Genomic DNA, 57,671 nt, shown 5'->3' on the forward strand with positions numbered 1-57,671 from the left:
CGCAAGGGCAACGTGGTCCTGGTGGGCGACGCCGCCCACACGGCACACTTCTCCATCGGCTCCGGCACCAAGCTGGCCATGGAAGATTCACTGGCGTTGGCTGCCTGCCTCCACGAGCACCCCACGGTGGAAGCAGCTTTGGAAGCCTACGAAACCGAACGGCGTCCGGTAGTGGCCTCTACCCAGCGTGCCGCCCAGGCCTCGCTGGAATGGTTCGAACGCATCGGCCAATACAAGGACCAGGACCCGACGCAGTTCGCGTTCAACCTGCTGACCCGTAGCCGCCGCATCACCCAGGAAAACCTGCGCCTGCGCGACCCCGAGTTCGCCGACGCCGTGGACCGGAACTTCGCCGCTTCCCACGGGCTCACGGAAACGGCACCGGCCATGTTCCAGCCCTTCAGTATCGGCGAACTGGAGCTCAAGAACCGCATCATCGTCTCGCCCATGGATATGTACTCCGCCACGGACGGCGTCCCCGGCGATTTCCACAAGGTCCACCTCGGCTCCAAGGCACTGGGCGGTGCCGGCCTGGTGATGACCGAAATGGTCTGCGTCTCCGAAACTGGCCGCATCACCCCCGGTTGCAGCGGCCTCTACACCGACGAGCAGCGCGACAGCTGGAAGGAAATCGTCCACTTCGTACACTCCCGCTCCACCGCGAAGATCGGTGCGCAGCTGGGACACTCCGGCCGCAAGGGCTCCACCAAGCTCATGTGGGAAGGAATCGACCAGCCGCTCGACTCCGGCAACTGGACCGCCGTCGGACCTTCCGCACTGCCGTACGGCCCTGAAAACCAAACCCCGCTGGAACTGGACCGGGCAGGCATGGATGCCATCAAGGCCGAGTTCGTCGCCGCAACCCAGCGCGCGGAGCAGGCAGGCTTCGACCTCCTGGAAATCCACGCGGCCCACGGCTACCTGCTCTCCTCCTTCCTCTCGCCCGTTTCCAACCAGCGCACCGATGAATACGGTGGCAGCTTGGAGAATCGGCTGCGGTTCCCGTTGGAAGTGTTCGACGCCGTCCGCGCGGCTTGGCCTTCCAGCAAGCCGGTGACGGTGCGCATCTCCGCAACGGACTGGATCGACGGCGGCAACACCTCCGATGACTCCGTCCAGATCGCCAAGGCCTTCGTGGAACACGGCGCAGCCGGACTGGATATCTCCACCGGCCAGGTGGCCAAGGAAGAGAAGCCCGCGTTCGGGCGCAGCTACCAGACGCCATTCGCGGACCGCATCCGCCAGGAAGTCGCCGCTCCGGCAGGCGTGGCCGTCATCGCCGTCGGCGCCATCTCCAGCTACGACGACGTGAACTCCATCCTCCTCGCCGGCCGCGCAGACCTCATCGCCCTGGGCCGCACGCACCTCTACGATCCCCAGTGGACCCTCCACGCCGCCGCGGAACAGGAATACCAAGGCCCGGGCGCGCAGTGGATCCCGCAGTTCCGTGCCGGCCGCCGCAAGCCACCAAGCTCACGCACCGACGCCGTACGCCCGCGCCTGTCCCTGCTCAAAGAACCGGAGACCGATGAAGCCAACACGCACCTCCGCTGGACGCCTTCTCCCAAAACTGCGGCGGCCTTGAGTAACTGATGACTGCAGGTCCACAGTTTTCGAAGCCACGACTGGAGGCAACTGTCCGGCGAACCGTGGAGTGGGTTGACACCGATGCCTCCGGGCATCAGCATAACGCGGCGGTTCTGCGATGGGTGGAGGCTGCCGAAGCGGAACTCTTTCGAAACTTGAACCTGCCGGACTATTTTCCGGCTGCCCCACGGGTGCAACAGGTTGTCAATTACAAGAGCAAACTTTGGTTCGGCCAGGGTGTAACTGCAACCGTCGGGATTCAGGCAGTCGGCCGAACCTCGCTCACTATGGCTTTCGCGGTGCATGGCGACGCCCATGGCGATGAGGAGGGCGGCATTGCCGCGACGGGCACAGTCACGACGGTTCATGTCCCGCCCGGGGCCACCTCAGCTCAGCCATGGCCTGAGGACTTCCTCGTTGCTACCGGTAGCGCGCCCGGGGCCCCCGAACTCTAGTGTCAGATGCCGTTCGCCTCACTACAGATGATGCCTGTTCATGAGGCGAACGGCTTGTCACCTTAAGGATCGGAACGGAGAAACGGGATGCGCGAGGTGCTCCGAACCAGGGTCGGCCATCAGCAGCTCATCGTGACAATTTTTGGGCTGTACGGGAGGAACGATGGAGCCCTTCCCATCGCGGCACTTATAGCAATGTTGGGCACTCTGGGTTACGACGCTTCCGGTGTAAGATCATCAGTCGCAAGACTCAAAGCCAAAGGCTTCCTACAAAGTGAACGCGAGGACCGCGTTGCCAAGTACAGGGTCTCCGAAACGGCCACTGGTGTCTTTCGGGAAGGCGATCAGCGCATCTTCGATCCCGAGCCCCGGAGTTGGAGCAGCATGTGGGTTCTTGCGGTCTTCTCCGTGCCGGAAACCATGCGGAACCGCAGGTATCAATTGCGTACGGAGCTCTCCAAGATCGGCTTTGGTTGCGTATCTTCCGGAACCTGGATTGCGCCGGCCCATGTGCTGGAGCAGGCTAAAGCTCGACTCACCCGCCGTGGACTCATGCAGTTCGTTGATTTGTTCCTCAGCGACCATGTGTCGGCCGGCACCACGAAGGAGAAGGTTGCCGTCTGGTGGGACCTGGAGTACCTCGACGGGCAATACCAGGACTTTCTGTTCCTCTATGGAGCCGAAGGGCAAAGGTGGGCTGCACTGAGCAAGGGAGAGACAGCACAGGCGTCTGACGTTACGACTGTCGAAGACCTTATCAGGGACGCATTCCGCTGCTATGTGCCGATGCTGACCATGTGGCGCCAGTTTCCATATCGCGACCCTCACCTCCCACCCGACTATCTCCCGCAGTCGTGGCACGGACCGGCGGCATGGCGGTCTTTCACCGCTATTCATACTGCTGCTGCGCCTCTGGCAGAGGCCTACGCGCGAAACGTCATCGGACATGCCACCTTGGGTTCGTCCAGCTAACGGACTCCGATGATCGCGAAGGAATCGACACGCTTGATCTTTGATCAAATAGTTTCTAGACTTGCACGGAAGAACACGAGTAGCCAGACAGTGATTTTAAGTGCGTACGGTCCGTCTGCTGCGGGCAAGCCTTAGGCGACGGTTGTTGCGGCATCGACCACGGGTTCCTCAATTCATACTTCTCGACGGGCAGGAACCGATGGACAGGTTGGAAGTCGATGCCAGGGACATCGATGCCGGGAGAGCGTATCAGCTCCTCACGGCTCTGGTTGTTCCCCGTCCGATTGCGTGGATAACAACACAGTCGGCAGCGGGGATCGACAACATCGCCCCGTTCTCGTTCAGCGGCGTGGTCGCTTCTGATCCGCCCTTGGTGATGTTTTCCACGGTGGGATGGAAGGACAGTGCGGTCAACGCTCGCGAGAGGGGCGAATTCGTTTTCAATCTCGCTCCAGCTTCCCGTGTAACCCAGATCAACGAGACTGCCATTGAGTATCCACCGCACGTTGATGAATTCACAGCGGTCGGACTCACGAAGGCATCTTCGGTCATGGTTTCTCCACCACGGATTGCGGAGTCTCCGGCTGCGCTGGAATGCCGCGTAACCGATGTCCTCGAACGGGGAAACGGGGTGATCATCCTCGGGCAAGTGCTGCATTTCAGCATCGCCGAAAGCTGCCTCGTGGATGGCGATCCTGATTTTGACGCATTAGCCCCTGTCGGACGGTTGAGCGGTCCCTTGTGGGCGCTACCTGGTTCGGTACATCACGAGCCGCGCATTAAGTACCAAGACCCCTGAACAAGTGAGCATCGAGGGCCTCCGGGTGTGGACTGCCCGATGCCAACCACTGCTTCTGCCGCACCATCTCACGTCATCAGATGGGTTGGCAGAACCCTTGCCAGGCGAGCGGTCGGCACTACGCTGGGCAAGGAATGGGGGAGCCGGGTCTTCTGGCGAAGTCCCGGCTTCCCAATCCAGGAAAGTTACTGGTGCGGGATGAAGGTGTATTTGTATTCGAGGAATTCGTCGATGCCGAGAACTCCTCCTTCGCGTCCAATACCCGAGGCCTTTACTCCGCCCAGGGGAGCAGCGACGTCCGAGATAATTCCGGAGTTGATGCCGACCATTCCGACGTCCATGCGGCGCGACACTCGGTGGGCGCGGCCCAGGTCGTTGGTCATCAGGTATCCGGCCAGGCCGTAGGCGGTGTCGTTTGCCAAGGTAACTGCATCGTCTTCGTCGGTGAAGGAGATGACCGGGGCCACCGGTCCGAAGATTTCTTCCCGCATGAGCCGTGAGTCGCGGCTGACGTTGCAGAGAACGGTGGGCGGATAGAAAGAGCCAGCCCCTTCAGGGATGGCTCCGCCCGTACGGACCTTGGCACCGCGGGAGACGGCGTCGTCAACCAATGCCTGGATGCGTTCGACGCTTGTTTGGTCGATCATGGGCCCGATGTCAGTGCCGGCTTCAGTGCCGTTGCCCGTACGCAGAGCGGCAAATTTTTCCGCCAGCCTGGTGGTAAGTTCCTCCGCGATGCTCTCATGGACGAGGATGCGGTTGGCTGCCGTGCAGGCTTCCCCCATGTTGCGCATCTTGGCTGCAGTGATCTCGGTGACCGCTTTGTCCAAGTCGACGTCGTCGAAGACGATGAACGGTGCATTTCCGCCGAGTTCAAGGGACGTCCGGATCATGTGTTCGGAACATTGGCCGTGGAGTTTGCTGCCCACGAAGGTGGATCCGGTGAAGGAAAGGTGGCGGACAAGACCTTCGCTGAGCAACGGCGCCACCAGCGCGCTTGAGCTGGAAGTGGTAACAACGTTGATGGTTCCCGACGGGGCACCGGCTCGCTCGAGAATCCTGGCGAGAAATAGCATGGTCAGCGGGGTCTTCTCCGCGGGTTTGACCACTACGGCGCATCCGGTGGCGATGGCGGGGGCGATTTTGCGGGCTCCCATGGCGAGGGGGAAATTCCAGGGGGTGATCAGTAGGGACACGCCGACGGGTTCGCGGGACAGGACGATTTGTCCGCGACCGGTGGGGGATTCGGCGTGGGATCCTTGGACGCGCACACCTTCGTGTGCGTACCACTGGAGGTAGCCGGCGGAGTAGTCTATTTCGCCGCGGGCTTCGGAGAGGGGCTTGCCCATCTCTGCGGTCATGATGGCCGCAAGGTCTTCCTTTGATTCCAGGAGCAGCCGGTGGGCTTCGAGCAGGATATCTGCCCGGGCACGCGAACTCATCCGAGCGAAGGCTGCTTGGGCGTTGTTGGCGGCGTCGACGGCGCGGCGTCCGTCTTCCGGGGCGGCGTCGGGGATGGTGGCGATGACCTCGTCCGTTGCCGGGTTGGTCACGTGGATGCGTGGACGATCGGGGAGGTCCTCCCACTGTCCGTTGATGAACAGCTGTGTCTGCAGTCCCGCGAGGGCCTGTGCTGTGATGGTCATGATTGTCCTTCTGGGTGATGGGTGGTCTGGGGGTCGAGGAGTTCGGCGAGGTGGAGGCTCATGCGTTCGGGGTCGAGTTGTTTGACCTGCATGGCGCAGCTGAAACCATCGGCCAGGACGGGGGTTTCTGGAGCTGTCCGAGCCAACGCGGGGATGAGAGCCTGTTCCGCTACTTTCATGGAGACGTCGTAGTGCTGCGCTTCGAAGCCGAAGTTGCCGGCGACTCCGCAGCAGCCGGTGGCTTCCGTGACGTTGGCTACCCCCAGCGCAGCTAGGGCCTTGCGCTGAATGGTCGCGCCGAAGGTGGAGTATTCGTGGCAGTGTGTTTGAACGGTCACGGCGGTCGGGACGATAGGTGGTTGCCACCCGGCGTCGGCCCATTCGTGGACAGCGCCTGCGAAGCTGCGGATCCTTTGGGAGACCCGTTCGGCTGCCTCGGTGCCGAGCAGTTCTGGCGCGTCCCTCTTCAGGGCGGCAGCGCAGCTGGGTTCGATGACGACGATCGGTGCGTGGCCACCGTCGTCGAGTCTCGCCACTGTCTTGGCCATGAGCTTCTTGGCCGTATCAAGCTGTCCGGTGGAGATCCACGTGAGGCCGCAGCACGCATCGGCTTCGCAGCCCACCTTCCGGCCCGTACTTTCGATGACGCGGGCCGCAGCGCCGGCTACCTCGGGACGGAACCCTTTGGTAAAGGAGTCAACGAACAGCACGGCATCGGGCGGGTCGATGCTGTTGCGGTAGGGGGCCAGCTCGTCGCGGAGCATTTTCCAGGAAGCAAACTTCGGCATCTTCCGCTTCGTCGTCAGGCCGCCGGCGGCTGCCACGACCTTGCCGAGGGGACTCCCGAGCAAGGCGTTGACCAAGGGGCTGATAAGCGTTGTGAGTTTCAGCCAACGGGGGAGCCAGCCAAGGGAGAAGTGGGAGATAGGCCTAACCTTGCCCTGGTAGTAGTGCGAGAAGAACTCGGATTTGTAGGTGGCCATGTCCACGCCCGCCGGACAGTCACTGGAGCACGCCTTGCAGGCCAGGCAAAGGTCCAGGGCCTCGCGCACGTCGTGGGACTTCCACCCCTCATCGATGCTCCTTGCACCACGGACCATGTCCTGGAGCACTCGGGAGCGGCCACGGGTGGAGTCTTTCTCGTCGCCGGTGGCCCGGTAGCTGGGGCACATCACACCACCGGCGTCGGAACGGCAGCGCCCTACGCCAATACAGGATTGGACCGCGTGGACCCACGGATCGGCGCCTGCTTCTGCGGCTTCGACCGGGCGGAGCTCGAAGTGGGTACGCCACCCACGGGAGGGCACTCCTTCGAGGGCAAGATTGGCGTCGAAAGGGTCAGCATCCGTGATGGATCCCGGGTTCAGGATTCCAAAGCGGTCCCAGATTCTACGATAGCTATCAAAGGCGTCGAGCATCCCGTGGGAATACATCACAGGAAGCAGCGCAGAACGGGCCCTCCCGTCGCCATGCTCCCCGGAGAGGGACCCACCATGACGGACCACCAGTTCGGCTGCTGCATGCGTGAAAGTGCGGAAAACGCTGCGGCCTTCCTCGCTGCGTAAATCGTAGGTGATGCGTATGTGCATGCATCCCGCACCAAAGTGCCCGTACATGATGCCTGTTAGTCCGTGCTCGGTTAACAGCTCCCGGAAATCGGCGAGGTAGGCGGCAAGGTTTTCCGGTGCCACGGCAGAGTCTTCCCAGCCGGCCGCTGATTCGCCGCCGCTGGCCGGACGTGAAGATAAGCCAGCACCGTCTTCGCGGACCCGCCACAACGTGGCGCGTTCGATGGCGTCGGGGACCGCCCTGCCGTCGACCAATCGGCCGTTGCTGGCGAGGCGGTCCAGCATTTGGGCGGCTTCGGCGGCAACGGCCTCGGGATTGTCGCCGTCGAGATCCACGTACAGAAACGCCTTACCTTCGGGCAGTCCCAGTACCGAGTCCGGGCCCCGGCGCATCCTCATGGTGTCGACGATTGCTTCATCAATGCCCTCCACAGCGGCAGGCGAGAATTCAAGGATCGTGCCGATGTCCTTGGCTGCATCAACAACGTCGCCGTAGCCGAGGCACACCAGCAATGCGCTGGGGGCTTTGGGGACGAGCTTCATGCGGGCGCGGACCACTATCGCGCACGTCCCTTCGGTCCCCACCAGAGCACGTGCGACGTCCAGCCCGTTTTCGGGCAAGAGACTAGCCAGATGGTAACCGGAAACCTGACGCTGTATCCGGCCGAGCTCCATCCGGAAAGCAGCGAGGTTTTTTTGGGCGAGCTGCTTCAATCCTTCGTTCAGTTCGAAGGCACGGGAGACAGAATTGGCATCGCCGGGATCGGTGGCACGCAACCCGCCGCGCGCGGCGGTAAGCCGGGCACCGTCGGTGGTGACGACGTCGAGCTCCACCACGTGGTCCGATGTCCGGCCATACCGGACCGAGTGGTTGCCGCAGGCATCATTGCCGATGGCACCGCCAATAGTGGCTCGATTCTTCGACGATGGATCCGGAGCGAACGTCAGCACCCCGCCGGTCGCCTTTTCGGTCTCTCGGGACAGCGTGGCAAGAACGACGCCGGCCTCCACGTCCGCGGTTCCGGCATCCTCGTCGATGGTCAGGATCCGGTTCATGTGCCGGGAGAAGTCCAGGACGATGCCCGGGCCGATGGCGTTGCCGGCCATTGATGTGCCTCCGCCTCGGCTGATCAGCGGCGTTCCGGTGTCCTTGCACACACCAATCACCGCCACAACATCAGCCACCGTGCGGGGGAACACGACGGCGAGGGGCGGCACCCGGTAGTTGGATGCGTCGTAGGAGTACGCCGCCACACGGTGGCCGGACGTCTCTACGGTAACGCCGGCGGCCTTGAGCAGATCCAGGACCGGCATGGGGTCCTTGGCGGAGAGAACATCAGTGGTCATAGTGCACCTAGACTCCGGAAGTGGCTGGTACTGCGCCGACGACGGCTGCGACTGCTGTTTCGAAGCGCTGAAGCCCGGCTTCGATTTCGCTTTCGGTCACGACGAGAGCGGGGATGAGGCGGACCACGTTGCCTTCGGGGCCGCAGGTGAGGGTCAGCAGTTCCTGATCGGTGGTGGCCTGCTGCACGGCCGAGGCCGTGACGGCGTCCGGGGTGCCTTCGACGGTGGTGAACTCGATGCCCTGCATGAGGCCGATGCCGCGGACGTTGCCGATCACCGGGAATCGGCTCTGGATGGCCTTCAGGCCTGCCTGGAGCTGCAGGCCGCGGACACGGGCGTTTTCCACGAGCCCCTCCTCCTTGACCACTGCGAGCGTTGCGACGCCGGCAGCTGCGGCTACCGCATTGCCACCGTAGGTGCCGCCCTGGGAACCGGGCCACGCCTTGGACATCGTTTCTGTGGACGCTGCGATCGCCGAAATCGGGAAGCCGGAGGCGATGCCCTTTGCGGTGATCAGGATGTCCGGGGCAGCACTGGAGTACTGGTGGCCCCAGAACCTGCCAGTGCGGCCAACACCGGCTTGGACTTCGTCGAAAATGAGCTTAATGCCATGCTGGTCGGCGCGTTCGCGCAAGCCCTCCATAAAGGCGGGCGGGGTAGGCAGGTATCCACCGTCACCGAGAGCGGGTTCGATCAGGAAGGCCGCCGTGTCCTCAGGCGCAGTACGAGTCTTGAGCAGGTAGTCCAGTTCCTGCAGGGCAAACTCGACAGCAGTCACTTCGTCCCAGCCATAGCGGTAGGCGTAGGGGAAGGCTGACATGTGGACGCCAGCCATCAGCGGCGCGTAACCGGCGGAAAACTTGGTCCCCGCCGTCGTCAGCGAGGCCGCTGCGACCGTGCGTCCGTGGAAACCGCCCTGGAAGACGACGATGTTGGGTCGTCCCGTAGCCATCCTTGCCAAACGGATTGCTGCTTCCACTGCTTCGGAACCTGAGTTTGCGTAGAAAACCGAATCCAACCCCTTCGGCAGGACGTCGCCAAGCCGTTCGGTCAATTCCAACAAAGGTTTGTGCATCACCGTCGTGTACTGGGCATGGATGATTTTCCCGACCTGTTCACGCGCGGCCTCGACCACCTTGGGGTGGCAATGACCAGTGCTCGTCACACCAATGCCGGTGGTGAAGTCGAGGTACTCCTTGCCGTCGGTTCCGTAGATCCAACTGCCGAGGGCATGGTCCACGACGACGAGGGTTGCTTGCTTGAGGATGGGGCTGAGTGAAGTCATGGTTTTACCTTCGAGAGTGTGGGTTTGTGGAACGTGAACCTGAGTCCCCATCCTGGTCAAGCCGAGGTATGAAGCGGTGGTTCAATATTGGATTGCCGATTGAAGATTGTCAACAATCATAACGCGTAGTCGTCTAATGTTGGGAGGCGGCATCGCGGTATCGACCAGCGGTGGTTCGGTCGTTGAACTCTCCGGCCGCGGCGCGCGGCCGCCTAAGTTCCTGGTTTCCGTCCCCCGAAGAGGCGCGTGAGCGCATCTTCCTTGTGAGCGTCAAGGAGCTTCATCAGCAGCTGGCTATCGCCGTCCCTCAGCGCCTCAGCTATGACACGGTGCTCCGTTACCCGGACGGATTCGTCGGCATAACGGCCCTCAAGCCTGTTAAGGCACATCCTGGTTTCGGTTAGCAGTGTTCCGTGCATCCGGGAAAGCCTGGAGCTTGCGGCCAGGTCCACCAATTTTTCATGGAATGCAATATCGGCATCGGACATTGCTTCCGAATCGCTGTCCAGGCGCGCGGCCTCCATGGCCTGCATCATGTCCAGCAATGCCGCGCCGGCGGTGGCAGGATCGCGGGCGACCAAGAGGCCTGCCGCAGCTTTCTCCACGGCAGTGCGCGCTTCGTAGATATCCCGAATATCCGCCTCGCCGAATTCGGCTACAAAGACCCCGCGATTTCTAATGCTGACCAGAAGTCCCTCCTGCGTAAGACGCTGGATGGCTTCCCGCACGGGACCTCGACTGACGCCGAGGCCACCGGCTATGTCCATTTCCACCAGTTGAGATCCCGGTGCCAGAATTCCTTTGCTGATGAGCCTACGAAGCTGCGTTGCGATGAGAGCAGGGGTTGATTCCTGGCTGATGGGCTGCAGCCCGCTGTGTACGCTCATGAGCCTTCCTAGCTCGAACTGGCGAGTATTATTGTCAACAATAATACTCGCCAGTTGTGCCCCTCAACATGGGTTCGCTTTTGGGAAGCCTTGGTTGCGCGCTTAGACGGATGCGGGGGCGTCGGTGCCGACGCGGCATTCGACGCCGTACCCGGCCATCAGCGGCAGTGTTTTCTGCGCGACGGCCGCCAAGTCCTCGACGTAGTCGGGGACGACGAGCATGATGCCGTCCAGATCGCTCTCAAGGACGGTTGTCGCAAGACGCCGGGCGAGGGTCTCGTAAGAGCCAACCAGTTCCCCTGGCAGGACGGCGCTCCGTTTCTCCCCGCCGGTGAGGGCCTTCGAGGACTCGCTGAGTTCCTTGTAGCTCTTGTTCTGCTGGTAACCCGCTGCGACGTCTTCCAGGGCTTCCAGGTCGACACCTGCGTTGTAGTGGTCCAGGCGGGCATGGGCCTCTTCGTCCGTATCCCCCGGAATCAGCGTCACGCACCCGTAGCTTCGCAGGTTCGGGTTGCCGTGTTCGCGGGCGATATCCTTGCCACGCTTGGCCGTCTCGATCGACTTAGGGTCGTCACTGGCCGGGAAGAAGGCGAGGTCGCAGTTTTCCGCCGCGAACCGGAAACCGCGCGCAGAGGCGCCGGCGTTGACCAGGTCCGGCATGCGCGAGGGCTTGGGGCCCATGTGGCCATGTTCTGTGTGGAAGAACTCACCATCGTGGTCGATAACCTCCTCGGTCCAGCACTTCTTGGCCAGCTGGATCCATTCATCGGCCAGATCGTAGCGACGGTCATGATCCAGTTCGTCGTTCCACAACCCGAGATGGGCCAGATCCAGGCGGCTATCGCCGGTCACGACGTTCAGTCCCACACGGCCAGGACCGATCTGGTCAAGAGTGGCGACCATTTTCGCGATCGTGGCTGGATGGTTGAAGGTCATATTGATGGTGCTGAACACCTTGATCCGGGTGGTTGCCTCGAGGAGCGCAGCCGATGACGTCAGTGATTCCAGAACATGCATCCAGTGTTTCGAGGGACCCTTCCGTCCTCGCCAGATTGAGGCACTGAGGGCGAAGTCGAACCCCAGGGCCTCGGCGCCCTGCACGATCTCCCGCACCCGCGTGTATTCCGCCGTCTCAACCGCCGGCGAGTTTACCGAAGTGATCCAACCATGGTTGCCCGTCGGCAGGAAGATGCCGGCGTCGATGGTTCTCGTCATTTCCAAAGTCCTTTCAAGTGAGCCCCGAAAACCGGGGTTGTGACGACCCCTGGCTGCGCATTTTCTGATGATGCCCGGCCAGGGGCGGACAGACGTCTCTCCTATGCAACTGCGGGGGCGTTGGTCCCAACGCGGCATTCGACGCCGTACTCGGCCAACAGCGGGAGGGTTTTGCGGGCGACGGCTGCCAGGTCCTCCACGTAATCGGGGACGACGAGCATGATGCCGTCAAGATCGCTCTCAAGTATGGTCGTGGCAAGACGTCGGGCCAGGGTCTCGTAAGAGCCAACCAGTTCCCCAGGCAGGACGGCACTCCGCTTCTCCCCGCCGATGAGGGCCTTCGAGGACTCGCTGAGTTCCTTGTAGCTCTTGTTCTGCTGGTAACCCGCTGCGACGTCTTCCAGGGCTTCCAGGTCGACACCTGCGTTGTAGTGGTCCAGGCGGGCCTGCGCTTCTTCGTCTGTGGCGCCAGGGATGAGTGTGACGCACCCGTAGCTTCGCAGGTTCGGGTTGCCGTGTTCGCGGGCGATATCCTTGCCACGCTTCGCAGTTTCGATCGACTTAGGGTCATCGCTGGCCGGGAAGAAGGCGAGGTCGCAGTTTTCCGCCGCGAACCGGAAACCGCGCGCAGAGGCGCCGGCGTTGACCAGGTCCGGCATGCGCGAGGGCTTGGGGCCCATGTGGCCATGTTCTGTGTGGAAGAACTCACCATCGTGGTCGATAACCTCCTCGGTCCAGCACTTCTTGGCCAGCTGGATCCATTCATCGGCCAGATCGTAGCGACGGTCATGATCCAGTTCGTCGTTCCACAACCCGAGATGGGCCAGGTCCAATTGGCTGGAGCCCGTGACGACGTTCAGTCCCACACGGCCAGGACCGATCTGGTCAAGAGTGGCGACGATCTTCGCGATCGTAGCGGGGTGATTAATTGCCATGTTCACAGTGCTGAAAATCTTGATCCGGGTGGTTGCCTCGAGGAGCGCAGCCGATGACGTCAGTGATTCCAGAACATGCATCCAGTGTTTCGAGGGACCCTTACGTCCCCGCCAGATGGCCGGGCTTAGTGCGAAGTCGAAGCCCAGGGCCTCGGCGCCCTGCACGATCTCCCGCACCCGCGTGTATTCCGCCGTCTCAACCGCCGGCGAGTTCACCGAAGTGATCCAGCCATGGTTGCCGACAGGGACGAAAATACCGGCGTCGATGGTCTTTGCCATTCCGATAATCCTTTCACTATGCAAAAGCAGATACTTAACCGACGGCGTCAGCTAATTGTTGGTTTGAAGATTGCCGCCAGGATCGGGGCTGCGGTCTGATGACGGCTAGGAGACCTCGATGGTGACGACGGCCGGCGCTCGAGTGTTGTCTACGCCGGGCTCACGTTGTGCGCCGGGACTGACGGCTCTCGAGACGCAACAGCACATCTTCTCCGTGGCCCGTTGTTGCCGTTCGCTGTAGAAGACATCGCGGTGATCTACCGCACCTTCGAGTGTCAGGATCCGCACCTCACAGAGCCCACACTCGCCTTTGCGGCAGTCGAACATCATCTCCACACCCATGTCTTCGAGAGCCTCCAACATCGACCGACCCGGACTGACATTCGCTTCCACCCCAAGTCGTGGAATGCGGACAAGAAATTCCTCAGGGTCGTACCAACCGGAGTTGCCAAATGTCTCGTAGCGGAGGTTCGGTGTGGGGAGTTCCCGCTCGGTCCATGCTCTACGAACGGCGTCCATGAGCCTGATGGGGCCACACATATAGAGCTCTGCTTCTTGATCCACACAGCCGATGAAGGAGTTGACGTCCAGCCCCGTGCCTTCATCATTGACGTGAACTTGAAGTCGACCAACGTGCAGTTCTTCCAGTTCCTCCAAATAAGCCATGGAGCCCCGGCTCCGCCCGGCATAGACAAGCTGGTAATCAGCACCGACACCTTGAAGCACTCTTGCCATGTTCAGAATCGCTGTAATTCCAATGCCGCCAGCCAGGAGAACGTAGCGTGGGGCTCCGATGCGCAGCGGAAAATTTTGTAGTGGCTGTGTGATCGATAAGCTCTCGCCGACTTCGAGTGAGTGCATGAAGCGCGAGCCGCCTCGTGAAGCAGGGTCCCTGAAGACCGTGACGACCAGGCGCTCTCCTGCGTTTGGGGATTCCACGATGGAATATGAGCGCTTTTCCTGCTGCCCATCAACTTCGACCATCACGTCGATGTGTGATCCGGGCTGTGACGGCACGGGCATGTCGGGAATCAGTTCGATACGCCTGATGTCTTTTGCAACGTCTTGAGCGCCGGTCACAGTGGCGGACTGCCAGACTTCGGTGTTTGTTGCTGCCATTGTTATGTCCTGGTTCTTCAGGGTTTCCTAGTGTGACGTCACGAGGCGATTTTCTGCCTCGAGCATTCGCTCAGTGAGCCTTCGGACCCACATCCCGCCACCGTCGATATTCAGGTTGTAGAACTCGTAATCGGGATTTGCGTCGATGGCCTTCTGCTGGGCGGCCAGCATCGCCTCGTCTTCACCGAACACACCGCTAACACCCTTACGCAATTGAGTGGTCAGTAGTTGGCTGCCAAGAAAGTCGTTACGCATGTATGCCCAGAAATAGTGGCATGACTTGTCCGTCTCGGGGCTGATGGTGTTCATCACGTAAGCGTTCACCGCCTGGCTACGGTCTCCTTCGGGCGCACCGGTCCCGGCTTTGGCGACTCCCACGTCGATCCTTATGGTGGATGGCGCCTCGAAACGTATGATCTGCCAACGGTCGACTTTGCCTTCGTAGTCGGGCCATTTGTTTCGCATGAAGTTGACCCAGAACGGGGGAGCATCGATGTTGAGCATCCAGCGCGCGACGGTTACTGTCCGGCCCTCATGCGTTACAACGAAGTCGGATTCACTCAGTTCCTCCTGACCGATGCTGGTCGCGTGTACGAACTCCTCGTGGGTCAGATCCATCAGGTTGTCCAGAACCAACTGGTAGTTGCAGGGAGCATGAATTGTCTCCCCGTCGCCGGCCCATTCCGGGCTGTCCATCTGGAACATATCGGGAACAAGGTCCGGGTCGGCCTGGGTTGCGTCTCCCAACCACACCCAAACAAATCTGTGGCGCTCGACCACCGGGAAAGATGGCACTGTGGCCGAAGGGTTGATGGTCTCTTGGGCGGGCATTGATGTGCACCGTCCTGCGGAGTTGAAGCGGATGCCATGGTAAGGGCATTGAATCTCGTCCTGGCCAACGACTTTTCCCATGGAAAGTGGGGCGAGCCGGTGCCAGCAAGCGTCGGCCAGCGCGACGGCTTTGCCACCCTCGGTGCGATACAGAGCCAAGGGGCGGTTGGCGATCGTCCGGGCCAGCGGTTTACGACCTACTTCGTGGTCCCAAGCGGCTGCATACCAAGCGTTGAGGGGGTGGCCCAGGGTTTTATTCGTAGTTGCTGAGGAACGGGTTTGAAGTTCAGTCATCATCGGCCTCTCTGCTGCTGCCGGAGTGTCTGTCAAGGCTTAGGCGAAGTCTCGACTACAGAAAACTAACTATCTATCAACATAGATAGTTAGTGGGTTGGGTCACAGACTATCTATCTATATAGTTATTTGCAAGAGTCCAGAAAGGATAAGCGCGATGAGTCTCCGGTACGCCCTACTGGCCCTCCTCTCGGTGGAGCCGATGACCGGCTACGACCTGGCGAAACGATTCGAATCTTCTGTCGCCTACGTGTGGCATGCTCCGGATTCACAGATCTACCCTGAGCTGAGGCGCATGGAAAAGGCCGGGTTGCTCTCCGCCACAGAAGTCCCGTGGGGGCAGCGGGGCAAAAAGACGCAGTACCAGATTGCAGCCAAAGGACGGCAGGCGTTCCAGGACTGGATGATCGAACCCGTGGAATATTCCAGAGAACGGGACCCCGTACACCTCAAGGCCGCCTACTTGGAATGGACAGACCCCGCAACGGCACGTCGGCATATGCAGGACCATATTGACCATCACATTCAACGCCGAAGTCAGTGGTCGGCAATGATCGAGGGGCTGAAAACAGGAACCAACGAGATGATGAACAAACGACTAGCGCAGACACCCGAGGCAGATCACCAACGAACCATTGCCTACAAAGTGTTCACCTATGAAGGTCTTGTGGCCCGCGCCGAGACGGAAATCGAATGGGGAAAACGCGGTTTGATTCTGATCGATTCGTTATCAGGCCACGTCGCGCAAGCGAGCTAGCCGGAGAACCGCCAAATGGCAATGTTTGGCATGGATATCCGGTGCCACCCTCACGTCGGGTCTAGAGGACTAACCTCGGTCGCTGCCGAGCGCTCGTTGCCATGCCGTCCGGTGCCGAAGAATGTACTCAGAAGCCGCAAGCCAGTGGTGCCCGTGTCCGTTGGTGTACATGTCTGCCCACGGCTGAAGCCCCTTCTCATAGGATGATCGCAGCAGGTCGTACATAGCTGCGGTCCGTTTGACCATCGCTATCGGCAAATCCTTGCGGAGGGCCGCGTCGGCTCCGTAACCGTCAACGACGGCACTGAGACGAGAGGCTGCGTCATCAACTGCCTGGCCCTCAAAAAGCATCGCGAATGACTGGGCAGCGTGAGCGAGATCCCACAGACGAGTACTCGGGCCGGCAGCATCCCAGTCGATGAAGACCCAGCGTTCTCCCAGGACAAGGTTCCAAGGGGCAAGATCGTTGTGGCACATGAGGTTCGGGGTCTCTGCGGGTAGCAGCGGTTGCCATGCCCCAGTCTCCGGCAGGGGAATGGATTCGCTCGCATCGTGGATTTGCCGGACTATTTGCCCGACTCGGAACAGGTCAGCGTGCACCATCGGTAACCGCCCCATCGCAATGACGCCTTGTACGTACTCGATGATTTGTCGTCCCTGGTCGTCCTTGCCAAGGGGCGCGGGGACGTCCACGCCGGCGGCGCGGAGGGAAGTACGGTAGCCCTGCACTGCCGCCGAATTTTTCAGCCACGGCTTTCGGACTGTCCCGCCTATGCGAACAACCCGGGCATAAGCATTGCCGGGTTTCAGATCCTGTTCGACTTCCTCCATTGAAGCAGGCTACTGCTCCGCGACGAGGACGAGCAAAAAGGCGATGACTTGAGAAGCCGCCAACGATTTACGCCTCCGTCCGCCGAGTGGATAACCGTGTGCAGTGCTCCTGTCGACGAGCGTCCGACTGTTCCCGGTTTTACAGCCGCGAAGCTTCGCGGGCCAGTTCGGTGATAGCGGACCAGTCTCCGCCTTCCACCAGGTCGCGTGGCGTTAGCCAACTGCCGCCGACGCACGCCACGTTGGGCAGCTTCAGGTAAGCCGGAGCGGACACCAGGCTGACGCCGCCGGTAGGACAGAACGTTACCTGGGGGATGGGTGCGCCGACGGCAGCCAGGTAGGAAGGTCCTCCGGCCGGTCCCGCAGGGAAGAATTTCATGATATCCAGGCCTTGCTCTAGGACGGCCATGACTTCGCCGACTGTCGCGACTCCTGGAAGCAGCGGAACATCCAGCATCAGCATGTGGCGCAACAGGTCGGCCGTGACACCTGGGCTGACCAGGAACCCTGCTCCTGCGGCCACCGCGGCATCGGCTTGGCTTGGCGTAAGGATGGTTCCTGCGCCGACCAGGATGTCCGGGACCTCGTCGGCGATCAAGCGGAGGGATTCGAGCGCAGTTGCAGTGCGCAGCGTCAGTTCGATGATCGGGATTCCGCCGTCCACCAGCGCACGGGCCAGGGGAACTGCGTGTGACGGTTCTTCGATGGTCACCACCGGAATGACGGGGGAGATGGTCAGGATGGAGTCAGCGTCAGCCATGGAGGATCTCATTTCCCAGGCCTTCGAGCCCGTGTTCGTCAATGATGGCGTACCAGTGTTCAAGCAGTGCCGCGAAGCCGGCATGCGTTGCCAATCGGTCGTCGAAAATGTTCCGTACGCCCAGCAAGGCGTGGACCACGGAAGCTGGGGAGCGGTTGGTCGGCAGTGCGGCGTGGAGTTCTGCGGCCATGGGATCGTTCAGTTCCCCGGCCGCGGTGGTGGCAACGTGATGCATCCATGCCGCGACGGCCAGCGCGGCCCACTTGGGTGTGCGGCCGGCATCGAGATTTGCCCTGACGGTGGTCAGCAACCGTAATCCAACTTTCTGGGAACCGTCGCTGGCCACTTTCCGGGTGGTATGGCCCAACGCTGGGTTCGCGAAGCGGGCAAGTACCTGCTTGCAGTACGTTTCGCCGTCCAGGCGCTCCGGAAGGTGCAGGGTGGGCAGGACGTCTTGGAACATCATGCGTTCGGAGGCGGCGCGGAAGGATTCCACGGCGATGGCGTCGGCGATGGTCTTCTTGCTGGCAGCCAGGCCCAGGTAGGCGAGTAGTGAGTGGCTGGCATTGAGGAGGCGTAGCTTTGCTGCTTCCCAAGCGGCCACGTCGTTGCTGAACACGGCGCCTGCGTCTTCCCATCGCGGCCGGGGCCCGGCGAACTTGTCTTCAATAACCCATTGCATGAAGGGTTCGGCCACCACAGCGGCTTCGTCACGTAGGTCGAGTTCACGTTCGACGGCGGCAATGTCGCCTGGCGTGGTGGCGGGGACCATCCGGTCCACCATGGTGTTGGGGAACGTGACATTCCGGTCCATCCAGTCCATGAGGGGCGATGCTTCGGCGGCAGGGAGTGCAGCGGCGAAGGCGTTCACGAGTCGCTCTGTGAGCTCTCCGTTACCGGGGAAGTTATCGCAGGAGACCACTGTGACGGGGCCGACACCCAGGCGGCAGCGTTCCTGCAGGCCACGCACGATCTGCCCAATGGCGGTTTGAGGAGGATTTCCTGCCAGGTCGGACTGTATTTGGTGATCTTCGAAGTTCAGGGAGCCGGTTTGCGGATCGATCCGGTAGCCCTTCTCCGTGATGGTCAGTGTGATCACAGCAACTGACGGCAAGGCGAGGCGTTTCACCACCAACACGGGATTATCGCGCCCGGACACGGCCTCCAGAACGCTGGAGACCACATGGAGGGGCGCAGCAGCTTGTCCGCGTTCGGCCACGGTGAACAGACCGTCCTGGGGTGCGAGTTGCTGTACCACGGTGTCTGAACGCTGGGTGATGCCGATGATTCCCCAGCCTGACTCGCCGGAGAGTTCCATGGCTTTTTCTGTGAAGACGGCCGTGTGGGCTCGTGCGAAGGCGCCGAGGCCCAGATGGACGATGCCCGGGTTGAGTGCTGACCGGTCAAGAGCGAGCGGCCGGTTTGCCAACGAGGCGAGGCTTAGGCGCATACCGCCTGCCCCTCAGCGTGTGATGCGGTCTGTTCAAACGTCGGAATGAAGCCTGTGCCACCCTTGCCACCCACCACGAGTGAAGCTGCGGCAGCACCATACCGCGTTGCCTGCTGAAGGGAGTCGCCTAGGACCAGGCGGGCCGCGAGGGTGCCGACGAAGGCATCTCCCGCGCCGGTTTGGTCCACAACGGAGGGTGCAGGAACGGAGGGGACCCACTCTGATAGATCCGGACCTTCGAGCTGGATTCCTTCGGCACCGCAGGTCACGGCAACGTTCCCGGCCCCGATGGCGAGGAGCTTCGCTGCGGCTTCGGCCGGTGTGCCAACACTCAGGAGGGCGGAGGTCTCCCCGGGGAAGGAAGGCGTCACGAGGTAGGCTTGCGGCGCGAGTTTGGCCAACATGCCTGCCGCTGCGGATGTTGTGGTCAGTCGTGGCCGGAAATTGGGGTCGAAGATGAAACGGCGGGCCAAAGACGCGGCCTTGAATACCGCGGCCCGGGACGACTCGGAGATGGCACAGGCGATTCCGCCGGCCAGCACGACACCCGCTGAAGCGAACACGACTTCGTCGATGTCCAAGGGATCCAGAGTGGAACCGATGCTACCGGACCGGGCGTAGGAGAATTCGCGCTGCCCGAGGGGATCGGAGTGCACCAGATACACGCCTTGCTGGCCCGGACGGAACTTTAGGAGGTCAGTGGCTATGCCGAGTTCCGCGATTCTGGCCATGATCGCCTTGCCGAGGTCGTCGTCGGGCAGTACGGCCAGCAGCCCAGTCCGGGCGCCGGCAGCGGCGGCGGAAGCGGCCACGTTCAGGGCGTCGCCCGAGATGCCGAGTTGGGCCGGAACGCCGTGCCCGAACGGAACGTCGGTGGCGACTTCCACCAGGATTTCGCCCATGACGACGACGTCGAATGGCTCGCGCTGAAGGTCTTGGTTCACGGGGTTCACCAATCGTGGATGGAGCCGTCGAGACGGCGGTTGATGGGCAGGTATTTGGGGTCGAAGGGGAACTTCGCTGCGGCTTCTTCGTCGAATTCGACACCGATGCCGGGGGCGTCGCCGGGGTGCATGTAGCCGTCGTTGAAGGAATATGTGGTCTTGAAGACTTGACCGGCGGGGTCGCGGTGGCCCATGTATTCCTGCACGCCGAAGTTGGGGATGCTCAGGTCCACGTGTAAAGCGGCCGCGAAGGATACCGGCGAGAGGTCGCCGGCGCCGTGCGAGCCCGAGCGGACACCGTAGAGATCGGCCAGGGAGAAGATCCGGCGCAGGTGCGTGATGCCGCCTGCATGCGAGACGGATGTCCGGATGTAGTCGATGAGGCGTTCGGTGATCAGTTGCTGGCAATCCCAGATGGAGTTGAAGACCTCGCCCACGGCGATCGGCGTGGTGGTGTGCTGGCGGATGAGACGGAAGGCCGATTGGTCCTCCGCCGGTGTTGGGTCCTCGATCCAGAAGGGCCGGTACTGCTCCAGCGAAGCCCCCAAACGACCGGCCTCGATCGGCGTGAGCCTGTGGTGGACATCGTGGAGGACATGTACTCCGTAGCCAAACTGTTCACGGACTTGGGCCATCATTTTCGGTGCGAAATCCAAGTACGCCGTGGTTTCCCACGTGTCTTCCTGCGGAACGTTACTGCTGGCGGGCTCGTAGAGCTTCCCGTCCACTGGGGCGATCCCGTAAGTTTTGTCGAGGCCGGGAACGGCGGCCTGGGCGCGGATGGCCTTGTAGCCAAGGTCCAGGTGCTGCTGGAAGTCAGCGCTGAGGTCATCCAGGGTGGTGCCGCTGGCGTGGCCGTAGACCATGACGCCCTCACGGGCTGCGCCTCCGAGGAGTTCGTAGACCGGCATGCTTGCGGCCTTGCCTTTAATGTCCCAGAGTGCGACGTCGATCGCGGCGATCGCGGTCATGGTCACCGGCCCGCGGCGCCAGTAAGCGCCCTTGTAGAAGTATTGCCAGGTGTCCTCGATCCGGCGGGCGTCGCGTCCTATCAGCAGCGGGCAGAGGTGCTCGGAGAGGTAGGACGCGACGGCGAGTTCCCGTCCGTTGAGGGTTGCGTCACCGATGCCGGTGATTCCGTCCTCTGTTTCAATAACGAGTGTCACGTAGTTCCGTCCGGGGGACGAGACCACTACCCGTGCATCGGTGATCTTCACTGATTTGTTCCTTCGGCTTTTGGTTACTTGAGCGAGCTGGTGCTCGGGTTGACAGTGTTGCCGGTGGCGGGTTCCTGGGGAACAGTCCACTCCGCGTACTCCTTGCCGCCCAGTTGGCTGGGGAGTCGAGAACAACCTGAACATTTCCAACATGGACTGGGAAGAGTTCGCAGAGAGCACAGACCACGACGGCGTGTTCAGAGGCTTTTCCTGACCGTCCTCGCCGCGGCGATGTATTGGGCGTAGGCGGCGGCTGAGTCGGTGGCGTGGCGTTCGATGGTTGTGGGGGAGTAGCCGAGGGTCTCGGCGATGATGGCCACGGGTGCGAGTTTGGTGAGTTCGTGGAGTGTTCCCAGGCGTGCGGCGCGGGTGCTGAAGAGTTTGCTGAGGCGGGTCGTGAGGTGTCCTGGGTTGATGTGGCGTCCGGGTGATGCTCCGCGGAACACCCATTTGGTGTTGGGGTGCGCGGCGGTCAGTTCGTTGCCGGGGTTCGCGGCGAGCTCCCGCCATGGTTGCGATAGAGGCTCTGGCAAGGCGATCTGGATGCTGCCGAGCTGTATGGTGACTTGGTCGTCGGTGACGGTGACGTCGTCCCAGGTGAGGCGTGCGATGTTTTCGGCTTGTTGTCCGAAGACGAGGATGAGGATGGCGGCGGCCCGGTCGCGGTTCTCGAGTTCGTTGGTGTGGATCACCTTTTGGAGTGCTTGGTCTTGACCGGTTTTGGGTAGTCGTGGGCTGGTGCCGCGGCGGTGCGGAATGATGACGAGCCCGGCGGGTGCGGTTTTGGTTTTGATGGCCCATTTGAGGAAGCGCTCCGCGATGCGCCTGGTCGTGGGTCCTTCGGCTTGCCATACGTCCAGGTGGGCTTGGTGCAGGTCAGGGAGTTTGATGTCGTGGTTGGTGAGCCAGTTGAGGAGCTCGATGGCGACGGTGACTTCCTGTTTGGCGCGGAGGTAGGTGCCGCGGGTGACTTCTTCCATGTTGTTCATGCGTCGTTGGTGGTGCCAGCGGATGTAGCGTCGGATCACGTCAAGGTTCTGTGCGTCGTTGACGCGTTCCATGGCTTGGGTGGCCCAGTTGTCGTAGCGCGTCAGGAAAGCATTTCGTTGGGGGAGAACGCCGTGTTCGGTGAGGAGTCCCCGGACGTATTCGCGGGTGCGTGAGTCGGGTAGTTCGTCGAAGGTGTCGTGGCTGATTGTGGGTGCGGTGGCGAGGTTTCGCAGGAAGTTGGTGACGTGCTTTTGCCGGATCCAGGTCAGGCCGCTGTTGGCCCGTTTCATGGTCTTCAGGGCTGTTGCCAATGGGATCAGTTCGGTGGCCATGATTCCCGTGGCCGGGTTGGTGAGCAGGTTGTCCACGGTGCCGCCGAGGACGCAGGTCCAGCAGCGCGCACCGGTATAGAGTTCGTCTTCAGCTCCGCAGCCCTGGCAGTCGATATTGAGTCGAACGCCTGAGCAGTTCCGGCAGGCAGGTTGTTCATCGATGATGCCGGGCAGGATGCCTTCGTGGCCGCATGCGCAGGCACCGCGGGTGCGTTTTGCTTGCTGATAGCAGTAGAGACAGACTCCGCCGTCGGGCCACCGTGCAACGGTTTGGTGGTGTTGGAGGCAGCGGCCGCAGGGGACCGGCCAACGGATGGGGTCCTCTGCTTTGCGGGGCCTACTCATCGTCCTCGGAAGTGACGAGCCGGACGCGTCGGGCGATGGGGTTGCCTGGTTGGATGCCGAGGTCTTCGCTGCGCTTGGGAGCATTGGCTGTCGCGGCGGCGCGCATCTCCACGAAAGGCTCGAACAAGTCGTTGGGTGTGCAGTCCAGAATGTCGCAGAGCGCGGCGAACGTCCTGGCCGGAATGCGTTCCGGCGTGGAGGTGACCAACCTATAGACCTGGCTTTCAGAGAGGTTGATGCCACGGGACTTCAGGAGCGGCATCAGTTCGGTGGTCTTCCAGAGGTTCTGTTTGGCCATCAGGGCTCGCAGGTTCCAGCGGTAGCCGATCCGGCGCTGTTCAGGCATCTGGGTCCTCCAAGTTCGCGATGCGTCGTGCAATCATCTTTTGCACGGTTTTCTGCTTGAAGTCCGACGATACCGAGGTGTAGAGCCCTGTAGTTGAAGCGTAGGAGTGTCCCACCTGTGTCTGCACAAAAGCTTCGTCGTAGCCGGCCTCGATCAGATGGGTCACGTAGGAATGTCTGAGGCAGTGCATGCCCAACTCCTGCGGTAACCCGACGGCGTCCCGTGCGGCGGCGAACGCGTCCCCGAAGGAACCCAGAGACATCCGGGCGCCGCGCTCACTGGGCCACAGAGCCGAGGAGCGCTCGGCTGTCGGGAACTGTTGCCGCATACCGCCGGTTGTCCAGGTCTTGAGCTGGTCCACGACCCAGTCGAACTCCGGCACGGTCAACACGGTCCGCTTTCTGGGTCCTGAGCCTGCCGTGCCCTTGGCGAACCGTACCTGAACTGCCCCGAAACGTCCGTAATCGCTCACGTGCGGATTCGGACCGAAATCTTCCAGGTCCAGCATGGTCATTTCGCGCCGGCGAAGCCCGTAGGCATAGCAGACCTTGAATGCCACCGAGTCGCGCAACAAGGGCAGCCAACGCTTGCTGCCTGCGGCGTATTCGCGGTCGACCAAGTCATCGAGGTAGTCGAAAAGCCGCTGCAGTTCAGCCTTGGTGAACGAGCGCTTCTTCGCCGGGACGGCGTCATCGGTGGTGTGCCGGGGCATGTTCCACTCGAAACAGATCTGGCTCGGAATATCACCGAAGGTCCGTTCACAAAACTCGCCCCACCCGTAGGCAGGATGCGTCAAGAACGAGCAGAACATCGCCACCGCGTTGCTGTACGAGCCTAACGTCTTCAGGCTGATCGGCTTCTCACCAGAGCGCAGATCACCCAGGAAATCATCAATGTCCGCCGGACCCCATTGCCACGGAAATTCACCCGTGAAGCGCTGAAAACGCTCCAACAACTGGCACCGCTGCTTGATGGTCTCTGTCGTGAGGCCACGGGCAAGCATCTGAGCACGCCAGCCATCCAGCATCGCCGTGAATACCCGCTCATCAGCCCGGAACAACCCGATATCCGGGTCCACCAGGATCCGCGGGACGAAACCCGGAACGGCATCATTCACAACGACCCCTAAACCATGGAAACATGCATTAGATGCAGGAAACTTACAGGCGTAAGGGATCCGGGCGCAAGAGTACGACCTAGACGCGATCGTGAACGCAATCGACAAAGCTGGCTTGACCTGCGGAAACGTCGGATTCGTTCATGCACGGGAGTTCTCGCAGCTACTTCTACTCCCGTTAGTTAAACGCCGATAATGGACGTTATGTAAACTAGTTATGACTCTAAGTGCTTTTCCTGCACATCGTGAGGATGTGGGAAACGCCTGCCGAACCTCCCCTAAAGCGGTGCTGACCTGCTATTTTGCCTCGACGACAAGAGCGCCGGGGTTCTGATGGTGCGCGCCGTTCCGGGCTCGTTGTGGGCGCCGTTTTTGGCTTCTGAACTGCGGTTTCACCCCTGAGTGATTGCGGTTCTCGCAAACTGTGTGCGAAAATTGCAAAGGGTTCTTGATGATGCGAGGCGAACCATGGGACGGGATGACGGGAATGTTCTCTATGTTCCTTTCGGCGGTCAGACGCCGGATCCGGACTCGTTCCTGGCCCTTGTCCTCGATGGCTGGGAGCGCCAGCAGCGTGCGCAGGATTTCTCGCCAGGGACAATCCGCACCAAGCGCAATGCTGTCTTGAGCCTCGTTGACTTCTCGGGCAAATATCCGTGGGAATGGAGCCTGGGCGACGCGGACGACTATTTCTCCCACGCCCGGGCCGTGAGGAACCTGGCCCACGGCACTGTCCGGGGGTATCAGGGGGCGGTGAAGCTGTTCTGTGACTATGCCTGCAGCCCCCAGTACGACTGGTGCGAGCAGAGCGCGAAGCTGTTTGGGCGGGTCTTCGCCCAGGTCGTGACGGAACTGAACCGGGTGACGCATTCGCAGCCGACCGAAGCCCGGCCCGGGAAGCGACCCTTCAGCCAGCGTGAGCTGCAGGAACTCTTCGACCTGGCAGATCTTGAGGTCGTGCGGATCCTGGACTCGGGCCGCAAGGGTGCCTTGTCTGCATGGCGTGACGCGATTGCTTTCAAGTCTGCCTACAGCTGGGGTCTGCGCTCCGAGGAATTCCGCCGCTTGCAGGTGTCCGATTTTTCCCGCACCGGCAAGGCACCCTACCTCGGAGACCATGGCGTCGTACTGGTGCGCTGGGGCAAACCGCATAGGGGGTCAGCCAAGAAAGTCCGGTCCGTCCTCACCGTTTGGGAGTGGTCCGCGGAGATGGTGGCCGATTGGATCAAGAACGGGCTCCCCCGCTATGGCTATCCGGTCACGGACCTGTTCCCCACCAGTGGCGGGAAAGTCGTCAGTGAGTCGCATCTGAACGACCGGCTCCATGACTTCCTGGATGAGCTGGGATACCCGAAAGGGCTGGACCTGCATTCCTTCCGCCGCTCCTACGCCACGCACCTGAGCACGGTCGAAGGATTTGATCTGACCTTCGTGCAGCTGCAACTGGGCCATGATCACGCCTACACGACCTCCCTATATACCCTGCCCTCCCCTGACTACCAGCGACTAGCCCTTGAGCAAGTGCATGAACGAACCATCAAAGCGGCCCTGGCGCTGCCCTCAGAAAGGAAGCACCCATGAGCAGACGAGAAATCGCCTACACCTGGCGGGTCCGCGAGATCATGGCCCGTCGAGGGGTTCACACCGCCAAGGAGCTCGCTGCTCTCCTGCACGATCGCGGCATTACCCTGACCGCCAACGCAATTTGGCGGATCGTGACCCAAGAGCCCGAACGGATCTCCTTCAAGGTTCTCGTCGCCCTCTGTGATGCCCTGGACGTAACACCCAACGACCTCATCACTTACTCAGCCACCGAAGCCAAGACCATCCGGCACCGCAAGGCTGCCGGTGAAGACATCCCTGACCTGCACAAATACCGCCCAGTGCGCGCACGAATCGTCGAGGACGATGGCTAACCCGGGACGGCCCGCCACCGGAGGCAACGGATCAGCGCGGCCGCCCACACTCAATCACCTGCACACGCCCAGGAAACGTGGCCGGCCACGCTCCAGCGGGGATTATCTCTGCGGCCGGTGCAACCTAATGGTGGCCAAGATCCGGGTGCGCTGGCCAGACGGCCCGGTCTGCGGAGCGTGCTTCACGGACGCCACCCACACTCGCGGCAGATGCCCGCGCTGCCTCGAAACCCGTATGCTCCCCGGCCGCTCCCCCGACCACCAACCGATCTGCCGCGACTGCGCGGGCATCACCACCGACCTCACCTGCACCCGATGCAACCGCGAAATCGAAAGGTTCCGGGCCGGCCTTTGCATCCGCTGCGCGCTCCAAGACGACCTCACCGCAGTGCTCAAACCCGGTGATAACCTCAGCCTCCACCGCCTCATCAGCCTCCTCACCGAAACCGGCAGGCCCGAAAGCATCTACACCTACATGCGCCCTGGCACACGCGCCAGGGAACTACTGAACTCCATAGGCGACCGGACACTCCCGCTCACCCACGAAGCCTTCGACGCGCTCCCCCGGTCAACCGCCGCCGAACACCTGCGCTACCTGCTCATGCACCACCGCATCATGCCCGGACGCGGCAACGAAAAGCTCGTACGCTTCGAGCAATGGCTTGCCACCAGAATTAGCGACCTCCCCGATGATGGAACAGCCCAGACCATCGAACGCTTCGCAACATGGCACCACCTCAAACGCATCCGCGACAGAGCCACAGACCCAACAGTGAACCTCGAAACCGTCACCCACGCAGCCAAACAGGAAATCACCGAAGCCGCCAAACTTCTCATCTGGCTCCGCGACACTCATGGCATCGGAGCCGACGAACTCAGGCAAGCCCACATCGACGAATATCTCAGCATCGGGCCCAGCACCCACAAACATGTCCGCAACTTCGCACGCTGGCTCAACCGGCAAGGCCGCAGACCCTACGGGAAGCTCGACGTGCCCTTCAGGCCCGCACATTCCGTGCCGATGATCACCCAACAGGAACGTATCGAACTGGTCCGCAACTGCCTCGATTACAACCACGTCATCACATCTACGCGCCTTGCAGGCCTCATCCTGCTGCTCTGGGCTCACCCCATCAACCAGATCGTCATGCTCAGCCAGGACGACATCGACAGCACTCCCGAGGGCATGTTCCTCAAGCTGGGCACCATACCCGCCGCAATACCGGAAGCACTAACAGGGATGTTCTGGAACCAGCACCAGGGAAGCGAGAACCGGAACACCACCAACACGAACACAAACTGGCTTTTCCCAGGCACCCGGGCAGGTCAGCACATCCACCCGGGGACCCTTTCCGAACGACTCAAAGTCCTGGGCATCGATGGCCAGAGAGCCCGAAACGCAACACTGCGCGACCTCACCCAGGAAGTGGACGCCCGAACACTGATGGATCTACTCGGTTACAGCCCCGCCATCATCGCCCAACACGCCGCGAGATCGGCCACGAGAATGTCTGACTACATCGCCCTCAAGCAACTCAGACGGGAAAGGTGAGCTTCCCGAGGAACGGATAACGCGTTTCGCTGCCCTCGCTCTAGGACGTAATGAATAGGGTCCGGAAACGCTGTCAGCAACGTCTGACGCGAGAACGCACGACGAAATCAGGCCGTCGGGGTTATTACTTCTCGCTGCCTGTCAAACCGATGGAGCTACGCAGCAAAAAACTTCCCTTTCACCTTCTTATGGACGAAAAGCCAGATGTGACCGCCCAAACGGCCTGAAGTAGGACCCGCAGGATGGTCCACGCGAAAACGAAGCACCAGAGAACATTGAGGATCAAAAAGAGGGCATTCGTGACAGGGTTGCCAGCAGGGCTATCAAGATCCATGCGACCCACGGTGGCGATGGCGTAACCAAATATCGGCACAGCAGTTACGGCGACGAACAAGCTGAAAGACTCACTTCGCATCACTGGCGCCAGAAGCAGCAATGCAGCTGAAAGGCCGGCGTATGCCCACGCTAGCCATCTGATCAGCCTCCTTGCTCGGACCTTGGAAGCATCATCCTTTGTTCTTTCAGGCATGCTGGCAACCTTCCAACTCATTTTGCGAGTCCATATCGACTTAGCGTGCCACATAACGGGGGGCCATCGATCCCTGGGGCCAGCACCAACATGGCGACGCTCTCCGAACGCCCCAAAGTCCTTGGCATCGAGGGCCAGAGAGCCCGAAATGCAACGCTGCGCGATCTCACCCACGAAATGGACGCCCGAACACTGATGGATCTACTCGGTTACAGCCCCGCCATCATCGCCCAACACGCCGCGAGATCGGCCACGAGAATGTCTGACTACATCGCCCTCAAACAACGCCGCACCTGAGCATCCTGAGAAAACGGATAAAGCATTGCGCCACTAAGGTTGCCTAAGTATCCTCTCTTGGCAACCATCATTGTCATCAGGCATACTTGTCACTGTACCAAGTGGCGGCCGATGAAGGGAAGCACGATGGGCTGGTTCACCGAGGGCAGCGAGCACGAAGGCTACGTCGTGTGCGTCTTCGCCGACGGCATGTACGGCGCCGGCGGGAAACACAGGCAGATCAGCCTGATGACCCCGGATGGCAAAACGATCTGGGAAAACGACGACGATCCCGATAGCGTGGCGTGGCGGCCGCCGTCGCAGGTGGTCGGCTGGAAGGTAGCCTGCAGCTGCGAACCGCATGGCAAGCACGTGGTCATGGATCAGTTGTGGACCCGCGTCTGGGACCCCGCCGAGGAAGACGTCTCCCGCCGCCGCATCTACGCCGGAGATCCGTCCAGCGACGATGCCACCTACGTCAGCGACCGGGAAGACCTCGAACCGCTGTTTATCGATCAATGGCACTCTCACATCGCACCGGACCTGCACCTCCACACCATCAGCACCCTGGGCGAACAGCTCAAGACAATCGAAGCCCAGCTCAATGGAGCCGTCGCCGCAGCCCGCGCCGACGGCCTCTCCTGGGACAAGATCGGACGAGCGTTCGGGGTCACTCGACAAGGCGCCCGCAAGCGCTGGGACAAACAGTCCGCCAGGGAGGAACAGTGACAGCATCTCTTCACCGGGGATTGTGGCAAACCTGATGAAGCACAGCTACGCGAAGCGAATCGTGATGGTCTTCATGGAAATGCAGGCAGTGCTGGGCTGGTCGCAGTCTGGGCAACATCCCAATTCACTTGTAATCGGGCGCGCCAGCCACCCCACGCTGCAGGTATTCAGTGAATACCTTCGAGCCAAGCCGTCTCGGACGCTGCTGGCACCACACACATCCGAAGACCACCAAAAAGTGGCTGGCTGCGGGCGGTCTGACCTTACCGCTAGGACCAGCTTGATAAGGCCGTAACCGCAGCCCGGGTCGACGGCCTCCCCCCCTTCCGGCTGGCTGGATACGGGGACCGACGTTGCATTACTACCTGCATCCAACCGGCCCGGCGACGAATGGACGCTCAGGGAAAATCAGGCACTACGGTTCAATTCCGAAGCAGAAGCTCAGGACCGACAGGATGGATCCCTCTAGCGGAATAGTCCCGCTTCCACAGAGAGACCGTGCTCCCCGGGGCTTCCCGGTCATGACGTTGGCTCCCACATGGCCGGCCACTGTGCTACGCCTCCCCTGGCATTGATACCCACTTCCCGGTGTCCGGAGCTGACACCGGCCACGCCTCGAAAGACTCGCCAGCGGGACAGTGCAAGCTGCTGCCGTCTACGAAATCGATCGTGAGATCGCCGCGTTCATCGTCCGCAGTAATGGTTGAGATGCCTGCGCCCAGAAGATCCAGGAACGGAGCACTGGTTCTCGGGCGCTGTTCGGGGTCAATGACCCGATGTCCACCTGTGACATCACGGCACAAGAACGGCCTTCCAAGCCGAACTTCGACACCTCCAACGGTAAGGACCGTGAAGGCATGATCAAAGTTCAACCGGCTGACTTACTGATTTCGTATTTCCAGGACCAAAACCGTCCCCGTGACTGTGTATTTGCAGTATCAAACGACCCGCAAAATTCGTACGCACTGGCCCCATTTATGATGATGGCCGTTTTTCGGACAACAATGGCAGTAATGCGTCAAAAGGAAACGAGTCCATAAGCTATTACTCTCGCCAAAACATGTGAAGGGCAATCTCCAGTTCCCCGTCACATGTCAAAGCTGCCACCTCCCGAGAGTGAAAATAGTTGGCGTGTTGCACATGTGGCACTACTCGGGCACGTCCGTGAAGAAACGGCGGACGTCATAGTTACCAATTAGTCGGGCGAAACCCACAGGGGTCTGACCATGGGCATTTGCATGAAGAGGATCGGCTCCGTGCAGGCGCAAGACGTTTATCAACTCACCTCGACCCTTTGAGTTGGCGACTGCAACAAAGAGCGGTGTGTTGCCAAATCCATTTTCCAGGTCCACCAGCGCACCTGCTTTAAGCAGGGATGAAGCAGCGGCTACCGAATACTCCTGGGCAGCAAGGTGGAGCGGAGTGAAGCCTTGATTGTCTTGGGCATCCAGCGATGCTCCTCCCCCGATGAGCTGCTGGATTGTTTCGGCGTCATCATCAAAGGCGGCATAGTGCAATGGTGTACGGCCTGCTTGGTCCACGTTTTTCTACCTCGGTTGTTCGAATTTATGGCTCATGTTCGAGGTGGGATCCTCGATGTGGTAGTGGGTTGGATCGTTCTCAAATTCTATGACTTGTTGCCGGTTCCAGCCTTCTTCGCGCGCTCGTTGCTGGGTCCTCCACCATTCGTAGCCTGGCTTGTGCCCATAATGGAACGGACCGGACTTGGGGATCACCATACCCGTGTTGGGATCAATGAAGTCTCCATTGATGGTCTTCGGATGGTCTTCTTGAATTTTGGCCTTGGTTCCCGTCCTCAGCTTTACACGTCTTGCGACGGCGTCCACGGCTTGGGCTACGTCGTCAGCCACTTTGGCAGCAGCCGGGGCGTGACTCACAGTCCTGAGCTTTGCCGGGACAGTTACCGCACCCAACGGAGTAAACGTCAGGAAGATATCAGCGGAGTTCGATACGGCGTTCCATCGATTTTCCAGTTCTTCGTTTGGATCGGTGAACTTATGGCTAAGCTGATCGCCCGCAATCGAGTTCCTCCACCCGTCCCGGTTGTTGCGCTTGGGTGAGTTGCCCCAATCGACCCCGCCCCCACCCGAGGCCAACCTACTACCAGGATTCATGGCCAGCACATACGTGAAAATGTCACCACCCCGGTAGATGGAATCGACCTCCTCAGGCGACAAGCCGCTAACACCGGAGCTGCCCTCGCTCTCCAAGAGTGGTATCTGGAAGAGCCCCGTCGGGTCAGATGAGTTGATGACGTTGCCGAACGCGTAGGTGTAAGGGGTGAAACCGCGGACGTCGTCAGTGTTCAGGACTGAATCCGGGGCAGTGAAGATACCGAGGGCGGGATCAAGCTCCCTCGCTCCAAGATGAGTCAACGAACTTGCGGTGTCATCGAGACCGGAAATGTATCCGTTGACGGCACTAAACCCTAGCGGGTTAGCCGAATTGCTCCCAGTTCCCGCCGTGGAGTTGGCCGCGGCGCCAAAGGCGTTGTTACCCGAGGCAGTGCCGTTGGCTCCGCGTGCCAGACCCAAAGGGTCTGTGCGCCGCACCAGTGTAGTGATGTTTGTAGTGCCCGCAGTTGTGTTGGGCAGGGTCATGGTTTGAGCGGTGTTCACGTTGTCACCGATGATGAAGGCAAGTTTGGTTGCCCCTGCTACGGCGGTCGTTGAGCGTTGAGCGATGACTTTTCCGGCGAACTCGTACGTCTTCGTCGCCGTCTTAGTACCTGTTGATGTGCTGTGATGAGCTGTGATGCTGCCCAACGTAATGGTAGTTCCGGTTCCGTCGGTGACCCCGACGAGATTCCCTGCCGCATCGTAGTACCGTCCGCCGGCATCATCGGCGACCCCCGATGCCGCGGCGGGAGGTGTTCCTGCAGCTGCGTTCGGATTCGGGTTGGCCGGGAGAGTGCTGATACCGGCGGTAGTATCCAACCGTCCATCAAGCGTGTAGGTAAGCGTCTGCCCGGCTCGCCCGATAAGCCGACCTGCGGCATCCCAGGTCAAAGTCCGGCTAGTCGCTGAACCGCCCGCAGGAGTATACGAAACTGTCTGAGGTCGGTGGGCCCCTGCTGATCCCGGGGCAGGGTAGGTGTAGTCCTCTGTAACAGCCAGGGTGCCATTGGAGCCAAAACGCTTGACCTGAGAGCGGTCACCCGACGCCGTGTATGTGTACGTCTGCGCATAAGGCGCAGGCCCGCCCAAACCAGAGACATTCGTTGCAGTGGATGCTGGCGCCGTTCCACAAGCGGCGTTAGCTGGCGTCCAGACTGCCTTGATTCTGTCTGCGTAGTCGTAGCTATAGCACTGAGAATCCGTCGGTGAAGTGAGCCTGGATGCGTAGGTCTGCTCCCGTTCGGTGATTCTGCCAGTCGGGTCATACGTATACCGGGTGGTTCCAAGATCCGTTTCCGCGGCGACGTTGCTAATCGTATTAGACGCGACGGTGTCGCTGAGTCGTCCAGTTGTTGCGTCCCAGTTGTAGGTGATGAAGTTTCTGCCCGTCGTGTTGGCGCCAGAGCTGTAATTGCCGTCCTTCTGCCAGTATGAAGCGAGCTGATTTAGGCGGTTGTAGGACCCTCCACCGACGTAGTACGTAGCGCCTGAACGGACCTCATTTGGGTTGTCGAAAACGTCGTAACTGTTCGTGACAGTTTCTGCTGCCAAACCTGCAATTGCAGGAGTGCCCGCGACGTCAGTCTTACCAGTAAATGTGGTGGTATTTGTGAATGTGAAAGATGTTGAACCAAACCCTGTGAGTCCGGCAGGGAGACTTGTCACCTTAGTTCCGGGTGTATACGCGAGATCGAAGCCACTGAACGATGTTGTGACCGGTTGATCGAACGCCGCGCCATTGTTTCTGGTCGAACTAGTGAGCACACCTTGGGGACTCCCTGCCCCATCGTAAGTGTTTGTAATAAGTGCTTTCTCGGCACCCCCTGAAGGGGTGACGGTCTGCTTGGTGATCCTATCCAGCACGTCGTACGTGTACTTTGTGATGGTGTTCAACTCATCCGTACGGGAGGCAACGCGTCCGGCCGCGTCATAGGCGGTGGTCGTCGTTCCCGTATCAGGGTCTTCACTGCTGATCAATCGTCCTGATGCGTCATAAGCCCAGGACCAAAGGTTATAGCCGTCGCCCATGCGGATGAGCTGTCCAAACACGTCATAGACATAGGAGCTGACGTCAGCTCCTCCGGAGGCAGTAGTGCCGTAGTACATCTTCCGGCTCTGGATTTGACCATTGGTATTCACGAGCGTAGTGACCGGAGAATCCACATATCCAGCGGTTGAGGTAACGGCCGATGTGGTTGTATCTGTTCCCCCGTAACTGTATTGGGTCTTCCAGAGTTCATCGTTGTCCCAGCGCATCTTACGTTCAGCGGCGATGCGCCCATACGCGTCATAGTCGAACAGCGTAGATGACGGTACGGCAATGGACGGTGTGACGAGAACGCCGTCCGGATTCGTCGACACGTAATACGGGTTACGGACCAGATCCTTTCTACCAGCGGAATCATAAGTCGTGTCCGTGACGACGCTGCCGCCGCTCGGAGAGACGGACTGGGTCTGCCGCAGACGTCCCATGCCGTCATATATCGTGTAGCCCTCGGTTCGCTGCCCGTAGCCGTTGATGACGGACTTCTTCACCCAGGATGGACTTGCCTTAGACACGCTGTAAGTCGTTATCACCGACGGATCATTCGGGTTCGCACTCCGAGGGCGACGAACGTCCCACGACTTGATTTCCCTACCAGCGGGATCGTATGCAGTGCTGGTCTCTCGCCCGTTTTGGTCAACCGTCTTGAGAGTGTTGCCACGGATCGCGTCGTACTCCGTGTACGTCTCCCACTGGGCAGCATTCGTAGTCGAAACCTTGGTGACTGGGCCGATGAGGGGCGTGTACACCGTTTTCGTGACACGAGTAGTTCCTGTGCTGGTGTCCGTCACTTGGGTTGGTCGGCCGAGCGCATCATAGACCGTCGTGGGGCCGTTCTGCCAAACAGAAACATTACCTCCAGCCACAGCAGTGGCCGTATCAACGCGAGTTCTATCAGACTTCGTCGGAGCTACGTACCCGACACTTCCCGGGACAGCAGACGTTGATGAATCGTAGAGAGTCCTCGTTGACTTCAACAAGGTGACGCCGGGCGTATTACAAACTGCCGAGTAGGTGGACGTCACAGCTGACAGGGACAGGATGTTTGAAGCCGGGTTATCGGCGTAGCTGGTTATGGTGCAGTTGTCGTCGGCTAGGGTTCCGAGTTCCCCGTCATCGCTGACGGCCACAACCCGGCCAAGGGTGTCATAGGTGTTGGAGGTTTTGGTTTTCCGCCATCCGTTACCTTGGCCTGAGGAGATCTGGGTTTGAGTCCAGGCTGTCCCCGTGAAGTAAGCCTTTACGGAACCCAAAGCAGTCGTTGATGTCGCAGTAGGCGCGCTTGAATTCCACGGATAGGAAATGGTGCCCGTCATGTACGTCCCGCCGGTTCCCCGGTAACTGCGCTTTTCAAGGACGCGCCCCGCGAACCATGGCGAGTCCCGAACACTGGCCGTCACACCATCGGAAGATGTCAGCGTGACCGAACGCATGGCCCCCGAAGAGTTGGCCGGTGTGCCGTCATTGCCACGGAAGTAGTTCGTAACTGTGTAGGGATTATTGCTCTGAACTGGGTCGTTGCCCGTGATGGTCCTAATCTGGGACCATCCACCAAACACGGACCAGGTCTTCTTAGAACCGCCCTTGCTGGTGTCGATTTTCGGCCCAGCGTACTTCCATACAGGATCACCATCGTAGATGTAGCGCGTCATGACAGGGGTGCTGCCGTCAACACCCATGCTTGGCGTCGTGGTTACCGCCTCGACGGGCCAGACATTGAAGTACGACATCATCTCAGGCTGAACGATGGGTTCAGTAGGTACCCACCATTGCGGAAAGCACATTTTGGTGTTGCTCTCGGGGACGATGTCGTTAACGCCGTCTTGGTTGACATCTTCTTCAGTGCAGTCGGGCTTGAGCTTGTACGCCACCGTCGTGGTCGCACCGGTGCTATTCCTTATCCAATCCAGACGAATGCGGTTCATCGTAGGCTGACCGGAACGGACATCCCACACCCTGTTCATCTTGCCGTGACCGTCGAACTCCGTCGGAGGGTCTGTCACCCAGGAAGTGATGCCGGTCGAAGTGGTGTCGGCACCTGAATGGGTGATCGACTTGAACCACAACGCCGGACGTGCACCAACAGCATCCTCCGGATTTGGCATGCTGTGCTGCAGGTACCAATAGTCCGTGTTCCCGTAGCTGGTGCCGTTCACGAGCGTCTGGGACAAAACTGTCCACAGCCGGTAGTGCGTGTAGAACGTCGGAGCCTGCACTGTACAGCCGGAAGCGGTGGAGCAGTTGAACTCCTCGTACGGAACGTCATTGCCCGCCGAGCAGTCGCTGCCCTGTTCACAGCGGCCCGTGTAGCCGAAGTTCACGATCATCGGCGCTTTCGCGGTCAGCTCGGCGCCGGCGCGCATACCATAGTCCACACGCACAAGCCTGCTGGCTCTAACGTAGCTGAAGGCTGTGCCCGTTCCAGCTTCGGAAACGTAGAAGTTGGTGTCCTGGGTGTAGTAGAACGCTTGCGAGTTGCCGTGGATGTCCACCACGTAGTCGAGGTTCCAAGCGTACGCCTGTTGGCAGAAAGAGGCCTTCAGACTAGTCGAAGCACACGGTTGATTTCCGTTGGCTGCGCCAACAGGGACATAGTCTGCCGAATTGGTTGTCGCGTTGCCGGCTACCCACCCGGGTAGCCGGTTCAATCCAAAGAAGTACTGCGTGCCTTCTGGGTCAGTCAGGCGCCAGTACTCACCAAACCTTGTGCCGTTCGTTGTGCCGTTGGAAACATATTCCAGGCGGCTGCCATCGTCCTTTTGCAGACGATACTTCAGTTTGGGATCGGACTGCGTGGCGTCCTCGACGATCAACCCGGACCGAGCGCCAAACGAGATACTGAACTGCTTGCCGTCAGGATTACCACACATATCGAAGGTCTTCGTGCCAACCGGCAGTTGGTCGCGACAAGAACCGAATTTCTGGCGGATGGATCCCATACCCGATAGCTGCCAGCCATCCCCGACAACAGAAGCTTGGGTGTTCGTTGCACTGGTCAATCCGTCGAGCGAAGTTGAGTCGTACGACAAGCCCAGCGATGGGGACTTGCCCGCAGGTGCATTCCGGATAGGAAAAGGATAGTTCCACGTGAAGCCACCGGTCTGCCCTGTAGTTCCCCATGCCCCCGATCCGATGCCGGGCACAGTCGTGAAGTTTGACGTGCCATTGCCACTCGTCGGGACCGTAGCCATCAACGGAATTCTGGTGGATTGCTTGCTCTGCAGAGCAACAGTGTTTGCCGTTGTGGCGTCACCAATGACTGTGTCAGCAGTTGCAGCAGCTGCAGTTGCGTCCACGCCTGATCGGGGTGGCGACGGCGGCGGCTGCTCCGTCCAACGATCGACAGGAATCGGCTCCATGTCCTCGGCAGCATTCTCAGGAGTGGCAGCAGCCATCCCAGGCAGTTCGGGCAAGGCGCTGAAGGCGCTGCCGCTGACGATCAATGCACCCGAAAGAGCGGCCGTGATTAGTGCTTTAACAATCGTCATCGGGGCTAATTTTCTCTGAATTCTCAACGGAGCAGACCTTCTTTTTCGGTGATGCCATCTGCATTGGCGAAGGCCTTCTGCACGGTGGAAAACTGTTCATCGGTGAGAATTTCGGCTGTCATTATCGGGCGATAGATCTTACCGTTGAACTGCTGAACGCCTCCGATGCTTTGTCCTACTACAACTTTTTGCGTTGGCGTGGCTGCCAGAATGTTCTGCTGCGAGGCCGCGATGACCCAGTTTGAGATTGAACCGCTTACCTGCGCGCTGAGTCTGAGCTGGCGGTTGATCTTGTCGTAGACGGCCGTGACATAGGACCACTTGTCAACTGGAAGTGTCCCGACATGTTCGACAATGTGGCTGGTTTGCCCCCCGGTCCAGGCTTGCAACCGAATTTTGCCCGTCTCACCAATCTCCAGAGCCGCGCCCGGAGTGGTACCCGCCAGCTGGGTGATCAAGGAACGTATGTTCCCTCCCCCTACACTCGTGGGGCAGACCCACGCAGCAATACTGAAATCACCGGACGTGTCCACGGCTCCAGCGGCGGTTTCAGCTTTGCCGGCTCCCGGGTTGAACTGCAGCGCACGCGCGTTCGATGGCTTTGTGGGAGCAACATCCCCGCACGATCCCTCAGGAACGCGCTGCTCTTTGAGGTTTCCGTCTGCGAATATGCCGGTCCACTTTGCGTTACCCGACGGAACCAAATCGACGACACCCTTGGTAAGGACAGGTTCCGGGACCGTCAACGTTACCTTCATTGCATCGCCCCGCTGGTAGTCCTCACCGATATCGGCGACATTCCCCGCGGCATCGAAGGCCCACACTGTCAAGTAAGTTGTCTTGTTCACTGCGCCGATATTCACAACCACACTATCTGCGCCTGGGCATACGATAATGAACTCTCTCTTGGGAGGTGATTGGCAGGTAACATCGACATCGGCGAGCGGAAGGGCAGGCGCATCCCTGCTCACCGAATAGATAAACCCGTCAGCACGAAGTTGCCGGTCCGTGGTGTATCCGTTGCTAATGAGGAACGGATAGGAGGCATCACCCGGCGCGTTGTTGTTATCGGTATATTTCCTGACCACGCCATCTGCATCAGGTGTATAGGCGTATTTGGCCCCCGCCACTGGCGTAATCTTCGGAGCCACTGGTGGAGTCAGATCAATCGAGAAGGCGAAGTTCATGAGTGGCGATATGCCACCCCAGTCATCGTAAGTTCTGGCTTCGAAGACGTAGTCACCCTCGACCAGGGCTGGCGCGGAGCCCCACTCCATGGTTTCCGCGTGCCATTTAGGGGAGGCATTCTCTACCACCCCACTGAAGATACTTCCGCCACCCGAGGCTCTGCGAACACTGTAGACCACCTTTATTTCGCCCCCGTCCTCATCGTCACCAACCATGGCGGTTAACTTGGGCTTGGGGATGCGCGTGACGTACTTGGACGTAGCTCCCCACGGGGCGCCGGTCCATCGACCGGACTGTATCGAATGAATCGCCGGTCCGATCGGATTGCGGTTGTAGTCAACCCTGATGGCACCGGAGTTCGCGAACCGCTTCCACGCCAATCCGCTGGTGTCCAATTCGTTGTCCGCAGCGAGCATGATCGTCCACTTCGAGGAATTCAGCAGAATGTTCTCGGCAGCGAGTAGATCGAAGCCAACCATGCCGGCCGGGCAAGCAGAGCTATAACCCTTAGCGACATTGCCGCGGTCAGTGCGCACCTTCAGCTGGGGCTGGTTGTTCCAAGTCGTGCCGGTGCCAACTTCACCGGTAATCCACGATGCAATCCCCGTAGGAGTACAGGACGAAGACCACGTCTCCAGAATTTCGAAACGGGCGTTGATCAAGTTCGCTGTCGCGTCGAACGTCTTACCTTCGAACTGAAAGTACGAGCGAGCAAGGTGGGTCACGCCGTCCGGCGCCCAGTAGTTGGGCAGGTAACCGACATTCATGGTCTGGTCAGTGAACTGGCCATTCCAATACGAGGTGTTCGGGTAAGCAGTGTCCACAAAGACGTATGAGGTCCGCGGTGTGTTCCATGGCGGATCCACGTAGATGGGGTACTGCAAGTCAGGAGTTTGCAGGATCTCGTCCATGCCAAACACCTGCGTCTGCTTGCCGGCTTCCTGGCCAAGGCTGAACGAGAACGGCCGCGTCAGGCCCGGAGTACCAGGGTCCAACGCGGACGCGCCCGGCTGGGATGAGTCCCACCACTGGCCACCGCTCATGTGCAGTTCGACCTGACCGGTATCGCTTCCCGTAGCCGTCAAGGTACCCTCGCTCGTCTCTGAAACGGTGGTGTTTCCTGCATCAAGGAACAGCCGCATCTGCACGACGCGAGGGTCCTTGGCGGCCTCAGCGGATTCGATCTTCAACACCTGGGAAACGCCGGTTTGATGGGCGATCTGGACCAAATCCACACCTGGAAGCACCTGGCGGTAGGTCGCTACGTTGGCATCGATGACGGGTTCCGGAAGCGTCCCGAAGGGCCAGGACTGCGCGATCGAATGGCCCTCTTTGTCGTCGATCGTGGCCATGTCGCTTGAGCCACCAGCCCCCAGAGTCAGATCAACCGGGATCTGCTCAGGCTTAATAACCGTTTTGCCGTCTTCGACGGTCCTAACGAGGTCCGTGGAGATATCAACCCAGCCCTCGCTGGTCTCCATCCGGACCGGGGCTGTGTTCATGGTCCGGGTAAATGTGCCATCCGGATTCGCAACCGTCAGATCCGTCGGGGTCGTGGCGTCATCGACAACGACCTTCTCCCCGGATGCCTTGGCCTCTGATTGAGCAGCCCGCTCTGAGCCAGGCTCCGGAGGCGTGGAAGATTCCGGGCTCGGTTCAGCAGTCGGCGGTGTCTCAATTGGTTGATTGGAGGGAGCAGCAAGAACAGCAGGCGCTGACAAGCCAGCAAGGAGCAACGTGAGCGCCAGCGCAGGTGCGCAGGCACGACGAAGGAAGGCAGCAGAAGAAGCCACAGCATCACTTTCCGGAGCAAAAGTCACTCGACAGAGGGATGCGTCAGTTGCCGTCCGAAAACCCCCAAATTCGACTAGCGAGAGGAGCCTAACCCGCCCATAAGGTTTTTGCCAAACAAAATCCAGTCAACACTCAGGAAAGTGTGCACTGTGACGAATCTCGCGCCGGAGTGGTCGGGGGTAGCGCCCGCCTGTTCACAGAGCAGCGTGCCCTGGGGCCACTCAAACGTCGATAATGGAGATTCTGTCGTCCTAGCGAATGGAACTACGAAGTGCCTTGGGTCTACAAGAAGCCTGTTAAGGATTCCCCGACTGCTCCGTCAGCGACGGAAGATGCTGCCGTTCCGCCCCAGCCGGATCATGCCTGGAAAGCACTCTCAATCGTCAACGAGTGGGTGAGGTATGCGGATACTAAGACTGGTGTCACTTTGGCATTCATTGGGGTCACGAGCACGGTCTTGTTCAACCTTGTGAAAGACGAGCAGCAGTGGACATGCCGCCTTGTGGTTGCCGTAGTTGCATGTGTGGCAGCCCTTCTACTCTCTGTTGTCTTCGCCTACCTGGCTCTGTTCCCACGGGTGGAGAGCCGTTCAGGTAACAGCGAAGATCCCGACGAGGAATCGGTCAATCTCTTGTTCTTCGGCAGTGTCTCCAAGCACTACTCAAAGAGGCAGCCAACTTACCGCGAGGTGCTGTCCACTCTGACAAGTGATCCTAAAAAGCTAACTCGGCAAATCTCCTCGCAGATCCACGAGAACTCACACATTGCTACGGTGAAATTTAAGTACGTCAACCGGGCCATCATGGCGGAACTAGTTGCCGTTGGCGTGGTTATCGTCGTCGCCGTGATCGCTACGGCAGGATGGTAATCATGGACGGTAACTACTCGCTTTATAACCACGTCTCCAGCGCCAGCCGGATTGATGCGATTCTGGACCAATCCAGCGATAAGTTTGAAGAGCCGCATGCTCTTCCGGACCGCGATGACCTGACGTTTACCAATGGATTCTACGGATCGTGCTCGGCTGTCTTCGTGGACATTCGTGATTCGTCAGGACTTACAGACAAGCACACGCGCCCTGTCCTAGCTAAGATCTACCGCTCGTTCATTTCCGAGATGGTTGCAGTCCTCAACGGTGCCTCACAAGTGCGAGAGGTAAACATCGTCGGCGATTGCGTGTGGGCTGTCTACAACACTCCCTATAAGACCGACATAGACGAGGTATTCGAAAGGGCATTCACGGCCAATACGCTCAAAAAGCTGCTGAATGCCAAGCTGGAAAAGAAGGGGTATAGCACGCTGAACTTCGGCATCGGGATCGACTATGGCCGAGCTTTGATGATCAAGGCCGGCTACAGCGGCAGCGGCATTAACGATGTGGTGTACATGGGTGACGTCGTGAACAGTGCCGCTCACTTGGCACACAAAGCAGGACGAGGATGGAACAAGCCGATCTGGGCCGGGGCTGACTTCGCGGGCAACCTGAACGAGCACAATTCAGGACTTCTGAAAAGCTCCTACGAGTACGACATGGGCCGCACCGTGCACGTGGGAGACGTCATACATACGCCTATGAACAAATGGATCGCTGAAAACTTTGGCTGAGCTTTCTTAGCGGCCGAAGTCGCTAAGTGTTGGCGTCGCATTCCTGGCTGAACGTGCTGTCGAGGACGCGCGGACGGCTTGAAGAGTCTCGCTATCGACGAGCGGACCGTCCACGGTGGCGCGCCCCTGGATAGTCTCCAGTTTGGGGCCAGCGTCGAGCCCAGCTTGCGTGGAAGCCCCTATGGAGACGTTGCCCTGAACCCATCAGGCCGCGAGATTCTGGGTACTAGATTGTCGGTGCCATGAAGTACGTTGAGCGCCAACGACTACTTCAGGAGAGCAAATGAGTATTCACTACTTCGACTCGCTCGGACAATGGGTTGCCTTCCGCACCAGCGAAATCGACAAGAATCTATTCAGCCCGACGGCGCAGTGGATCGGCTGGCTTGCGTGGAATGACAACGACGTGTGCGGCGTAGCGACCAAGATGTACCTTGGCTCGCTCGTCGGCGATCGCTTCCTGAAGAAGGTGCATCCGCCCTCCCATTTCACGCCTTTCACCCCCTTTACGCCTTTCACACCATTTACTCCGTTTACGCCGTTCCCCCAGCACTCGATCGGGCTGCCGGCCGGCTACGTCGACGTGTACTGACCCGTCTCTTCCTCCTCAAAGCCCGTCTTACATCACACTCGCCCTTTCCCTGCAATCGAAACAACTGAAAAGGATCCGTCAGTGCTCCCTGTGCAAATTGACCGAGTGAACTCGGATGCCGAGCGATCGGAAATCGAGGCCTTCTTCACATCTCACATCCACGTTGTCAACCGGTTCCCGTTAATGGCCCGGGCAATCGATCCCCTTAAGGGGTTTCCGTCATACATCCTCACCGCCCGGGACGCTGGCGGTTTAGTCGGGGCCATTCATGCGGGCGCGGCAGCCGAGCAAATCTGGGCCTATGTCAGTCATGGACTTCCAGCCTCAGAAGCCAGCCAAGGCATTAGGGATCACGCCATGATCTATAGCCTCGCGGTCCGCGATGATTGCCGACGGCAAGGAATCGCCCGGGCTCTGGTCGGGGAGCTGCTCGCCCAACTTCACGGATTCAAGCGTCTCTATGGCGTGACCGAGCCGGACTCGGCTTCTTTCTATCAAGCGTGCGGCTTCAGTGTGCTTCCGCCGGGCGTCGAGATTCAGCTCATGATTGGCCGGGCGCAGGTGAATATCCCATTGGCAGGCAAAGGATCCTGGTTCAGCAGGGCGTTGCGACCAAGGCCGTTTTAATCCTTGGGGTCAGATGGAAATGACGGAACACCCAAGGAGGCCTGCCTAGCCATGGGCCAGCTTCTCCCGGGCAGCGTTGAGGCTGATGTCGATACCCTCACAGTTCGCCTAACCACCCCCGTTGTACGGCTTCGATCTTGCGACCATCAAGCGCTTCGATCTTGCGACCATCAAGCGCTTCGATGAGCTCCTCATCGGAGGTTTCAGCTTCGCGCCTGATCATCGAAGATGACCAAGCGTTTCAGCGTGCAAAGCCTGCGAGAAACCGTTGCAGGCCTGAGAAGGGGTACCAGGCGTCCTAAGTTCGCATCGTTGGGGTGCCAATCCCGCGGGTCACGCTGCCCCGGGTCTCGATCAGCGGGGCTAAACCCGCCGTCGCCTGTTGAGTCAGCTGTGGCACGCGAAACTGGCGACGACGTCCAGCCGCTTCATGCGCCATGGGAACGGTCCTGGCCTTAAGGAAGGCCATCAGAGCTTCCGGCTCCAGAAGAATGTCTTTCTTCGTCGCTGGTTTACGTTCTTGCCGCCGATTTGATTATGGATCGGTCCCCGGGCGAGAGACATCATTGACGAGTACAGCGCGTAGGCATCCTTTATTGCGTCGTAAAGGGCCCGCTGTTTCCACCAGGAAGCGCCCACGGGGTCGAGAACACCGTTCTCATTGGAGCCTCCGAATATGCGATGGGAAGCCCACCGCTGCACTGTCTAACGCCGCGTCCACGAACAAGCTCGACCTCCTCACTGTGACACCCTGTCTGTCCTGGTTGATGGCATCCAACTTCTCGTTATGCCAGTACTGCAGCGACATCGGACCATGCCCTGGACCGTGCGTCCATTTTGGTGGCGCGGCAAAGACGTCACCCCGGCCTCCACGCTTCGGGCCGTGCACGATTACAACTTCCCAGCTTTAAGCAGCCCTAATCAATGTCGGAGTCACGCGCTATTGGCGTGACCGCCCACGCTTACACCTTCAACGCCTAAAGAGGTCTGTCAGCAATCTGGGCAAAGCACCCCTGCGGCCATGGGCAGGCTCATCGAGGTTTTGCGTTGCTGAGTCCACGGCGGGCACGTGCAAGGAGTGGCTCAACCACGAAACATTGTCATTGGAGACTCGATACCAGTGCAATACAACCCCGAAAGCCCATAATCGAAGAAGAGTATGAAACCCGAAACTAAACCTGGTTACCGGCCCTGAGGAGATGCGCGTAATCTGGAACCAAGCGTAAAGCATGGAAATCAGGGTGATAGTTGGAAACAATCCAACCGTGACCCTCATTAGCGGCCCGGTTTGACTAGAGCTAATAATGCTACCTATCAGGATCATCGAGGTTGGAGTTATGAACACAACTAGTGTCACTATACGGAAAAGGAGCGAAATATTAGGGATAACAGCCACTATAAGAAGAGCTATAAAGTTAAGTAGCAGAAACACTGCTAAAACGATAATGAGTGCGATGCAAACCCCAACTCGTGGTATTACTCCTTCGACTCCCGGAGGAATAGTCAGCCCGTCTTGATTGCGGTAATCAGACAAAGCCACCGGTATGATTACAACGAAGAAAATCAACACGAGGGCGATCGCCCATGAGCGTCGGCGGGATGGGACATCACGCCGAACCCGTTGAAGGCGCTGCTTCCACTTCTGCTGCCAAGCAACGGCAGTAACAAGTCGCTGCTCTAAATCCTGGGTCGTCGCGACTCGAGCGGCATCCAAGCACAAGGTCGCAGTAACCAGGCCGCAAAAAGCCACAGTTGCAGACATGGCTTCGTTACGCTCGCCCGCCCCGCCAAGTAGGCCACTCAGTACGGTGAAGACCGTAAAGATTGCAATGAGTGAGGCGGTGACTACAGCAATCCGTGAAAACATTCGAATACGCTCCAACTCCTGTTCACGAACACGAGGGGGGCGGTCTGTATCAAAATTAGAGGCCATGTCAGATCGCAGCCCATGAACCGCTACTTGGAGGGCGATGGCCAAGGGCACGACCACGGCCAGCACAACTGGAGGGTCCTTCCAAACGAACCAAACAAAAAGGGCATCGATCCAAGGTGAGATGAAGTCGTTGACCTGATGGCCGGGGTTCAAAATTATCCCCATAAAGTAGGCGGCACACCAAACCAATGCCAAAATGGCGGCAGTGTACTCAGCTAGCTCCCAAAGCACTTTCGAGTACCTGTCTACAACAAGTTTAGGAGTTTTGTACGCCATGGCGATGATCTTCTCACGGCTGCGGAGGGAACGCAGTAATACACGGCTAAAGCGCGGCTTCGTTCCGCCCGGTTCGGCCACACAAATCAGAAGAAACCTCTGAACACAGAGGCTGCCCAGACACTACTCGGGTGCCGGGGGCCTGCGCCTTCACTCCCGTCGCGGACCTCTCCGAACGTACTGAGGAAGAAGAGTACCAATTTCTTTAGGTTCTCGGCGAAAATCATAGGGAGGAAAGCCAACTCGTTGAAGCCCTGGTCGCCGCCCCTGCCGAACGCGTCTCTTGGGACACACTCAGCAGGTACTACGGTGTTGCCCGACAAAGACACCGGACACACCGGGCTTTCTTCGTCCTCGATGTCGTACCTTTCATCTCGTCACCAGTCTCAGAAAGAAATAAGGCGTATGGATCAGTTCGTTCAGTTTCTAGTTCAAGGACAGTCACCGTGGTGGTCTGCGCTCATCGGGACAGTTCTTGGAGGATTGATCTCTCACTTCACGACCAAGCAAAACGCCAGAGATCAGCGGATAGCTGACCGGATCAAACACGATGACGAGCGTTTTCTGGTCGATAAGGAAAAATGGCGCACTGAAACGGTCGGTCACATCTCCGACATGTTGGTTGCGAACTACAGGCTTCGTAACCATGTTCTGACCTCACGTCGTGTAATACTCGCCAACTACCCTGAGGCACCACATGTAGCCGAGGACAACAGAGCTGACTTCATCAAGGAACTCGAGGACTATACGGAGACGGTGCTCCCTTTGCAGGAAGATCTGCAGCGTCGTTGGGCCATCCTGCAGATTACTGCCGATGGTGACTTGGCAGAGGCCGCCGGTAATCTCTTCCTAACATTGGCCGACCACCATCCCGAGCTGTCAAAGGAAGACTTCAACGCGTCCGTGGACCGAGCCTCAAAGGCTGCTGCCTTGCTGATGAATATAGCCCAGCGAGAACTTGGCTTTCCCTTTGGTTCCAGGACGGGGCTCGTCGCGCAGTTCAGTTCGTAAAAGGCAGGGGCTTCTGGCGGTAATCCCCTACGGTGTCATCCCTATCAAAATGCGCTCATTGTGCCTGATTTGCCATTCAACCGCTCCCAAATCCTTTCCCCACAAGCCAGCCAAGAGTTCACAGCTTTCCTCTATGTCCCACGGCTTGGCACTCGCTCGACGTACTTGAGTGAATGGGCCATCCGTCTCTAGCAATATCCGATTCTTGGGCATTCTTGCCACTAGATCTTTGCCTTTTGCCCCGGTCAACATCGAGGGACCAACACTGAACCAGCAGTCGCGATCGATAGCACGTTTGAGCTGGTTCTGAGTCCCAGAAAACCAGTGGAGGATCGGTTTGTTCGTCCCTCCAAGTTGTTCCAGCATGGCCATTACCGGGTCAGCTGCACGTCTGCTATGGATGGACAGGATTTTGTTTCCAGCTTCACGGCAGGCCCGCAGAATGCGGTCAAAAACGAATTCCTGATCGGCCCAGGATGCTCGTGATTCCGGTGACCCATCGAGTCCTATTTCGCCGACAAACTGGGTTTCGGGCAGGTAAAGCTCGAGCAACCCGACCTCGTGCTTTCGTTCCGCAGCCAATTGGGGGTGCAGGCCTATGGCCGTCTTGATCACGGGTCGCCCAACGGCAAGCTTTGATGTGCCCTGCCATGCTGACGGTGTCGTGGTCACAGAAAGGACACCAATGCCTCGGCGTTGCGCCTCCGCGGCTACGTCGTGGGGATCAGGATACAAGTCCAGATGACAGTGAAAGTCGATCATGACAGCCCGTATTTCGCCTGCAGCACGCCTAATTCATCGAGGCCTCGTTGAAGCATTTTCCTGAGCTCTGGCCTGTTCTTGATTAGTGGTGAGCTCAAAACTGGACCGAGCCACCGGTCGAGGCCATCCTCCTGGACTGTCAGCCGTGCAATAGCTACCGAACGAACATCATCAAAGGCCGAATGATCTTCGTCCGGTCGGCCGAGATTGTCGAAAACGTATGGGGTTGTGTCGTTTCGACCCCAAGCGACGAATGCTGCCCGTCGAATCTGACATGGCACACAGCGCCCACAGTGTTGGTAGTTAAATCGTTGAAATCTCCCGCAGCTCGTGGAAATATGTGCCTCACTGAGTAGAAGTGTCTGATCGAGGCATTCCTGTAGCATCTCCCCTTTAGTCTTCTCGGAGTAAGGATTCTCGATACGAACTCTCAGCCCAACGGCATCAAGGACTTGCTGAATTTTTCCGAGGAACTCCGGATGGGCTGTGCGAGTGCTGAGGCTACCGATTCGGGCACTTGTCAACGGCGGATTGATGGCAATGAATCCGTTTTCACACAGATAGACGGTGACGGTTTCACCATCCCGATAGCGTTGTGTGGCTGTGGCTGCTAGAACCGCGAATGCCAGAAAGATCAATGATCGGGAGCGCTGAGAGGTTTCCTTTTCGCCGCGGGGTGTACTTGCGTTGTGGTTAACCTGCAAGTGGTCGAGAACCCCATCTATTCGCTTCGCGAATCGTTCCTGCTTCTCGGCATCACCACGCACGGTTTGGCTGACGGCGAATAGAGTTCGGCCTTGTGCGGACAGATCGATCGCACCAACAAGGGAATCTAAACCCCCGGAAAGCAGGACGACGGCTTCCGCTGCAGGATATCGGGGCTTTTTGGGGGCTCTGGGGAAAACACCACCCGGGCGGAACGACATAGTCCACAGATCAGTCGTTAAAAACCTCAATGCGGCCTCAACGGCACTCGATACTGGCGACCAACGGTCGCTGTCGTAAAGGGAGATATCCAGCTCAAATTCGCGAGTCCACCCATCCGGACTATCGGATCGTTTGCTCTGGCCATCGGCAACGACTACTGACAAAGCGATAGCTAGTAGGTCCCAAGCCGCCGGGTCGGGAAGCAACTGTTGACGCCGGACAACGTCGCCGGCAGACCATCCTGCAGATGGAATATTCAGTGAGCTATCCTTCTCGAAAAGCAGGATAGGAGTGACCGCTGCCTCCCGCTGGGCAAACATATCGCGGGGACCACTCAGGTACTTCACGTTGTGTACTCCTCAAACACCGACAGGGTCTCCTGCAATGCCCGGCTGGTCAGTCGAGCAATACTTTTGGTATCAGTCATAGAGCCGCGTTCACGTACGGCCCTAAATGCAGCCGCAACTTGTTGGACGACGAAGTCTCGGATGCTCTTCATTCGCCGGAGCCCAGTTGCCGCATCGGAGGCCTTCTCCAAGACGGTTTTCTGGAGATCCAGACAAAATCGCCCATACACGTCCAAGGCCGCGTAGCGTTCAATAACGAACATACGCTGGTCATCAGTGAGCGCTGCCAAATCCGCATCGGGATACTTCACTAGGAGCTCCGACAGCGAATCGCGTACTGCACGGCGAGATGCTTCTTTGTCCTGGGTCCCGTCAATTGGGCTGGCAGCGTCCGCGATGGCGTCGAGAACAATGTTGACGTCGCTCCCGCTGGCTATTATTGCGTCACGAAGTTCAGTGCCATCGGGCATCCTGCCCGATCGCAGAACTCCCCCTAGCCGGTTGGCCGTCGCTCCCGTTCCTCCGAGGCGGCGATTCATCGTTCCGGAGCCCCCGTAGCCAGTGCGGACGTAATGCCCTAAAGCTCGACGTAGTTCGCGACTGTCGCCGTTGCGGGCATATTCACCGAGAGATCGCCGCGCCCCCCGGAATCTGGCCGTGGGGGCCAAAAGCGTCAGCGAGGTGTCAGTTTGTTCTTCACCTGCTGATCCTTCGGCGTCGGCGGGAGCTTCTTGCGATCCATCGTCGAGTGACTCCACGTCGTCCGCCCATGGCGGGACCAGGGCAACGCCGGCGGTCGGCCCATTACTGCTTTGCGATGTTCCCACTGATAGCTTTCTTGACGACGTTTTCTACTTCCGTTGACCCCAGCCAATGGTCGAACACTTCCTTCGCCCACGGCTGGGATCCTATCTTGGGAACGATCCCCGGTTGAATCTGCTGGCCAGGGCGGTTCATGAGGAATCCTGCAAGTCGGCTGCCCTGATTAGGATCGGCAGTCACAACCGCGGTGCAGGCATCCAATATGGGAGGCGCGCCCCATTCCTGTACCCTGCCGGCCTCGACCAACAGTCGGTCCATGATGGTCGTGAGTTCCGCCTTTTGTATGAGAGCAAGGCTCTCAATCAGTACCTCTGCCTCAGTTGGGCTCTCCAACAAAGCGCTCAGGTATCCTGCGGCTTCGGAAGAAAGCCTGTCAGCAGCAGTAATCAACGGAGCCTGTTCGCGTCCCACGTAAAGAGCACCTCGTAGATCGTGGTCAGCAAGCATTGGCGGCAGGGCAATCCATTCCCGGACGAAATCATCGTCCCATGGAGTTTCGAGCGAGAACTCTTCGTTCTTGGAGGCCGCATCCTCCCAAGGGCCTAGAATTCTTGGTTTACCGTCTGTATCTGTGTTGACGGCTTTGCTGAGCGCCGCGTAGGCCGCGGGGGTGGCTAGGCGTTCGAAGAGAAGTAGCTTAGTGAGTACCGCCTCATCGACGCCGACCCCTTGCGCTTTCGAAATACTCATCCGAATTGACAATGCATTGAGAAACCGCTTGATCAAACGTGGATTTCCTGCAATCCGATTGGAGCTGGCCATCAATGGTGCGAGGCGATCAGCAGTATCAAGCCGCCCGACAAGTGACGGGGAAAGCTCGATGCCGATGCTGGTAACGAACGAGCGGTCGACCCGCTTCCCCTTCCAGGTTTCGCGGAGCTGGGCGGCGATGGCGGATCTCAGCGCATCCTTGTGTTCATTGCGTAGTTCGCTGTTATCGATGAAGAGCATCATCAGGTACGCGCGCACTTCTTGAGTCCCCGGTGCGGGCACTCGAATAGGGATCTGAACAAGCTTGTCGAAATAGTTGGTGACAAGCTCATCGTCGTCTAGTCCCTCAAAATGTTTTCGGACCGCATGCTTGATCATGGTGTCATCCGCCGCGATCACGAAAGCTGTGTTCTTCAGGAATAAGAAGAGGCGAATCGCTTCGAGCGTAGAAATGGTGGTCCCCGGCATGCACCGATCCAAATCGTCGATAAGAACGACGAGAGTAACTCCGATGCCCTCCAAAGCCTTTTCGAACGAGTCCCGCAAGGCCTGTATCTCCTTTGGCGGTGACGTGGTGTGCTGGGGGCTGAGCAAAGCCTGGCCTCCAGCAGAAATTTTTGCAGCCAGCGTGCCGGCCTTTTCCACATCTTCACCCTCCAGCTGGCCCGTCATTCCTTCCTTGACCAGACTTGCGATCTCGCCTGGAAGCCCCACCGGAGGAATTCCGAGAGCCAACGACGCTGCAGGCACGGCCAGCAGCTTGGCGAGCCTAAACCATTTGACCCTGCCCAAGAAGTCGCGGGCTTTGTCCATGCCTGTTTTCCGCTGGGTCGCTTCTGCCTCCAGCTTATTGGCAATGACATCCAAGAGGGCAGCTCGAGCGTCGTCATAGCCCTGGTAAAGCCAGGCATTGAACTCGACAAAGAGATACTTCCCGTTGCCTTCATCAGGCTGATGCTTCTCCAGGGCCGCTTTAGTCAGTTTGATCATGGACGATTTGCCAACACCCCAGGCACCCGAGACACCGATAGACACCGGCCTCCCACTGGCGCTGACGATGACTTCTGCAATGGTGTCCGCAACACCTTCGAAATTTAGGAAATCCCGGTCAGTTTCACTGTCGAGCCACATGGCAGGATCGCCTTTCTAGTCCCAGCCTCTTGTCGGCGATCTGAGTAGTAATTGGTCCGTCTTAGAATGCCACGTTTACTGCGCATACAAGCGTCAGGCGCGCCACTAAAATCAGCCGTCATACAGGGTCCTGCCGAGAAAGACCCGGACCGCACTCGGATGTAAGCGGCGAATCCCCACAGTGTCGACGCAGCTCTGATCTCGTTCTTCTAGTTCTGAGGTGGTCTCCGCAGCGCGGTCATGAAGATTTTGCCTTCAGTCGTGGGTTTGAGCATCCACGTTGTAAGAACCGTGATAAAACGGCTCAGATGGTCGCTAATTCGCGCGGAGACTTCATCTGCTGCCAACTTCGTATATATCGCAACTGCGTGGTCAATGGTGTCGCCAGGCTTGATCTGCGGTGCAATATCTTGCATTCCGAGGTGGATGAGGCCGTTGCGCAGCTTTCGCTGGCTGAGGAGCCACTGACTTTCCGGCTCGTCGAGAAAGGCGTGCATCTCAGCGGGTACAAGCTCGGGAGCCACCTTGCGAAGGATAGCCAACGAGGTAACCGACTGGAAAAGCGCGACGAAGCGATGCTTACGCGCGCCGGCTTCGCACGCCAAACATGCAGCGCGTGCGGTACCTCGCTCGGCTGTCACTGCAATGCTCTGGACCGTCAGCAGCGCCGCGGCAAGTGACTGCGAAAGCGCACCACCGAACAGTCGGTTTATCGCCTCTGCACTCTTGGTGTCCCAGAACTCAATGGAAGGCATCGGTGGCAGGGCATGCATGGCAAGATCCGAACCCTGCAGCAAAATGCCAGCGACGTTGCCGATACCAACGCTCAACTTATGGATAGCGGGCCCGACCGAGTCTAGCGATGCTGTCTCCGATGGTCCGAGCCCGGTCAAGTAGTGTGCGCTGAGAAGGCTCGTATATGGACGACCATCAATCGTTATGACGGAGAGGTCATCCCGAAGAAAGTCAAAAAACTTGGCTCGCTTCGCGGGAAAGAACGCCCCGTGGTTCGCTCTCAATAGCTTATCGAAGTGTGTGACGACACCCTCGAGGTTGCGTTTGTTATCGGCGAAGAATTTGCCGCTCATTCTGGCAGCCTTCGCGATGTCCACAGCCCAGCCGGCCTCAAGCTTCCAGCCTAGGGACTTCCCGAAATACACCTGCGATTCATATGCGGCCATGACGCCGTATTGAAGCAACGCGATCTCGGCTGTCGCCAACGCCGGCGACGCATTGAGAAAAGTCGCCGCCACATAGTGCATGTCAGTCCGAGCGATCTCCAGTGCTATCGCTTCGATTGGTTCCAAATCCGGCAAGGCTCTCCTTTACACACTAACGGCCGGGGCGGAGCACATCGAGTTCAGCTCCGACGGCGGAAGTGCCCTTTGACCCGCTTCCCGCCACGCATATGCTCGGGTATCCATACATCACCCTGAGAGCGTGCGGGTACCGCGGCCGATGACTCACCCAGGTCTATTACTACGGGCGCTGACTTCAGGGATGCCACCCGCTTTGCATTCTCTCCTTCAAAGGCCTTGGACATAAAGCCAAAAGAATCAGTTTCAGCTCCGAGGCTGACGGCGTCCTCCTGCCAATGGGAGACTGCGTCAGCTACTCGATGCAGACGCTCAATAGCTGCGTCCCTGGTCAGCCGAAAAGCATCAACAAAGTCCAGAAGATCTCTAACGTCACGGTCGAAGAGCCCGCCATTTGGAGTGAGCGGCGTTTCCGATGTACCCATGGGCACAGGGTTGACATCGAAAGACGGCGACAAGCGCCAGCCTTTCTTGGTGCGCAGCAGCCCGTGATTCCTCATGTGGTCATCGGTGTTGTTGACCATGGCGATTAGGGCGGCCCGGCTGAACAACTCGTTGGCGTCCTGGACAGGCTCCGCGGAGATATGTGCGACCTCGGAGGCAATTTTAACGTAGTCAGGGTGCGAGTACGTGTCGAGTTGAAGGGCTGTGCGAACACTCATGTATGGGATGCGACGGCTTCCATCGCGATCGAATCGCCGAGTGAGGAAGATGTGGGAAAACTCCGAGAGCGGCATGAGTCGCGAATCTGAAACTCTAATACCCGCCCGCTGCTGAAGCTTGATAGCCACCATTTCCCACAATTGCACGTTCCCGACGTCCGAAGTCTTCGGGAACTTCGCCAACAACATGGACCCGTCGACATCCCGTATCCACGCCTTTGGCTGAGCACCACCGGGAGATGAACCAGCACCTATAAGTAGCGAGTTTTCTTCTTTGACCTCACCGGTTTCAGCAAAGAGCTGAGCTTCTTCCGCGAGCACCCCTAGGTCGCGTATTCCAGCACTCCTCCCCCACGACGATAAGAACTTCCCGTCTTCCCGAAAGCGAAGTGCACCCTGTCTGGTCTCGTCGTTCACCAAAAGTAGGTATCCGGCTTCTCCCGTAGGCGGGATACGGCCGGCACCCTTGGCGATTGCCTGCTGACGCAGCTCTTCGAATAAAAGCTTCTTGCCCCAGTCATCCGGGGCTGCGTCCTGAAAAGAGCCGAACAACTCGCGACCCAACGTGGGATTCTGAAGGCCTCTCTGCAGCGGCAGCTCTGGTGAGATCTCGAAGGCTTCGGCAGCAGACAGCCAGCTATCAGCGTATGTGAATGAGACATGCTCACGAGGAGAAAGCGCATCCGTCTCAACATCCAGTACACCGGCCAGGGTTTCATTGATGAGTACTTCAACCCGCCTGATAGTCCGAGCCCCCACTATCCCCTCCTCTGGACGCGACGTCTATTCAGAAGGTGAGCCCGAGCCCTGCCCAGATCAGTACTTAGAGGGTCGAGGGAACCAATGAGGTCTTCAGCAACTCCTAGCACGGATGCCACAGTCATCAAGTGTTCGATCTTTCCGCCCTCACCGGCTTCTAGCCGCATGAGCGTCGGTCGTGAGATATCGGCTCGTTCAGCGACGAGTTCCTGGGACAGTCCCAGAATGATTCTTCGACTCCTCAGATTATCTCCTAGACGGCGCAGAGCGTCCTTGTTGTTCATGTAGCTATTTTGTTCCCTTAGGCCAGCTAATGCAAAGAAACAGCTACCTTATGGAGGAACCACTCCCGGCTGGTTCTAGAGGTCTGAAATCTCTCCCGCACCCCGGCTCCCTCGAGTCAGGTACTGGCTGTGGTCGTGGCAGGGACTGGTATCACTTCAAATGTGCTGAACTATCGAGGCGTTAGAGCCGACATCGATGCGAACGCCGTCATGCGAACGCCTGCAAAGACAGTTGCCGATGTTGAGCAAGTGTCTTCTAAGCAGTATCGGACGTCCTTTCAGAAGCTCTAGAGGCGTCTATTTTCTACGGGACGGGGGACTGCTCGGCATAGCGCGTTGGGTCGCTGCCGAGATTCTCGTGCACGAACGCCCCGACCTACTCTTCGCCGCCTGGATGGACCGCGGCGGGACCTGCTGGTTCTCTCGTTGCTGAGCATCGATCCACGGTTCCGTGGCCACCGGAGCGGGCACGCCATCCTGAAGGCGATCCTGGCCACGGCGGCGCGGAACACCACACTCGTCGTGTTGGAAGCCGCCCCCCTGTACGCCGACGGTGTCCTTGAAGGGTCACCACGGCACGTAGCTGCCAAGGCTGCCCTGAGAAACTATTGGCTTGATTACGGGTTTCAGGAAGCCGCCGGCGACTATCTCGCTTTGGTTGTCGGCCTCGATGCCTGAGAACGGATCAACACCACGGTCAGGCCGTTTTCCTGGCAGTGGAACTACTGTGCGCGTCCTTTCCGGTGAGGGTGAGGGAGCCGGCTTCCTCGGTGAAGGAAATGGCCCCGTCGGTGCGGAGGCTGGTGAGAGCGTGCCGGGTTTGGGCACGGTCCCACCCCATGACGGTGCCGATCTCTGACCAGGCGGGTCCGTGGCCTCGACGTTCCCAAGAGGCACGGATCATGGTCGTGAGCTGGTCAGCCGTAGCGGGAGTGAGTTCCACTGGCGCCGTTGGAACGTTGCGACGCAGGTAAGCGTTCTTGCGGGACTCGTACCGGGCAGCGACCTTCTTCATGGTGGGGGTTTCGTTGTTTCTGATCATCGCGTCGGCGATGGTCAGGAACTTGCTGCCGGGCCGGTATCTGTCCACGACAGCGGCCAGCTCGTTCACCCGCTCGTCGGTGATCCGGTCCGGCGGCACGAGCCGCTCCAACCATTGACGGGCGAGTTCCTGCCGTCGCGTGAAACTCTTCCGCTTCGGCTTCGTTCTGCGCTCAGCTTTCGCCGCTACTGGCTTCGTTGACGTGTCGTTCTCACCCATGTTCCACCCTAACTTTGAGTTCGCGTTGGTTCCCGGATTTCGCTCTAACGGCTGGGGCCGTTCTTGGTCCGTTCGGCACCTGCTGCCATCCCGCGGCTGGTTTTGCGTGCTTTCGCGGCCCCTGCTGTGGTGACGGCGGCGCCGGGGTGGCTTCCTTCGCTGCGGGCTGCGGCGAGCCGGCCCCGGATTTGGGGTTCTGTTGCGCCGGTGGTGGCGAGGGCTTCGGCGAATTGCTGGTGGTGTTCGGCGGAGCCGTAGGCGGCCGCCGATGCGGTCTCCGATTTGAGCCCCTGGTCTGTGATACGGGGGCTGTCGTTGGTGCCGGTGACCTGCTTTTCGATGTCCCGGCCGAGGTTCTTGATGCGGGTGAAGAGTTCCTTCTCGGCGCGTTCGTATCGTTGTTCCTGGGTTGACCATTGGTCGCCCGTGAAGCCGCCCTCGGCGAGGAGTTTTGCTTCGTGCAGTTTCTTGGCGGCGTCCACGAAGGCGGGGTCTTTGAAGTGATCCTCGCCTGCACCGTTGACGTTGGCGGTGGTTTCCGTGCGGAGCTGGTCGATGCTGGGCCCGTTAATGCCGTCCTTGCCGATAAGGAACATCCGCTCCTTGATCTCACCGTCCGCCACTTCCACCGCTTTCGGGGTTTTCGCGTTGTGCGCCCGCTGCAGTGCCTGGGCGAGTTCGGGGTTGGCCAGGTATTCCACGGGCACGTGGTGGCGTTCCATTTCGGGTGCGAGGTTCGCGGCTTGGACGCGGAGTTCTTCGGCACGGGCTGCTGCGAGCAGCTGCATGGCCTTTTCGTGTTCGGCGGCTGCTTTGCGGGACTGTTCCTGGCCGCGGGCCAGGGCTTCCTGCCGTGCCCGTTCGGTGGCGATGGTGTGGATCCCTGATTCCAGGTATGCGGTGTCAGTGCCGACGTCGTGGGTGTCGATGCCGTAGCGTGTCAGGACTTCCTGACGGATCTTCTCCGACGCGGCAAGGGCTGCCGGGTCATGGTCTTTCCATGCTTCGGCAACGGCGTAGGCGGTGGCGATGTCGGAGGGCTGGGCTTTGTCCCACCACTGGTCCTTTTCCACCGGGCCCAGTGCGGCCCGGGCAGCGGCTCGTTCGGCTGTCAGGCGTGCCTGGGCTTCGTGTGCGGCCTGGGTGTCGTGGTGTTCTTGTTGGCGCTGTGCTTCCTGCCGGTGGCGGGCCAGCGTTTCCGCGATGCGTGATGCGATCATCAGCGATTGCCGCAGTCCGCCGTCCAGCAGGTCGTCCATTCCGTCCGATTCACTCATGGTGTTCCCCTCGCACTAGTGGTGTTTGTTATCGGTCAATGACAGGCCCGGATTCCCGTCCCGTCCGGGCCGGTGGTTTCGCGGGTGTTGCTGTGGTTGGGACAGCGGAGCCGGGACGGATGGGGGCCATGCCGCGCAGGCCACGTTCCACCGGGTTTGACTCCGGTGCCTGTTCCGGCGCGCCGACGGTAACAGGTCGCGGCATGGTTCCGGCGAAGGGCTTCAGATGCGTTGCGACGACGGCGCGGATCCTTTCGGCTTCCCGTGCCCGGCCGGATTGCTTGTGCATCTCGTAGATGGCGGCCGCCATGTTCGCCAGCTGCACCATGAGCGCTGCCTGCGCTGCCGTTTTGTTCTTCGACGACGCGGCCAGGAACAGCATGGCCGTGCCGGCAATGGACGGCAAAGCCACGGGCTTGCTGTGCACCTGCGGTGCACGGAGCTGCGCTGTACGGGACAGTTCAGCGGCGGTGGCCGCCAACGGCCCCGGGGTGGGTTCGAGACGGTGGGACCATGCAGCGAACGCCCCGGAAACGTCCCGTGCGGCATTCGCCCAGGTCGCGTGATCATCCAGCGGAACCGACCGCAGTTGCTCCGCAAGGGCGGCCGCGTTGCGGGTGTATTCCACCCACACCTGCGGCGACGGCGTCGCCTTCTCAGGCCCGGTCCTTGAGACGGCGCGTTTGTTGCGTGCCGCCGCGTTCCACTCGGCCGCTGTCTCGGTCGCGGCGTGCGGTGAGTCCATCCATCCTTGCCGCAGCGCCCCCAGTTTCAGGTCGGACGCGAGGGTGCCGCCACCGAACCAGATGGGCCGCTCCCCCGACTTCGGGCGTTCGGCAACGGAGTAACCGACTATGACGTCCGTGGTGTTCTTCGCATACCGCGGACGGAGCAGCATCCCCGTGTTGCGGGCGCGGCGGACGAACTCCCCTTCGGTGGCCGAGGCACTGGCAGCGGCACGGACCTTCCGCGCCAACGATGCCCTGTGCATCTCTCGCTGATCGCGGGCGGCGGTGGCCTTCTCGGCACGGTCGTAACCACGGGTCGCGTACAGGGTGGAGAGCTGTTCGAGCCCGTACTTGACCTCCAGCTCACGGCAGGTTTGCTGGGCTCGTTTGTAGTCCCCGTGGGTAGAAGCTTTGGTGCCGTCTTCCCGGACCAAGGAGACGGCGATGTGGATGTGGTGGTTGCCGTTCTCACTGGTGCCGTGGTTGATCGCCGCCCACCGGCATTGCGCTTTTCCGCTGGCTGCGGTGAAGCCCATCGCGTCGACGAAGTCGTTGGCGATGTCGCCCCACTGCTGGTCCGTCAGTGCGCCCTCTTCGGCGCGCAAACTCAGCGAGCAATGCCACACGCTCGCGTCCTTGTACCCGACGTGGACGCGTTCCTTCTTCGCCGCGTCCCAG

At 59.6% G+C, this 57,671-nt stretch carries 50 protein-coding genes (1 of these 50 running past the window's edge); 17 read left to right on the top strand and 33 right to left on the bottom strand.

Annotated features, from left to right (window positions below; translation table 11 throughout):
* The 4 genes from ACFVSJ_RS19380 to ACFVSJ_RS19395 all read left to right on the top strand — a co-directional run.
* Positions 1-1,593: FAD-dependent monooxygenase (locus tag ACFVSJ_RS19380; protein ID WP_387438652.1), on the top strand; the 1,593-nt coding region annotated here is incomplete at its 5' end.
* Entirely contained in the window at positions 1,593-2,042 is a 450-nt protein-coding gene (locus ACFVSJ_RS19385; protein WP_387438654.1) for an acyl-CoA thioesterase, read from the top strand. The genes ACFVSJ_RS19380 and ACFVSJ_RS19385, both read left to right, overlap by 1 nt.
* A 132-nt stretch (positions 2,043-2,174) precedes the next feature.
* A complete protein-coding gene (locus tag ACFVSJ_RS19390) occupies positions 2,175-3,014 on the top strand; it encodes a PaaX family transcriptional regulator C-terminal domain-containing protein (RefSeq protein ID WP_387438655.1) in 840 nt (279 codons plus the stop codon).
* Between the two features lie 199 nt (positions 3,015-3,213).
* Positions 3,214-3,813: a flavin reductase family protein gene (locus tag ACFVSJ_RS19395; RefSeq protein WP_387438656.1), complete on the top strand. Its 600-nt coding sequence runs from the start codon at positions 3,214-3,216 to the stop codon at positions 3,811-3,813.
* 185 nt (positions 3,814-3,998) lie between these two features.
* On the opposite strand, the gene ACFVSJ_RS19400 is transcribed toward ACFVSJ_RS19395, so the two are convergent.
* From ACFVSJ_RS19400 to ACFVSJ_RS19435, 8 genes are all read right to left on the bottom strand, one after another.
* Positions 3,999-5,459, bottom strand: coding sequence for an NAD-dependent succinate-semialdehyde dehydrogenase (locus ACFVSJ_RS19400; protein WP_387438658.1), 1,461 nt, complete (start codon positions 5,457-5,459; stop codon positions 3,999-4,001).
* Positions 5,456-8,374, bottom strand: coding sequence for an FAD-binding and (Fe-S)-binding domain-containing protein (locus ACFVSJ_RS19405; RefSeq protein WP_387438659.1), 2,919 nt, complete (start codon positions 8,372-8,374; stop codon positions 5,456-5,458). Before ACFVSJ_RS19405 ends, ACFVSJ_RS19400 begins: the two co-directional genes overlap by 4 nt.
* A gap of 7 nt (positions 8,375-8,381) precedes the next feature.
* Positions 8,382-9,659 carry an aspartate aminotransferase family protein gene (locus ACFVSJ_RS19410; RefSeq protein ID WP_387438660.1) on the bottom strand — a complete coding sequence of 426 codons (1,278 nt, stop codon included), beginning with the start codon at positions 9,657-9,659 and terminating at the stop codon, positions 8,382-8,384.
* 212 nt (positions 9,660-9,871) lie between these two features.
* Positions 9,872-10,546: a GntR family transcriptional regulator gene (locus ACFVSJ_RS19415; RefSeq protein WP_387438661.1), complete on the bottom strand. Its 675-nt coding sequence runs from the start codon at positions 10,544-10,546 to the stop codon at positions 9,872-9,874.
* Positions 10,547-10,648: 102 nt separating this feature from the next.
* Entirely contained in the window at positions 10,649-11,761 is a 1,113-nt protein-coding gene (locus ACFVSJ_RS19420) for an LLM class flavin-dependent oxidoreductase (protein ID WP_387438662.1), read from the bottom strand.
* Between the two features lie 101 nt (positions 11,762-11,862).
* Positions 11,863-12,975, bottom strand: a complete 1,113-nt coding sequence (locus ACFVSJ_RS19425; RefSeq protein ID WP_387438663.1) for an LLM class flavin-dependent oxidoreductase — start codon at positions 12,973-12,975, stop codon at positions 11,863-11,865.
* Between the two features lie 105 nt (positions 12,976-13,080).
* A complete protein-coding gene (locus ACFVSJ_RS19430) occupies positions 13,081-14,094 on the bottom strand; it encodes a PDR/VanB family oxidoreductase (protein WP_387438664.1) in 1,014 nt (337 codons plus the stop codon).
* A 27-nt stretch (positions 14,095-14,121) separates the two neighbouring features.
* The gene (locus ACFVSJ_RS19435) at positions 14,122-15,219 is read right to left on the bottom strand and encodes an aromatic ring-hydroxylating dioxygenase subunit alpha (protein WP_387438665.1); all 1,098 of its coding nucleotides are present in this window, start codon (positions 15,217-15,219) and stop codon (positions 14,122-14,124) included.
* Positions 15,220-15,376: 157 nt separating this feature from the next.
* On the opposite strand from ACFVSJ_RS19435, the gene ACFVSJ_RS19440 reads away from it, so the two are divergent.
* The gene (locus tag ACFVSJ_RS19440; protein ID WP_387438666.1) at positions 15,377-15,976 is read left to right on the top strand and encodes a PadR family transcriptional regulator; all 600 of its coding nucleotides are present in this window, start codon (positions 15,377-15,379) and stop codon (positions 15,974-15,976) included.
* A gap of 69 nt (positions 15,977-16,045) precedes the next feature.
* On the opposite strand, the gene ACFVSJ_RS19445 is transcribed toward ACFVSJ_RS19440, so the two are convergent.
* From ACFVSJ_RS19445 to manD, 5 genes are all read right to left on the bottom strand, one after another.
* Complete coding sequence (locus ACFVSJ_RS19445) at positions 16,046-16,807, bottom strand: phosphotransferase (protein ID WP_387438667.1); 762 nt, start codon at positions 16,805-16,807, stop codon at positions 16,046-16,048.
* Between the two features lie 139 nt (positions 16,808-16,946).
* A complete protein-coding gene (gene eda / locus ACFVSJ_RS19450) occupies positions 16,947-17,567 on the bottom strand; it encodes a bifunctional 4-hydroxy-2-oxoglutarate aldolase/2-dehydro-3-deoxy-phosphogluconate aldolase (protein ID WP_387438668.1) in 621 nt (206 codons plus the stop codon).
* Entirely contained in the window at positions 17,560-19,017 is a 1,458-nt protein-coding gene (locus tag ACFVSJ_RS19455) for a mannitol dehydrogenase family protein (RefSeq protein WP_387438669.1), read from the bottom strand. Before ACFVSJ_RS19455 ends, eda begins: the two co-directional genes overlap by 8 nt.
* Complete coding sequence (locus tag ACFVSJ_RS19460; protein ID WP_387438828.1) at positions 19,008-19,919, bottom strand: sugar kinase; 912 nt, start codon at positions 19,917-19,919, stop codon at positions 19,008-19,010. Before ACFVSJ_RS19460 ends, ACFVSJ_RS19455 begins: the two co-directional genes overlap by 10 nt.
* A 47-nt stretch (positions 19,920-19,966) precedes the next feature.
* Complete coding sequence (gene manD / locus ACFVSJ_RS19465; RefSeq protein WP_387438671.1) at positions 19,967-21,178, bottom strand: D-mannonate dehydratase ManD; 1,212 nt, start codon at positions 21,176-21,178, stop codon at positions 19,967-19,969.
* 142 nt (positions 21,179-21,320) lie between these two features.
* Here manD and ACFVSJ_RS19470 point away from each other — a divergent pair, with 142 nt between their 5' ends.
* Positions 21,321-21,392 (top strand): DUF6924 domain-containing protein, encoded by a 72-nt coding sequence (locus tag ACFVSJ_RS19470; protein ID WP_387438829.1) that lies wholly within the window; start codon positions 21,321-21,323, stop codon positions 21,390-21,392.
* On the opposite strand, the gene ACFVSJ_RS19475 is transcribed toward ACFVSJ_RS19470, so the two are convergent.
* From ACFVSJ_RS19475 to ACFVSJ_RS19485, 3 genes are read right to left on the bottom strand one after another with little or no spacing between them, the layout of a single operon-like run.
* Positions 21,376-22,845, bottom strand: a complete 1,470-nt coding sequence (locus ACFVSJ_RS19475) for a Fis family transcriptional regulator (protein ID WP_387438672.1) — start codon at positions 22,843-22,845, stop codon at positions 21,376-21,378. The genes ACFVSJ_RS19470 and ACFVSJ_RS19475 overlap by 17 nt on opposite strands.
* Positions 22,838-23,191, bottom strand: coding sequence for a helix-turn-helix domain-containing protein (locus ACFVSJ_RS19480; protein WP_387438674.1), 354 nt, complete (start codon positions 23,189-23,191; stop codon positions 22,838-22,840). Before ACFVSJ_RS19480 ends, ACFVSJ_RS19475 begins: the two co-directional genes overlap by 8 nt.
* The gene (locus ACFVSJ_RS19485; protein ID WP_387438676.1) at positions 23,184-24,269 is read right to left on the bottom strand and encodes a tyrosine-type recombinase/integrase; all 1,086 of its coding nucleotides are present in this window, start codon (positions 24,267-24,269) and stop codon (positions 23,184-23,186) included. The genes ACFVSJ_RS19480 and ACFVSJ_RS19485 overlap by 8 nt, the downstream gene beginning before the upstream one ends.
* Before the next feature lie 507 nt (positions 24,270-24,776).
* Here ACFVSJ_RS19485 and ACFVSJ_RS19490 point away from each other — a divergent pair.
* From ACFVSJ_RS19490 to ACFVSJ_RS19500, 3 genes are all read left to right on the top strand, one after another.
* Positions 24,777-25,889, top strand: a complete 1,113-nt coding sequence (locus ACFVSJ_RS19490; RefSeq protein WP_387438677.1) for a tyrosine-type recombinase/integrase — start codon at positions 24,777-24,779, stop codon at positions 25,887-25,889.
* Positions 25,886-26,224 carry a helix-turn-helix domain-containing protein gene (locus tag ACFVSJ_RS19495; protein WP_387438678.1) on the top strand — a complete coding sequence of 113 codons (339 nt, stop codon included), beginning with the start codon at positions 25,886-25,888 and terminating at the stop codon, positions 26,222-26,224. Before ACFVSJ_RS19490 ends, ACFVSJ_RS19495 begins: the two co-directional genes overlap by 4 nt.
* Positions 26,225-26,351: 127 nt before the next feature.
* The gene (locus tag ACFVSJ_RS19500) at positions 26,352-27,776 is read left to right on the top strand and encodes a hypothetical protein (protein ID WP_387438680.1); all 1,425 of its coding nucleotides are present in this window, start codon (positions 26,352-26,354) and stop codon (positions 27,774-27,776) included.
* Positions 27,777-27,954: 178 nt separating this feature from the next.
* On the opposite strand, the gene ACFVSJ_RS19505 is transcribed toward ACFVSJ_RS19500, so the two are convergent.
* Positions 27,955-28,305: a hypothetical protein gene (locus ACFVSJ_RS19505; protein WP_387438681.1), complete on the bottom strand. Its 351-nt coding sequence runs from the start codon at positions 28,303-28,305 to the stop codon at positions 27,955-27,957.
* A 45-nt stretch (positions 28,306-28,350) separates the two neighbouring features.
* Between ACFVSJ_RS19505 and ACFVSJ_RS19510 the strand changes: the two genes are divergently transcribed.
* Both ACFVSJ_RS19510 and ACFVSJ_RS19515 read left to right on the top strand, forming a co-directional pair.
* Positions 28,351-28,602 carry a hypothetical protein gene (locus ACFVSJ_RS19510; protein ID WP_387438682.1) on the top strand — a complete coding sequence of 84 codons (252 nt, stop codon included), beginning with the start codon at positions 28,351-28,353 and terminating at the stop codon, positions 28,600-28,602.
* Positions 28,603-28,713: 111 nt separating this feature from the next.
* Positions 28,714-29,310 carry a hypothetical protein gene (locus ACFVSJ_RS19515; protein WP_387438683.1) on the top strand — a complete coding sequence of 199 codons (597 nt, stop codon included), beginning with the start codon at positions 28,714-28,716 and terminating at the stop codon, positions 29,308-29,310.
* A 554-nt stretch (positions 29,311-29,864) separates the two neighbouring features.
* On the opposite strand, the gene ACFVSJ_RS19520 is transcribed toward ACFVSJ_RS19515, so the two are convergent.
* The 4 genes from ACFVSJ_RS19520 to ACFVSJ_RS19535 all read right to left on the bottom strand — a co-directional run bounded on the left by ACFVSJ_RS19520 (position 29,865) and on the right by ACFVSJ_RS19535 (position 39,961).
* Positions 29,865-30,182, bottom strand: a complete 318-nt coding sequence (locus ACFVSJ_RS19520) for a DUF6188 family protein (RefSeq protein WP_387438685.1) — start codon at positions 30,180-30,182, stop codon at positions 29,865-29,867.
* A gap of 276 nt (positions 30,183-30,458) precedes the next feature.
* Positions 30,459-30,851: an ankyrin repeat domain-containing protein gene (locus tag ACFVSJ_RS19525; RefSeq protein WP_387438688.1), complete on the bottom strand. Its 393-nt coding sequence runs from the start codon at positions 30,849-30,851 to the stop codon at positions 30,459-30,461.
* A gap of 6 nt (positions 30,852-30,857) precedes the next feature.
* Entirely contained in the window at positions 30,858-36,980 is a 6,123-nt protein-coding gene (locus tag ACFVSJ_RS19530; RefSeq protein WP_387438690.1) for a GH-E family nuclease, read from the bottom strand.
* A gap of 23 nt (positions 36,981-37,003) precedes the next feature.
* A complete protein-coding gene (locus ACFVSJ_RS19535; RefSeq protein ID WP_387438692.1) occupies positions 37,004-39,961 on the bottom strand; it encodes a LamG-like jellyroll fold domain-containing protein in 2,958 nt (985 codons plus the stop codon).
* A gap of 272 nt (positions 39,962-40,233) precedes the next feature.
* Between ACFVSJ_RS19535 and ACFVSJ_RS19540 the strand changes: the two genes are divergently transcribed.
* The 4 genes from ACFVSJ_RS19540 to ACFVSJ_RS19555 all read left to right on the top strand — a co-directional run bounded on the left by ACFVSJ_RS19540 (position 40,234) and on the right by ACFVSJ_RS19555 (position 42,786).
* On the top strand, positions 40,234-40,830 hold the full coding sequence (locus tag ACFVSJ_RS19540; protein WP_387438693.1) for a Pycsar system effector family protein: 597 nt from the start codon (positions 40,234-40,236) through the stop codon (positions 40,828-40,830).
* A 2-nt stretch (positions 40,831-40,832) separates the two neighbouring features.
* Positions 40,833-41,567: an adenylate/guanylate cyclase domain-containing protein gene (locus tag ACFVSJ_RS19545; RefSeq protein ID WP_387438694.1), complete on the top strand. Its 735-nt coding sequence runs from the start codon at positions 40,833-40,835 to the stop codon at positions 41,565-41,567.
* A gap of 283 nt (positions 41,568-41,850) precedes the next feature.
* A complete protein-coding gene (locus ACFVSJ_RS19550; RefSeq protein WP_387438695.1) occupies positions 41,851-42,159 on the top strand; it encodes a hypothetical protein in 309 nt (102 codons plus the stop codon).
* Positions 42,160-42,264: 105 nt separating this feature from the next.
* Positions 42,265-42,786: a GNAT family N-acetyltransferase gene (locus ACFVSJ_RS19555; RefSeq protein WP_387438696.1), complete on the top strand. Its 522-nt coding sequence runs from the start codon at positions 42,265-42,267 to the stop codon at positions 42,784-42,786.
* 97 nt (positions 42,787-42,883) lie between these two features.
* Here the strand turns inward: ACFVSJ_RS19555 and ACFVSJ_RS19560 are convergent, their stop codons facing one another.
* Entirely contained in the window at positions 42,884-43,009 is a 126-nt protein-coding gene (locus ACFVSJ_RS19560) for a hypothetical protein (RefSeq protein WP_387438698.1), read from the bottom strand.
* Positions 43,010-43,756: 747 nt separating this feature from the next.
* Entirely contained in the window at positions 43,757-45,076 is a 1,320-nt protein-coding gene (locus ACFVSJ_RS19565; protein WP_387438701.1) for a hypothetical protein, read from the bottom strand.
* 324 nt (positions 45,077-45,400) lie between these two features.
* Here ACFVSJ_RS19565 and ACFVSJ_RS19570 point away from each other — a divergent pair, with 324 nt between their 5' ends.
* On the top strand, positions 45,401-46,006 hold the full coding sequence (locus tag ACFVSJ_RS19570) for a hypothetical protein (RefSeq protein ID WP_387438702.1): 606 nt from the start codon (positions 45,401-45,403) through the stop codon (positions 46,004-46,006).
* 27 nt (positions 46,007-46,033) lie between these two features.
* Here ACFVSJ_RS19570 and qatD read toward each other — a convergent pair whose 3' ends face one another.
* The 7 genes from qatD to ACFVSJ_RS19605 form a co-directional block, all read right to left on the bottom strand.
* Complete coding sequence (gene qatD / locus ACFVSJ_RS19575) at positions 46,034-46,768, bottom strand: Qat anti-phage system TatD family nuclease QatD (protein ID WP_387438703.1); 735 nt, start codon at positions 46,766-46,768, stop codon at positions 46,034-46,036.
* Entirely contained in the window at positions 46,765-48,042 is a 1,278-nt protein-coding gene (qatC, locus tag ACFVSJ_RS19580) for a Qat anti-phage system QueC-like protein QatC (protein WP_387438705.1), read from the bottom strand. Before qatC ends, qatD begins: the two co-directional genes overlap by 4 nt.
* Positions 48,039-48,800, bottom strand: coding sequence for a Qat anti-phage system associated protein QatB (gene qatB, locus ACFVSJ_RS19585; RefSeq protein ID WP_387438706.1), 762 nt, complete (start codon positions 48,798-48,800; stop codon positions 48,039-48,041). The genes qatC and qatB overlap by 4 nt, the downstream gene beginning before the upstream one ends.
* A gap of 46 nt (positions 48,801-48,846) precedes the next feature.
* Positions 48,847-50,706, bottom strand: a complete 1,860-nt coding sequence (locus ACFVSJ_RS19590) for a P-loop NTPase fold protein (protein ID WP_387438707.1) — start codon at positions 50,704-50,706, stop codon at positions 48,847-48,849.
* A gap of 209 nt (positions 50,707-50,915) precedes the next feature.
* Positions 50,916-52,022 (bottom strand): hypothetical protein, encoded by a 1,107-nt coding sequence (locus ACFVSJ_RS19595; protein WP_387438709.1) that lies wholly within the window; start codon positions 52,020-52,022, stop codon positions 50,916-50,918.
* 44 nt (positions 52,023-52,066) lie between these two features.
* Positions 52,067-53,443 (bottom strand): type II toxin-antitoxin system HipA family toxin, encoded by a 1,377-nt coding sequence (locus tag ACFVSJ_RS19600; protein WP_387438710.1) that lies wholly within the window; start codon positions 53,441-53,443, stop codon positions 52,067-52,069.
* Positions 53,443-53,727 (bottom strand): helix-turn-helix domain-containing protein, encoded by a 285-nt coding sequence (locus ACFVSJ_RS19605; protein WP_387438711.1) that lies wholly within the window; start codon positions 53,725-53,727, stop codon positions 53,443-53,445. The genes ACFVSJ_RS19600 and ACFVSJ_RS19605 overlap by 1 nt, the downstream gene beginning before the upstream one ends.
* 426 nt (positions 53,728-54,153) lie before the next feature.
* On the opposite strand from ACFVSJ_RS19605, the gene ACFVSJ_RS19610 reads away from it, so the two are divergent.
* Positions 54,154-54,405 (top strand): hypothetical protein, encoded by a 252-nt coding sequence (locus ACFVSJ_RS19610; protein ID WP_387438713.1) that lies wholly within the window; start codon positions 54,154-54,156, stop codon positions 54,403-54,405.
* Positions 54,406-54,424: 19 nt separating this feature from the next.
* Here ACFVSJ_RS19610 and ACFVSJ_RS19615 read toward each other — a convergent pair whose 3' ends face one another.
* The 3 genes in view from ACFVSJ_RS19615 to ACFVSJ_RS19625 are tightly spaced (at most 44 nt apart) and all read right to left on the bottom strand, a layout consistent with a single transcriptional unit that may run on beyond the window.
* Positions 54,425-54,988: a hypothetical protein gene (locus tag ACFVSJ_RS19615; RefSeq protein ID WP_387438714.1), complete on the bottom strand. Its 564-nt coding sequence runs from the start codon at positions 54,986-54,988 to the stop codon at positions 54,425-54,427.
* Positions 54,989-55,032: 44 nt separating this feature from the next.
* Positions 55,033-56,265, bottom strand: coding sequence for a hypothetical protein (locus ACFVSJ_RS19620; RefSeq protein WP_387438715.1), 1,233 nt, complete (start codon positions 56,263-56,265; stop codon positions 55,033-55,035).
* Positions 56,266-56,293: 28 nt separating this feature from the next.
* Positions 56,294-57,671: the 3' portion of a relaxase/mobilization nuclease domain-containing protein gene (locus ACFVSJ_RS19625; RefSeq protein WP_387438716.1), read on the bottom strand. It continues 239 nt past the right edge of the window; the window shows 1,378 of its 1,617 coding nt (coding positions 240-1,617); its start codon lies beyond the right edge, outside the window; the stop codon is at positions 56,294-56,296.

The organism is Paenarthrobacter sp. NPDC058040 (assembly GCF_042885775.1).
Classification (GTDB): domain Bacteria; phylum Actinomycetota; class Actinomycetes; order Actinomycetales; family Micrococcaceae; genus Arthrobacter.

What these genes read in the sequence shown, in the direction of transcription:
- ACFVSJ_RS19410 (WP_387438660.1), bottom strand. Translation starts at nt 9,659, where the DNA reads ATGACTTCACTCAGCCCCATCCTCAAGCAAGCAACCCTCGTCGTCGTG.
- ACFVSJ_RS19455 (WP_387438669.1), bottom strand. Translation starts at nt 19,017, where the DNA reads ATGCGCCTAAGCCTCGCCTCGTTGGCAAACCGGCCGCTCGCTCTTGAC.
- ACFVSJ_RS19620 (WP_387438715.1), bottom strand. Translation starts at nt 56,265, where the DNA reads ATGAGTGAATCGGACGGAATGGACGACCTGCTGGACGGCGGACTGCGG.
- ACFVSJ_RS19590 (WP_387438707.1), bottom strand. Translation starts at nt 50,706, where the DNA reads ATGTGGCTCGACAGTGAAACTGACCGGGATTTCCTAAATTTCGAAGGT.
- ACFVSJ_RS19440 (WP_387438666.1), top strand. Translation starts at nt 15,377, where the DNA reads ATGAGTCTCCGGTACGCCCTACTGGCCCTCCTCTCGGTGGAGCCGATG.
- ACFVSJ_RS19430 (WP_387438664.1), bottom strand. Translation starts at nt 14,094, where the DNA reads ATGGCAGCAACAAACACCGAAGTCTGGCAGTCCGCCACTGTGACCGGC.
- ACFVSJ_RS19505 (WP_387438681.1), bottom strand. Translation starts at nt 28,305, where the DNA reads ATGCCTGAAAGAACAAAGGATGATGCTTCCAAGGTCCGAGCAAGGAGG.
- ACFVSJ_RS19435 (WP_387438665.1), bottom strand. Translation starts at nt 15,219, where the DNA reads ATGACTGAACTTCAAACCCGTTCCTCAGCAACTACGAATAAAACCCTG.
- ACFVSJ_RS19615 (WP_387438714.1), bottom strand. Translation starts at nt 54,988, where the DNA reads ATGGGTGAGAACGACACGTCAACGAAGCCAGTAGCGGCGAAAGCTGAG.
- qatD (WP_387438703.1), bottom strand. Translation starts at nt 46,768, where the DNA reads ATGATCGACTTTCACTGTCATCTGGACTTGTATCCTGATCCCCACGAC.
- ACFVSJ_RS19530 (WP_387438690.1), bottom strand. Translation starts at nt 36,980, where the DNA reads ATGACGATTGTTAAAGCACTAATCACGGCCGCTCTTTCGGGTGCATTG.
- ACFVSJ_RS19560 (WP_387438698.1), bottom strand. Translation starts at nt 43,009, where the DNA reads ATGATCAGGCGCGAAGCTGAAACCTCCGATGAGGAGCTCATCGAAGCG.
- eda (WP_387438668.1), bottom strand. Translation starts at nt 17,567, where the DNA reads ATGGCTGACGCTGACTCCATCCTGACCATCTCCCCCGTCATTCCGGTG.
- ACFVSJ_RS19480 (WP_387438674.1), bottom strand. Translation starts at nt 23,191, where the DNA reads ATGCCTGAACAGCGCCGGATCGGCTACCGCTGGAACCTGCGAGCCCTG.
- ACFVSJ_RS19385 (WP_387438654.1), top strand. Translation starts at nt 1,593, where the DNA reads ATGACTGCAGGTCCACAGTTTTCGAAGCCACGACTGGAGGCAACTGTC.
- ACFVSJ_RS19415 (WP_387438661.1), bottom strand. Translation starts at nt 10,546, where the DNA reads ATGAGCGTACACAGCGGGCTGCAGCCCATCAGCCAGGAATCAACCCCT.
- ACFVSJ_RS19425 (WP_387438663.1), bottom strand. Translation starts at nt 12,975, where the DNA reads ATGGCAAAGACCATCGACGCCGGTATTTTCGTCCCTGTCGGCAACCAT.
- ACFVSJ_RS19495 (WP_387438678.1), top strand. Translation starts at nt 25,886, where the DNA reads ATGAGCAGACGAGAAATCGCCTACACCTGGCGGGTCCGCGAGATCATG.
- ACFVSJ_RS19400 (WP_387438658.1), bottom strand. Translation starts at nt 5,459, where the DNA reads ATGACCATCACAGCACAGGCCCTCGCGGGACTGCAGACACAGCTGTTC.
- ACFVSJ_RS19420 (WP_387438662.1), bottom strand. Translation starts at nt 11,761, where the DNA reads ATGACGAGAACCATCGACGCCGGCATCTTCCTGCCGACGGGCAACCAT.
- ACFVSJ_RS19550 (WP_387438695.1), top strand. Translation starts at nt 41,851, where the DNA reads ATGAGTATTCACTACTTCGACTCGCTCGGACAATGGGTTGCCTTCCGC.
- ACFVSJ_RS19545 (WP_387438694.1), top strand. Translation starts at nt 40,833, where the DNA reads ATGGACGGTAACTACTCGCTTTATAACCACGTCTCCAGCGCCAGCCGG.
- ACFVSJ_RS19475 (WP_387438672.1), bottom strand. Translation starts at nt 22,845, where the DNA reads ATGAGTAGGCCCCGCAAAGCAGAGGACCCCATCCGTTGGCCGGTCCCC.
- ACFVSJ_RS19395 (WP_387438656.1), top strand. Translation starts at nt 3,214, where the DNA reads ATGGACAGGTTGGAAGTCGATGCCAGGGACATCGATGCCGGGAGAGCG.
- ACFVSJ_RS19460 (WP_387438828.1), bottom strand. Translation starts at nt 19,919, where the DNA reads ATGGGCGAAATCCTGGTGGAAGTCGCCACCGACGTTCCGTTCGGGCAC.
- ACFVSJ_RS19515 (WP_387438683.1), top strand. Translation starts at nt 28,714, where the DNA reads ATGAAGGGAAGCACGATGGGCTGGTTCACCGAGGGCAGCGAGCACGAA.
- ACFVSJ_RS19490 (WP_387438677.1), top strand. Translation starts at nt 24,777, where the DNA reads ATGGGACGGGATGACGGGAATGTTCTCTATGTTCCTTTCGGCGGTCAG.
- ACFVSJ_RS19605 (WP_387438711.1), bottom strand. Translation starts at nt 53,727, where the DNA reads ATGAACAACAAGGACGCTCTGCGCCGTCTAGGAGATAATCTGAGGAGT.
- ACFVSJ_RS19405 (WP_387438659.1), bottom strand. Translation starts at nt 8,374, where the DNA reads ATGACCACTGATGTTCTCTCCGCCAAGGACCCCATGCCGGTCCTGGAT.
- ACFVSJ_RS19445 (WP_387438667.1), bottom strand. Translation starts at nt 16,807, where the DNA reads ATGGAGGAAGTCGAACAGGATCTGAAACCCGGCAATGCTTATGCCCGG.
- ACFVSJ_RS19570 (WP_387438702.1), top strand. Translation starts at nt 45,401, where the DNA reads ATGGATCAGTTCGTTCAGTTTCTAGTTCAAGGACAGTCACCGTGGTGG.
- ACFVSJ_RS19500 (WP_387438680.1), top strand. Translation starts at nt 26,352, where the DNA reads ATGGTGGCCAAGATCCGGGTGCGCTGGCCAGACGGCCCGGTCTGCGGA.